Annotated in this window: 52 protein-coding genes, 1 tRNA gene and 1 pseudogene (2 of these 54 running past the window's edge); 22 read left to right on the forward strand and 32 right to left on the reverse strand. The window is 65.7% G+C overall.

Annotated features, from left to right (window positions below; translation table 11 throughout):
* The 7 genes from esaS to def form a co-directional block, all read right to left on the reverse strand.
* Positions 1–1,140, reverse strand: the 5' portion of a protein-coding gene (gene esaS, locus J8I35_RS25510) for a sensor histidine kinase EsaS (RefSeq protein WP_209927572.1). The gene continues 1,275 nt to the left of window position 1, outside the view; 1,140 of the gene's 2,415 nt are visible here — the first part of the coding sequence; it begins with the start codon at positions 1,138–1,140; its stop codon lies beyond the left edge, outside the window.
* On the reverse strand, positions 1,130–1,720 hold the full coding sequence (locus J8I35_RS25515) for a DUF4390 domain-containing protein (RefSeq protein WP_006477467.1): 591 nt from the start codon (positions 1,718–1,720) through the stop codon (positions 1,130–1,132). The genes esaS and J8I35_RS25515 overlap by 11 nt, the downstream gene beginning before the upstream one ends.
* Positions 1,717–3,108: a 16S rRNA (cytosine(967)-C(5))-methyltransferase RsmB gene (gene rsmB / locus J8I35_RS25520; protein WP_209927574.1), complete on the reverse strand. Its 1,392-nt coding sequence runs from the start codon at positions 3,106–3,108 to the stop codon at positions 1,717–1,719. Before rsmB ends, J8I35_RS25515 begins: the two co-directional genes overlap by 4 nt.
* Positions 3,109–3,341: 233 nt before the next feature.
* Positions 3,342–4,199, reverse strand: coding sequence for a zinc metalloprotease HtpX (htpX, locus tag J8I35_RS25525; RefSeq protein ID WP_011546484.1), 858 nt, complete (start codon positions 4,197–4,199; stop codon positions 3,342–3,344).
* Between the two features lie 100 nt (positions 4,200–4,299).
* Positions 4,300–4,941: a LysE family translocator gene (locus J8I35_RS25530; RefSeq protein ID WP_124556226.1), complete on the reverse strand. Its 642-nt coding sequence runs from the start codon at positions 4,939–4,941 to the stop codon at positions 4,300–4,302.
* 120 nt (positions 4,942–5,061) lie between these two features.
* Complete coding sequence (gene fmt / locus J8I35_RS25535; RefSeq protein ID WP_209927576.1) at positions 5,062–6,054, reverse strand: methionyl-tRNA formyltransferase; 993 nt, start codon at positions 6,052–6,054, stop codon at positions 5,062–5,064.
* 34 nt (positions 6,055–6,088) lie between these two features.
* Positions 6,089–6,592 carry a peptide deformylase gene (gene def / locus J8I35_RS25540; RefSeq protein ID WP_006485794.1) on the reverse strand — a complete coding sequence of 168 codons (504 nt, stop codon included), beginning with the start codon at positions 6,590–6,592 and terminating at the stop codon, positions 6,089–6,091.
* A 185-nt stretch (positions 6,593–6,777) separates the two neighbouring features.
* Here def and dprA point away from each other — a divergent pair, with 185 nt between their 5' ends.
* The 3 genes from dprA to J8I35_RS25555 all read left to right on the forward strand — a co-directional run bounded on the left by dprA (position 6,778) and on the right by J8I35_RS25555 (position 11,301).
* Positions 6,778–8,094: a DNA-processing protein DprA gene (dprA, locus tag J8I35_RS25545; RefSeq protein ID WP_209927578.1), complete on the forward strand. Its 1,317-nt coding sequence runs from the start codon at positions 6,778–6,780 to the stop codon at positions 8,092–8,094.
* Positions 8,095–8,130: 36 nt separating this feature from the next.
* Positions 8,131–8,511: a thioredoxin family protein gene (locus tag J8I35_RS25550; RefSeq protein ID WP_050011119.1), complete on the forward strand. Its 381-nt coding sequence runs from the start codon at positions 8,131–8,133 to the stop codon at positions 8,509–8,511.
* A 192-nt stretch (positions 8,512–8,703) separates the two neighbouring features.
* Entirely contained in the window at positions 8,704–11,301 is a 2,598-nt protein-coding gene (locus J8I35_RS25555; RefSeq protein WP_050011118.1) for a DNA topoisomerase III, read from the forward strand.
* A gap of 124 nt (positions 11,302–11,425) precedes the next feature.
* Here J8I35_RS25555 and J8I35_RS25560 read toward each other — a convergent pair whose 3' ends face one another.
* A complete protein-coding gene (locus J8I35_RS25560; RefSeq protein ID WP_050011117.1) occupies positions 11,426–12,472 on the reverse strand; it encodes a LysR family transcriptional regulator in 1,047 nt (348 codons plus the stop codon).
* Positions 12,473–12,898: 426 nt separating this feature from the next.
* On the opposite strand from J8I35_RS25560, the gene J8I35_RS25565 reads away from it, so the two are divergent.
* Positions 12,899–13,912, forward strand: coding sequence for a D-2-hydroxyacid dehydrogenase family protein (locus J8I35_RS25565; protein WP_050011116.1), 1,014 nt, complete (start codon positions 12,899–12,901; stop codon positions 13,910–13,912).
* A gap of 61 nt (positions 13,913–13,973) precedes the next feature.
* Here J8I35_RS25565 and J8I35_RS25570 read toward each other — a convergent pair whose 3' ends face one another.
* Together J8I35_RS25570 and J8I35_RS25575 are read right to left on the reverse strand one after the other, a co-directional pair.
* Entirely contained in the window at positions 13,974–14,840 is an 867-nt protein-coding gene (locus J8I35_RS25570; protein ID WP_124593536.1) for a patatin-like phospholipase family protein, read from the reverse strand.
* Positions 14,841–14,848: 8 nt separating this feature from the next.
* The gene (locus J8I35_RS25575) at positions 14,849–15,253 is read right to left on the reverse strand and encodes a PaaI family thioesterase (protein WP_050011114.1); all 405 of its coding nucleotides are present in this window, start codon (positions 15,251–15,253) and stop codon (positions 14,849–14,851) included.
* Positions 15,254–15,443: 190 nt separating this feature from the next.
* Between J8I35_RS25575 and J8I35_RS25580 the strand changes: the two genes are divergently transcribed.
* Both J8I35_RS25580 and J8I35_RS25585 read left to right on the forward strand, forming a co-directional pair.
* A tRNA-Lys gene (locus tag J8I35_RS25580) sits at positions 15,444–15,519 on the forward strand.
* Positions 15,520–15,710: 191 nt separating this feature from the next.
* A complete protein-coding gene (locus tag J8I35_RS25585; RefSeq protein WP_209927580.1) occupies positions 15,711–16,760 on the forward strand; it encodes a DUF3592 domain-containing protein in 1,050 nt (349 codons plus the stop codon).
* Positions 16,761–16,796: 36 nt separating this feature from the next.
* Here the strand turns inward: J8I35_RS25585 and J8I35_RS25590 are convergent, their stop codons facing one another.
* Positions 16,797–17,411: a CGNR zinc finger domain-containing protein gene (locus tag J8I35_RS25590; protein ID WP_209927582.1), complete on the reverse strand. Its 615-nt coding sequence runs from the start codon at positions 17,409–17,411 to the stop codon at positions 16,797–16,799.
* An 81-nt stretch (positions 17,412–17,492) separates the two neighbouring features.
* Between J8I35_RS25590 and J8I35_RS25595 the strand changes: the two genes are divergently transcribed.
* Positions 17,493–18,308 (forward strand): alpha/beta hydrolase, encoded by an 816-nt coding sequence (locus J8I35_RS25595; RefSeq protein ID WP_089488916.1) that lies wholly within the window; start codon positions 17,493–17,495, stop codon positions 18,306–18,308.
* Between the two features lie 30 nt (positions 18,309–18,338).
* Here J8I35_RS25595 and J8I35_RS25600 read toward each other — a convergent pair whose 3' ends face one another.
* The 5 genes from J8I35_RS25600 to phnA form a co-directional block, all read right to left on the reverse strand.
* Positions 18,339–19,097, reverse strand: coding sequence for an amino acid ABC transporter ATP-binding protein (locus tag J8I35_RS25600; RefSeq protein ID WP_124638342.1), 759 nt, complete (start codon positions 19,095–19,097; stop codon positions 18,339–18,341).
* Positions 19,094–19,774: an amino acid ABC transporter permease gene (locus tag J8I35_RS25605; protein WP_050011109.1), complete on the reverse strand. Its 681-nt coding sequence runs from the start codon at positions 19,772–19,774 to the stop codon at positions 19,094–19,096. Before J8I35_RS25605 ends, J8I35_RS25600 begins: the two co-directional genes overlap by 4 nt.
* A gap of 14 nt (positions 19,775–19,788) precedes the next feature.
* Positions 19,789–20,571 carry an amino acid ABC transporter substrate-binding protein gene (locus tag J8I35_RS25610; protein WP_209927584.1) on the reverse strand — a complete coding sequence of 261 codons (783 nt, stop codon included), beginning with the start codon at positions 20,569–20,571 and terminating at the stop codon, positions 19,789–19,791.
* A 180-nt stretch (positions 20,572–20,751) separates the two neighbouring features.
* Positions 20,752–22,206 carry a phosphonoacetaldehyde dehydrogenase gene (gene phnY / locus J8I35_RS25615; protein ID WP_050011107.1) on the reverse strand — a complete coding sequence of 485 codons (1,455 nt, stop codon included), beginning with the start codon at positions 22,204–22,206 and terminating at the stop codon, positions 20,752–20,754.
* 26 nt (positions 22,207–22,232) lie between these two features.
* Entirely contained in the window at positions 22,233–23,471 is a 1,239-nt protein-coding gene (phnA, locus tag J8I35_RS25620; RefSeq protein WP_209927588.1) for a phosphonoacetate hydrolase, read from the reverse strand.
* A gap of 201 nt (positions 23,472–23,672) precedes the next feature.
* Here phnA and J8I35_RS25625 point away from each other — a divergent pair.
* Positions 23,673–23,855 (forward strand): annotated as a pseudogene (locus J8I35_RS25625) (2-aminoethylphosphonate--pyruvate aminotransferase); the annotation flags it as partial.
* Positions 23,856–24,002: 147 nt separating this feature from the next.
* Positions 24,003–25,391, forward strand: a complete 1,389-nt coding sequence (locus J8I35_RS25630; protein WP_209927592.1) for an FAD-dependent oxidoreductase — start codon at positions 24,003–24,005, stop codon at positions 25,389–25,391.
* A gap of 263 nt (positions 25,392–25,654) precedes the next feature.
* On the opposite strand, the gene J8I35_RS25635 is transcribed toward J8I35_RS25630, so the two are convergent.
* The gene (locus J8I35_RS25635) at positions 25,655–26,380 is read right to left on the reverse strand and encodes a phosphonate utilization associated transcriptional regulator (protein WP_209927594.1); all 726 of its coding nucleotides are present in this window, start codon (positions 26,378–26,380) and stop codon (positions 25,655–25,657) included.
* Between the two features lie 217 nt (positions 26,381–26,597).
* Positions 26,598–28,769, reverse strand: a complete 2,172-nt coding sequence (locus tag J8I35_RS25640; RefSeq protein WP_209927596.1) for a phospholipase C, phosphocholine-specific — start codon at positions 28,767–28,769, stop codon at positions 26,598–26,600.
* Between the two features lie 229 nt (positions 28,770–28,998).
* Here J8I35_RS25640 and J8I35_RS25645 point away from each other — a divergent pair, with 229 nt between their 5' ends.
* A complete protein-coding gene (locus J8I35_RS25645; protein ID WP_050011102.1) occupies positions 28,999–29,916 on the forward strand; it encodes a LysR family transcriptional regulator in 918 nt (305 codons plus the stop codon).
* 99 nt (positions 29,917–30,015) lie between these two features.
* Here J8I35_RS25645 and J8I35_RS25650 read toward each other — a convergent pair whose 3' ends face one another.
* Positions 30,016–31,656 carry an L-lactate permease gene (locus tag J8I35_RS25650; protein WP_124556209.1) on the reverse strand — a complete coding sequence of 547 codons (1,641 nt, stop codon included), beginning with the start codon at positions 31,654–31,656 and terminating at the stop codon, positions 30,016–30,018.
* Between the two features lie 471 nt (positions 31,657–32,127).
* Between J8I35_RS25650 and J8I35_RS25655 the strand changes: the two genes are divergently transcribed.
* Positions 32,128–32,445 carry a DUF4148 domain-containing protein gene (locus J8I35_RS25655; protein WP_124556208.1) on the forward strand — a complete coding sequence of 106 codons (318 nt, stop codon included), beginning with the start codon at positions 32,128–32,130 and terminating at the stop codon, positions 32,443–32,445.
* A 75-nt stretch (positions 32,446–32,520) separates the two neighbouring features.
* Here the strand turns inward: J8I35_RS25655 and gshA are convergent, their stop codons facing one another.
* From gshA to ada, 3 genes are all read right to left on the reverse strand, one after another.
* Entirely contained in the window at positions 32,521–34,134 is a 1,614-nt protein-coding gene (gene gshA / locus J8I35_RS25660) for a glutamate--cysteine ligase (protein ID WP_209927598.1), read from the reverse strand.
* 464 nt (positions 34,135–34,598) lie between these two features.
* Entirely contained in the window at positions 34,599–35,558 is a 960-nt protein-coding gene (locus tag J8I35_RS25665) for an AlkA N-terminal domain-containing protein (RefSeq protein ID WP_209927600.1), read from the reverse strand.
* Entirely contained in the window at positions 35,555–36,646 is a 1,092-nt protein-coding gene (gene ada / locus J8I35_RS25670) for a bifunctional DNA-binding transcriptional regulator/O6-methylguanine-DNA methyltransferase Ada (RefSeq protein WP_209927603.1), read from the reverse strand. The genes J8I35_RS25665 and ada overlap by 4 nt, the downstream gene beginning before the upstream one ends.
* Before the next feature lie 429 nt (positions 36,647–37,075).
* Here ada and J8I35_RS25675 point away from each other — a divergent pair, with 429 nt between their 5' ends.
* Entirely contained in the window at positions 37,076–37,489 is a 414-nt protein-coding gene (locus J8I35_RS25675; protein ID WP_209927605.1) for a VOC family protein, read from the forward strand.
* A gap of 31 nt (positions 37,490–37,520) precedes the next feature.
* Here the strand turns inward: J8I35_RS25675 and J8I35_RS25680 are convergent, their stop codons facing one another.
* The 3 genes from J8I35_RS25680 to speG all read right to left on the reverse strand — a co-directional run bounded on the left by J8I35_RS25680 (position 37,521) and on the right by speG (position 39,658).
* The gene (locus J8I35_RS25680; protein WP_050011096.1) at positions 37,521–38,075 is read right to left on the reverse strand and encodes a YaeQ family protein; all 555 of its coding nucleotides are present in this window, start codon (positions 38,073–38,075) and stop codon (positions 37,521–37,523) included.
* Between the two features lie 189 nt (positions 38,076–38,264).
* A complete protein-coding gene (locus J8I35_RS25685) occupies positions 38,265–38,612 on the reverse strand; it encodes a hypothetical protein (RefSeq protein ID WP_124556203.1) in 348 nt (115 codons plus the stop codon).
* Positions 38,613–39,100: 488 nt separating this feature from the next.
* A complete protein-coding gene (gene speG / locus J8I35_RS25690) occupies positions 39,101–39,658 on the reverse strand; it encodes a spermidine N1-acetyltransferase (protein WP_050011094.1) in 558 nt (185 codons plus the stop codon).
* A 151-nt stretch (positions 39,659–39,809) separates the two neighbouring features.
* Here speG and J8I35_RS25695 point away from each other — a divergent pair, with 151 nt between their 5' ends.
* From J8I35_RS25695 to J8I35_RS25715, 6 genes are all read left to right on the forward strand, one after another.
* Entirely contained in the window at positions 39,810–39,980 is a 171-nt protein-coding gene (locus tag J8I35_RS25695) for a hypothetical protein (protein ID WP_006489933.1), read from the forward strand.
* Positions 39,981–40,098: 118 nt separating this feature from the next.
* Positions 40,099–40,347 (forward strand): DUF2795 domain-containing protein, encoded by a 249-nt coding sequence (locus J8I35_RS25700; protein ID WP_209927607.1) that lies wholly within the window; start codon positions 40,099–40,101, stop codon positions 40,345–40,347.
* Positions 40,348–40,456: 109 nt separating this feature from the next.
* Positions 40,457–41,815 (forward strand): sensor domain-containing diguanylate cyclase, encoded by a 1,359-nt coding sequence (locus J8I35_RS25705; RefSeq protein WP_209927609.1) that lies wholly within the window; start codon positions 40,457–40,459, stop codon positions 41,813–41,815.
* A gap of 149 nt (positions 41,816–41,964) precedes the next feature.
* Positions 41,965–42,090: a hypothetical protein gene (locus J8I35_RS34875; RefSeq protein ID WP_256097665.1), complete on the forward strand. Its 126-nt coding sequence runs from the start codon at positions 41,965–41,967 to the stop codon at positions 42,088–42,090.
* Positions 42,091–42,586: 496 nt separating this feature from the next.
* Positions 42,587–43,804: a DUF6402 family protein gene (locus J8I35_RS25710; RefSeq protein ID WP_209927610.1), complete on the forward strand. Its 1,218-nt coding sequence runs from the start codon at positions 42,587–42,589 to the stop codon at positions 43,802–43,804.
* A 19-nt stretch (positions 43,805–43,823) separates the two neighbouring features.
* A complete protein-coding gene (locus tag J8I35_RS25715; RefSeq protein WP_209927612.1) occupies positions 43,824–44,198 on the forward strand; it encodes a hypothetical protein in 375 nt (124 codons plus the stop codon).
* Positions 44,199–44,300: 102 nt separating this feature from the next.
* Here J8I35_RS25715 and mnmE read toward each other — a convergent pair whose 3' ends face one another.
* Positions 44,301–45,695 (reverse strand): tRNA uridine-5-carboxymethylaminomethyl(34) synthesis GTPase MnmE, encoded by a 1,395-nt coding sequence (mnmE, locus tag J8I35_RS25720; protein ID WP_176016688.1) that lies wholly within the window; start codon positions 45,693–45,695, stop codon positions 44,301–44,303.
* Between the two features lie 338 nt (positions 45,696–46,033).
* On the opposite strand from mnmE, the gene J8I35_RS25725 reads away from it, so the two are divergent.
* On the forward strand, positions 46,034–46,468 hold the full coding sequence (locus J8I35_RS25725; protein WP_050018236.1) for a transcriptional regulator: 435 nt from the start codon (positions 46,034–46,036) through the stop codon (positions 46,466–46,468).
* Between the two features lie 120 nt (positions 46,469–46,588).
* On the opposite strand, the gene yidC is transcribed toward J8I35_RS25725, so the two are convergent.
* From yidC to rpmH, 4 genes are all read right to left on the reverse strand, one after another.
* Positions 46,589–48,250 carry a membrane protein insertase YidC gene (gene yidC / locus J8I35_RS25730; RefSeq protein WP_050018235.1) on the reverse strand — a complete coding sequence of 554 codons (1,662 nt, stop codon included), beginning with the start codon at positions 48,248–48,250 and terminating at the stop codon, positions 46,589–46,591.
* An 8-nt stretch (positions 48,251–48,258) separates the two neighbouring features.
* Positions 48,259–48,525 carry a membrane protein insertion efficiency factor YidD gene (gene yidD, locus J8I35_RS25735; protein WP_040142602.1) on the reverse strand — a complete coding sequence of 89 codons (267 nt, stop codon included), beginning with the start codon at positions 48,523–48,525 and terminating at the stop codon, positions 48,259–48,261.
* Between the two features lie 75 nt (positions 48,526–48,600).
* Positions 48,601–49,062: a ribonuclease P protein component gene (gene rnpA / locus J8I35_RS25740; RefSeq protein WP_006489941.1), complete on the reverse strand. Its 462-nt coding sequence runs from the start codon at positions 49,060–49,062 to the stop codon at positions 48,601–48,603.
* 15 nt (positions 49,063–49,077) lie between these two features.
* The gene (gene rpmH / locus J8I35_RS25745) at positions 49,078–49,212 is read right to left on the reverse strand and encodes a 50S ribosomal protein L34 (RefSeq protein WP_004198824.1); all 135 of its coding nucleotides are present in this window, start codon (positions 49,210–49,212) and stop codon (positions 49,078–49,080) included.
* A 421-nt stretch (positions 49,213–49,633) separates the two neighbouring features.
* Between rpmH and dnaA the strand changes: the two genes are divergently transcribed.
* The 3 genes from dnaA to gyrB all read left to right on the forward strand — a co-directional run bounded on the left by dnaA (position 49,634) and on the right by gyrB (position 55,154).
* Entirely contained in the window at positions 49,634–51,211 is a 1,578-nt protein-coding gene (gene dnaA / locus J8I35_RS25750) for a chromosomal replication initiator protein DnaA (protein ID WP_221622881.1), read from the forward strand.
* A gap of 170 nt (positions 51,212–51,381) precedes the next feature.
* The gene (dnaN, locus tag J8I35_RS25755) at positions 51,382–52,488 is read left to right on the forward strand and encodes a DNA polymerase III subunit beta (RefSeq protein WP_006756934.1); all 1,107 of its coding nucleotides are present in this window, start codon (positions 51,382–51,384) and stop codon (positions 52,486–52,488) included.
* 191 nt (positions 52,489–52,679) lie between these two features.
* Complete coding sequence (gyrB, locus tag J8I35_RS25760; RefSeq protein WP_060314023.1) at positions 52,680–55,154, forward strand: DNA topoisomerase (ATP-hydrolyzing) subunit B; 2,475 nt, start codon at positions 52,680–52,682, stop codon at positions 55,152–55,154.
* A 543-nt stretch (positions 55,155–55,697) separates the two neighbouring features.
* On the opposite strand, the gene J8I35_RS25765 is transcribed toward gyrB, so the two are convergent.
* Together J8I35_RS25765 and J8I35_RS25770 are read right to left on the reverse strand one after the other, a co-directional pair.
* On the reverse strand, positions 55,698–56,555 hold the full coding sequence (locus J8I35_RS25765; RefSeq protein WP_209927614.1) for a hypothetical protein: 858 nt from the start codon (positions 56,553–56,555) through the stop codon (positions 55,698–55,700).
* A 6-nt stretch (positions 56,556–56,561) separates the two neighbouring features.
* On the reverse strand, positions 56,562–56,778 hold the end of the coding sequence (locus J8I35_RS25770) for an AAA family ATPase (RefSeq protein WP_209927616.1). Its footprint extends 1,388 nt past the window's final position; only the last 217 of its 1,605 coding nucleotides appear in the window; its start codon lies beyond the right edge, outside the window — the gene reads right to left on this strand; the stop codon is at positions 56,562–56,564.

A 56,778-nucleotide genomic window follows, 5' to 3' on the forward strand; every position in this document is an offset into this window, starting at 1 on the left:
CGCGTTGAACGACTGCGTGAGGAAGCCGAGCTCGTCGCGCGTCTTGATCTCGCGCTTCGGCGTGTAGTCGCCTTCGGTGATCTCCTTCGTGCCCTGCGCGAGCAGGAACAGCGGCCGCGCGAGCTGCTGGCCGAGCGCGAGCGCGAGCATCATCGCGATGAAGGTCGCGAGAAACAGCGCGAGCGTCAGCGTGCCGATGTACATCTTGCGCAGGCCCGTGCGGCCGAGCGACTTTTCCTGGTACTCGCGGTACGCGCGCTGCACCGCGTCCGCATTGTGCGCGAGCCCGGGCGGCACCGGCTGCGTGAGCTGCAGGAACCGCTCCGCCGGCTGCAGCAGCGACGTCGTCGCATCGGGAATCGGCCGCACGACGCGCAGCCGCAGCGCACCCTTCGCACCGTGCGCGCGCGGGTCGCCGTCGACTTCGCCCTCGATCGCCGCATACGCGCCGTGTTCGCGTGCCTGGCTCAGCATCAGCGGCGTCGGCAGGTCGTCCGGAATCAGCGCCGCGAAATTGCCCGACGCCTGCGCGACGATGTGCAGGTCGGGCGCGGCACCCGAGCCGCCGCGGCTCGGCTCGACGATCGTCGCGTCCTGCACGCCGAACTGGTCGCGCAGCCGCAGCAGCGTGAGCGTCGTGCCGTTCGTGTTCGCATCGACGCTCGCGAGCTGGTCGGACATCAGCCGCGCCTTCGTCTGCAGATCGGACAGCGACGCATCGAGCATCCCGCGGCCGAGGTTCAGGCCGGCCGTCAGCGCCGTCTCGACGTTCACGTCGAACCACGATTCGATACTGCGCGACACGAACTGGTACGACACGATGTAGATGATCCCGCCCGGCACCACACCGACGAGCGCGAAGAACACCGCGAGCTTCGCGAGCAGCCGCGTGCCGAACTTGCCCTTCCTCAGGCGCACGACGATCATCCCGATCAGCCCGAGCACCACGAGCAGGAACACGAGCGCGACGACGATGTTCGTCGCGTACAGCCACGAGTAGTAGCGGTCGAAGAATTCGGTGTTCGCGCTCGCGGCCGCGAGCAGCACGAGCAGCAGCAGCGCGGTCAGCGCGACCGTCGAGACGATCACGCGGATCAGGAGGCTCTTCCCGCTGGCCGCGCGGCGTACTTTATTTAGCACGTTCGGTCACCGTGAAGTTGAAGCGCTTCCAGTCCGACCCGAGCGTCCAGTCGCGGTTGTTCACGGCATCGACCTGGAACGGCTTCGGCATCAGCGCCGTATCGAGCTGCATGCGCACCGACGCCGTGTAGGTTTCGCCCGCGCGCACCTGGTTGCGGTCGATCACGTGCCACGATGTGATGTGCCGGACCACCGCGAGCGCATCCTTCAGCGACGGAAAGCCGAGCTGCAGGCCGCCCGTCGACACGCGGTACTCGCGCGTGAGCGGCTGGAACGACAGGCGGATCGTCTGCGTGACCGCCACCGGCTGCTCGTCGAACCAGTACCAGCGCGCGCGGCTCAGCTCGAAGTCGGTCGTGAAGTAAAGCGGGATGCCCTTGTTGACGGCATCCTCGAGGTTCGGATTCAGCTCGAAGTCGAACCGTGCGTCGAGGCTCCAGCCGCTTCCGTCGGACTGGAGCGACGCGCGCTGCACGGCGATCGATTCGGCATGCGCCGGCCGGACGACGGCCAGACACAGCGTCAACGCGACCAGCAAGACGGCCGCGAGCCGAAAGGGAAAAAGGTGTTTGATCGTCACCGTTTCTGAAACCGCGCGTAGAAAAATCCGTCGTGATCGGTGTTCTGGTCGAGTGCGCCGGCGGCCGCCCGTCCCTGCACGCCGCCCGGCAGCAGTTGGCCGGGGGCGTCCAATCGTACCGCATCTTCACAGGCCGCTTCAAACCAGCGGGCCTGCCCTTCGCCTTCCTCGGGGAAGATCGAGCAGGTCACGTAAAGCAGTTCGCCGCCCGGTTTCACGAGCGGCCACAGCGCGGACAGGATGCGCCGCTGCTCCGCGACCAGCGCCGGGATGTCGGCCTCGCGGCGCAGCCAGCGGATGTCGGGGTGCCGCCGCGCGATGCCGGACGCCGAGCACGGCACGTCGGCCAGGATGCGATCGAACGGACGCCCGTCGTACCACGCGTCCGGCGCGCCGGCGTCGCCGACGCACACGTTCGCGGCGAGCGACAGGCGCACGAGATTCTCGCCGATCCGCGCGGCGCGCGTCGCGTCGCTTTCGAGCGCCACGACGTCCGCATCGGCGAGTTCGAGAATATGGCCCGTCTTGCCGCCGGGCGCCGCGCACGCATCGAGCACGCGCATGCCGTCGCGCGCGCCGAGCCATTCGGCCGCGAGCTGCGCGCCGGCGTCCTGCACCGACACCACGCCGTCGGCGAAGCCCGGAATGCGTTCGACCGGCAGCGCCGACGCGAGTCGCACCGCATGCCGGCCGATTGCGGTCGCTTCGATTCCATTCGCGCGCAGCGTGTCGAGATACGCGTCGACGCTCACGCGGCGCGCATTCACGCGCAGCGTCAGCGGCCCCTGACGCTCGCCGGCCGCGAGAATCGCCTGCCACGCGTCGGGCCATGCACGCTTCACCGCATCGACCCACCACGCGCGGTAGTTCCAGCGCGCGACCGGGTCGTCCTGCATCGCGGCGACGAGTGCGTCGCGCTCGCGCAGGAAACGGCGCAGCACCGCGTTGACCATCCCCTTCGCGAACGCGAATTCGCGCCGCGCGCCGATGACGGTGACGGCCTGGTCGACCACCGTGAACGCCGGGTACGCGGCCTCGTCCGCCGGGTCGAGCAGCAGCGCGAACGCACCGGCGAGCACCGCGTGCACGTGCGCGGGCGGCGCCTTGCTGACGAACTTGCCGATCAGCCAGTCCGCGCTGCCGAGGCGGCGCATCGTCCGATAGGCGACGTCCTGCGTCGCGCCGCGCGCGAGTGGCTGCGCACCGGATGGCATCTGCGCGAATACCGCCGACAATGCCGCCGGCAACGCGGTGCCGCGTCGCACCGCATCGACCGCCTGCGCGGCCGCGTCGAGCGCGAAGCCGAGCGAATCGGGCGCCAGGTGCAGCGCAGCCAGGCGCGCCGGGCGGCCGGAGGAAGTCGAAGCGGAAGAACGGGGTCGTGTCATCGGTGCGGAATCGGCAAACAGGCGCGGCAAACAGGCGCGAGCAATCGGGTGCGGCAAACGGCGGGATCGCAACCGCCAGTTGGCCCGACGATCCCAAACCGCGCATTGTAGCGTGCGGCCATGCTGCCCCTTTGGCCCCTTTACGGCGCGCACAAATGAAACACCCCGCAGCGCGAAGCATGCGGGGTGGCGAAGCGACCCCGCGCGGCAACGGCCGCGCGGGTCGCCAAGCGTCACTCGAAGCGGCCGGTGCGCGCCATCTCCATCAGGCGCGCGATGCGCTCCTCGGTGGCCGGGTGCGTCGAGAACAGGTTCTGCAGACCGCCGCCGTGCAGCGGATTCATGATCATCATCTGCGCGGTGGCCGGATGCGCTTCGGCCGCCTGGAACGGGATGCCCGCCGCATAGCGATGGATCTTGTCGAGCGCGGTGGCGAGCGACTGCGGATCGCCGGAAATCTGCGCGCCGCCGCGGTCGGCCTCGAACTCGCGGGCCCGCGAAATCGCCATCTGGATGAGCGCGCCGGCGATCGGCGCGAGCAACGCGACCGCGATACCGGCGATCGGGTTGGCCGGCCGGCCGTTCTCGTCGCGCCCGCCAAAGAACATCGCGAAGTTCGCGAGCGCCGAGATCGCGCCCGCCATCGTCGCGGTGATCGTCGAGATCAGGATGTCGCGGTGCTTCACGTGCGCGAGCTCGTGCGCCATCACGCCGCGCATCTCGCGCTCCGACAGCACGCGCAGGATGCCCGTCGTCGCGGCGACCGCCGCGTGCTCCGGGTTGCGGCCCGTCGCGAACGCGTTCGGCGCATCCTCGTTGATCAGGTAGACGCGCGGCATCGGCAGGTTCGCGCGCGTGGCCAGCTCGCGCACCATCCGGTAGAACTGCGGCGCCGTGTTCTCGTCGACTTCCTGCGCGTTGTACATGCGCAGCACCATCTTGTCCGAGAACCAGTACGAGAAGAAATTCATGCCGAGCGCGAACAGCAGCGCGATCGTCATGCCGCGCGAGCCGCCGATCATCCCGCCGATCACGATGAACAGGGCCGTGATCGCGGCCATCAGCATCGCCGTTTTGACCCAATTGAACATACCCACTCCTTATCCGTCAGGGGACCCGCCGCGCATCACAGCGCACGGCGGAAAATTGTAAGCGATTTGTTAGATAAGGTCTTGCCGGAAAAATTCAATCTCAGCGTTGCGAAGCGGCGAGACGAAGGCCGAGCCCGACGAAAGCGCTGCCGACCGTGCGGTCGAGCCACTTCCTGACGCCCGGCTTGCCGGAAAAGCGCTGCGTGACGCTGCCCGCCACCCACGCGACCACGCTCGTCCAGACCGTGCTCATCGCGACGAACACCGCGCCGAGGGTCAGGAACGCCCAGGCCTTGTGCGGGCTGTCGGCCGATACGAACTGCGGAAAGAACGACACGAAGAACAGCACGACCTTCGGATTCAGCACGTTGGTCCAGAAACCCTGCATGAACAGCTGGCGCAGCGGCTTGGCGGCCGCGGCCTGCGCGGCTTCGGCGCCCGACGGCGCGGCGGCCTGCTTCGCGATGATCATCCGCACGCCGAGATAAATCAGGTACGCGGCGCCGACCAGCTTGATCACCGTGAACGCGGTTGCCGACGCGGCCAGCAGCGCGGTCAGGCCGAACGCGCAGGCGAGCGCATGGACGCAGCAGCCGGCCGAAATGCCGAACGCCGACATCAGCCCCGCGCCGCGCCCCTGCGCGACGCTGCGGCCGACGATGTAGGCCGTATCGGGACCGGGCGTGATGTTCAGCAGGAAAACCGCGAACACGAAGAAGCCGAAATGGGTGATGCCGAACATGAAAACCTCGAAACCGGAGAGCGCAGGGAAATTCTACGCGCGCGCGCCGCCCCGCGCGACTCGGCCGTCCGGCCAGTTGCGCCGGGCCGGCGGACCGGGTCGAATGACGCTCAGGTCCTGTCAGTCCACGTCGGGCAGCGCGAACCGCTGGCCGGCGGCGAGCGGCGAACCGGCGAGGAATTCTCGCGCGGGCAGCCGCTTGCCGCCCGGTTTCTGCAACTGGGTCACGCGCAGCGCGCCTCTACCGCATGCGACCACCACGCCTTCCGGCGCGGCTTCGACGATCGTGCCGGGCGCCGCGTCGGCAATCGTGGCCGGCGCAGCCACGGGCTCGGCCGCCCACAGCTTGATGGCCGCGCCGTCGAGCGTCGCGACGCCGCCCGGGAACGGATCGAACGCACGCACCTGACGCGCGAGCACGTCGGCCGGCTTGCGCCAGTCGAGCGCCGCTTCGTGCTTGCCGATCTTTTCCGCGTAGGTCACGCCGTCGGCCGGCTGCGGCGTCGCCGGCAGCGTGCCGTCGCGCTCGAGCCGCACGAGCGCATCGACGATCAGCCGCGCGCCGTCGGCGGCGAGCCGGTCGTGCAGCGTCGCGGTCGTATCGTCGGGCGCGATCGCGAGGCGCGCCTCCTCGATCATCGCGCCGGTGTCGAGGCCAACGTCCATCTGCATCAGCGTAACGCCCGTCTCGGCGTCGCCGGCCTCGATCGCACGATGGATCGGCGCCGCGCCGCGCCAGCGCGGCAGCAGCGACGCGTGGATGTTGATGCAGCCGGCGCGCGGGATGTCGAGCACTTCCTGCGGCAGCAGCAGGCCGTACGCGGCCACCACCATCACGTCGTGCGGCGTCGTGCGCAGCAGCTCGATCGCGTCGGCCGCCTCCGCCGGGTACTTGCCCGCGCGGCGCAGCGACGGCGGCTGCGCGACGGTCATCCCGTGCTCGACGGCGTAGCGCTTCACCGCGCTCGCCTGGAGTTTCATCCCGCGCCCGGCCGGGCGATCGGGCTGGGTGAGCACGAGCGGCACCGGGAAACCGGCCTCGTGGATCGCGGCAAGAGCGGCCGCGGCGAATTCCGGCGTACCGGCAAAAATCACGCGCAACGTATGGGTCATGACAGCGTTCGGGGTCGGGCTGGGCGCACGCGCATCACATCGCGCGTTCGAGTTTCTTCATCTTCGTCTTGATACGCGTCTGCTTGAGCGGCGACAGGTATTCGACGAACACGCGGCCCATCAGGTGATCCATCTCGTGCTGGACGCACACCGCGAGCAACCCTTCGCAGTCGAGCTCGAACGTCTCGCCCTGCTCGTTGAGCGCGCGCACGCGCACGTGGTCGGGACGTTCGACTTCGTCGTAGATGCCGGGCACCGACAAACAGCCTTCCTCGTAGGTCTGCTTCGCGTCGCTCGACCACACGATTTCCGGGTTGATGAACGCGCGCAGCTCGTTCTTCTCCTCGGAGACGTCGATCACGATCACGCGCTCGTGCACGTCGACCTGGGTGGCCGCCAGGCCGATGCCGGGCGCCGCGTACATGGTCTCGGCCATGTCGGCGACGAGCTTGCGGATCCGGTCGTCGACCTTGTCGACGGGCTTCGCGACCTTGTGCAGCCGCTTGTCGGGGTAATGAAGAATATTGAGCAAAGCCATGGTGTTCGGTATTCGGTGGAGCGGCGCGCCGCATCGGCCATCCGGCCGGCTGGCGCCGCCGCCGGGATGCAATGAAGATGAGGCGGATGCGTGGCATATCAATGCCGCGGATCGCGCCTCCTGCAATCGGCCGGGCGCCTGCGCGCACGGCCCTGTCGAGTATTTCGGATGATGAAAATTTTATCATGGCGCCACGCGCTCCGCTGGACGCCGCATTCGAGGGCCGCCTCATGTCCCCGCAAGCGCTGACGCCCGCCGCGCTGCGCGCCTGGCTGCAGCTCGCGCATGCGCCCGGCCTCTCGGCCGCCGTGCTACAGGCGCTGCTCGCGGCATTCGGCTCGCCGGCGGCGTTGCTGCGCGCGTCCGACGAAGCCATCGCCGCCGTGAGCAGCCCCGCCGCCGCGCAGGCCGTGCGCGCAAGCGAGCGCGACGATCTCGACACGCGCACCCGCGCCGTGCTCGCGTGGCTCGACGGGCCGGGCAACGGGCTCGTCACGCTGAGCGACCCGGCCTACCCGCCGCGGCTGCGCGACCTGCACGATCCGCCGCCGCTGCTATATGTAAAGGGGCGGCTCGACCTGCTGCACGCACACGGCCTCGCCATCGTCGGCAGCCGCCATGCGACGCCGCAAGGGCTCGCCGACGCCGCGCACTTCGCCCACGCGTTGTCCGACGCGGGCCTCACGATCGTCTCGGGCCTCGCGCTCGGGATCGACGCCGCCGCGCATCGTGGCGGGCTCGACAGCCGGTCGGGCACCGTCGCGGTGATCGCGACGGGCGCCGATCTCGTCTATCCGGCGCGGCACCGCGCGCTCGCCCACGAGATCGCCGCGCACGGCGCGATCGTGTCGGAATGGCCGCTCGGCACGCCGGCCCGCGCCGCACATTTCCCGCAGCGCAACCGGCTGATCGCCGCGCTGGCGATCGGCGCGCTCGTCGTCGAGGCCGCCCCGCGCTCGGGCTCGCTGATCACCGCGCGGCTCGCGAACGAACTGGGGCGCGATGTGTTCGCGATGCCCGGTTCGATCCACGCCCCGCTCGCGCAGGGCTGCCACGCGCTGATCCGCGACGGCGCAAAGCTCACCGCGGCGCCGCTCGACGTGCTCGAGGAATACGGGCTGGGCGAGCCGGCCGCGCGCGCAACGGGCGGCGCGACGCGGGCCGGCAACCGGGGCGAGAACGCCGGTGCGATTCGCGAACCCGAAGCTGCCGGCGTCGCGCCAACGGATCGCGCCGTCGCGGGCGCGCCGCCGCCCCCTCGCATCGAAGCCCGGCCACCGGGCAACCCGTCGGAACAGGCAGTGCTCGCCGCGCTGGGATACGGGCCCGTGACGTATGAATGGCTCGCCGAGCACAGCGGCCTGTCCGACGACGTGCTGCATGGCGCGCTGCTCGCGCTGGAACTGGCCGGCCGCGTCGCCAGTGTCCCCGGCGGACGCTTCGCGCGGCTTGATGCGGCGCCCACCCCGTCCGCGCGGGGCGTGCTACATTCCCCGGCATAGGGGCGGCCCGGCCGCCGACGCTACCCAAGGAATGCCATGCCCGCGCTGAATCTCGACACCGACGCAGATCGGATCGCCGAGCGCCTCGCCGATCCCGGCACGTTGCTGGTCGCGTGCCTGTGCGCCGACTGGTGCGGCACGTGCCGCGACTACCGGACCGCCTTCGACCAGCTCGCCGACGCGCATCCGGACGCCTGCTTCGCGTGGATCGACATCGAAACCCATGCCGACCGGCTCGACGATCTCGACGTCGAGAACTTCCCGACCATCCTGATCGAGGATGCGCACACCGCACGCTTCTTCGGCACGGTGCTGCCGCACGCGGCGATCGTCGAGCGCATGCTGTCCGACCTGAGCGCGGTGCCTGGTGCGCCGCACGCACCGAAATTGCGCGACGTCCTGAACGTCGAAGCCTGAATTCGCGGGCCGGCGCGGCGGTTTGGCGCAGGTTTGCGCGCGCCGCCGCGCCCGGCGCTTGCCGCCGTTGCGGCCCCCCTCTATGATGAGCCGCTTTTTACACGCTGAGCCGCCGTCGCTGCGGCGTGTGCTATAAAGCGGTCGTAAAAGGGACCTACACCGGCGAACCCGGTCTACCAACACACACCTGTCATGTCCAAAGCACTGATCATTGCGGAAAAGCCTTCTGTCGCGAACGACATCGCACGCGCTTTGGGCGGCTTTACCAAGCATGACGAGTATTACGAGAGCGACGATTTCGTTCTTTCGTCCGCTGTCGGCCACCTGCTGGAAATCGCCGCCCCGGAGGAGTACGAGGTCAAGCGCGGGAAATGGAGCTTCGCGCATCTACCCGTCATCCCCCCGCATTTCGACCTGAACCCGATCGCAAAAAGCGAGTCGCGCCTGAAGGTGCTCACGAAGCTGATGAAGCGCAAGGACGTCGACCGCCTGATCAACGCATGTGACGCGGGGCGCGAAGGCGAGCTGATTTTCCGCCTGATCGCGCAGCACGCGAAGGCGAAGCAGCCGGTCCAGCGGCTCTGGCTGCAATCGATGACGCCGCAGGCGATCCGCGACGGTTTCGCGAACCTGCGCAGCGACTCGGACATGCAGCCGCTCGCCGACGCCGCACGCTGCCGCTCGGAAGCCGACTGGCTCGTCGGGATCAACGGCACCCGCGCGATGACCGCGTTCAACAGCAAGGGCGGCGGCTTCTTTCTGACCACCGTCGGCCGCGTTCAGACGCCAACGTTGTCGATCGTCGTCGAACGCGAAGAGAAAATCCGCCGCTTCGTCCCGCGCGACTACTGGGAAGTGAAGGCCGAATTCGCGTGCGCGGGCGGCTTCTACGAAGGCAAGTGGTACGACCCCAAATTCAAGCGCGACGAATTCGATCCGGAAAAGCGCGACTCCCGCCTGTGGAGCCTGCCAGCCGCCGAAACGATCGTCGCCGCCTGCCGCGACCAGGTCGGCACGGTGTCCGAGGAATCGAAGCCGTCGACGCAACTGTCGCCGCTGCTGTTCGACCTGACGAGCCTGCAGCGCGAGGCGAACGGGCGCTTCGGCTTCTCCGCGAAGAACACGCTCGGCCTCGCGCAGGCGCTGTATGAAAAGCACAAGGTGCTGACCTACCCGCGTACCGACGCGCGCGCGCTGCCGGAAGACTACCTGTCGACGGTCCAGTCCACGCTCGAGATGCTCAAGGAAAGCAACAACTACCTGCCGCATGCGAAGCAGGTGCTCGACAAGGGCTGGGTGAAGCCGAACAAGCGGATCTTCGACAACTCGAAGATCAGCGACCACTTTGCCATCATCCCGACGCTGCAGGCGCCGAAGTCGCTGTCCGAACCGGAGCAGAAGCTGTACGACCTGGTCGTGAAGCGCTTCCTCGCGGTGTTCTTCCCGGCGGCCGAATTCCGCGTGACGACGCGGATCACCGAAGTCGCCGGCCATCACTTCAAGACCGAGGGCAAGGTGCTCGTCGAGCCGGGCTGGCTGCAGGTGTACGGCCGCGACGCCGAAGGCGCGGACGCGAACCTCGTGCCGGTGCAGAAGGACGAGAAGGTGAAAACGGACGAAATCGCCGCCGTCGCACTCGTGACGAAGCCGCCCGCACGCTACTCGGAAGCGACGCTGCTGTCCGCGATGGAAGGCGCGGGCAAGCTGGTCGAGGACGACGAGCTGCGCGAGGCGATGGCCGCCAAGGGCCTCGGCACGCCGGCGACGCGCGCGGCGATCATCGAAGGCCTGCTCGGCGAGAAGTACCTGTTGCGCGAAGGCCGCGAACTGATCCCGACCGCGAAGGCGTTCCAGCTAATGACGCTGCTGCGCGGCCTCGGCGTGAAGGAACTCACCGCGCCCGAGCTCACCGGCGAATGGGAATACAAGCTGTCGCAGATGGAGCGCGGCAATCTCGGCCGCGACGCGTTCATGCAGGAAATCGCCCGCATGACGCAGCAGATCGTCAAGCGCGCGAAGGAATACGATTCCGACACGATTCCCGGCGACTACGCGACCCTTCAGACGCCGTGCCCGAATTGCGGCGGTCAGGTGAAGGAAAACTACCGCCGCTTCGCGTGCACGAAGTGCGACTTCTCGATTTCGAAGATCCCGGGCAGCCGGCAATTCGAGATCCCGGAAGTCGAAGAACTGCTGCAGAAGAAGGAAATCGGGCCGCTGTCCGGGTTCCGCAGCAAGATGGGCCGCCCGTTCTCGGCGATCCTCAAGCTGTCCTTCGACGACGAGACGAAGAACTACAAGCTCGAGTTCGATTTCGGCCAGGACCAGGGCGGCGAGGAAGGCGAAGCGCCCGACTTCTCCGCGCAGGAACCGGTCGGCGCGTGCCCGAAGTGCAAGGGCCGCGTGTTCGAGCACGGGATGAGCTACGTGTGCGAGCACTCGGTCGCGAACCCGAAGACCTGCGACTTCCGCTCCGGCAAGGTGATCCTGCAGCAGGAAATCACGCGCGAGCAGATGGGCAAGCTGCTGGCCGACGGCCGTACGGATCTGCTGCCGGGCTTCAAGTCGTCGCGTACCGGCCGCAACTTCAAGGCGTTCCTCGTGAAGCAGCCGGACGGCAAGATCGGCTTCGAGTTCGAGAAGAAGGAACCGAAGGCGGCCGCCGCGAAGAAGACGGCCAAATCGGCGACGAAGGATGCCGAAACCGTGACCGAAGGCGCCGAAGAGAAACCGGCGCCGGCACGCAAGACCGCCGCCCGCAAGACGACGGCGCGCAAGACGGGTTCGTGACGGCCCGGCCGCCGGGCGCCGCATCGAGCGTGCCCGGCGCCGGCACGCAGCCATGAAAAAACGCGGATCGATCGATCCGCGTTTTTTATTTGCGCCGGCCGTAACGCTACCGGGCGCCGCCCCGTTACAGCGGCGACGGCATCGCCACGCGCGTGCGCGGCGAGCGCGCCACACGCGGCTGCAGGTTCGGACCGGTCGATTCGGGGGGCGGCTCGGCACGCATCTCGACACCGATCGGCGGCGCGCTCTGCGCGGCCCATTGTTCGCCCATCGTCGCGTCGGTCGAGTGGCTGAAATGCTCGACGAGGTGATCGATGAACGTCCGCACCTTCGCCGGCAGATGGCGCCGGCTCGGGTACGCGATGTTGATCTCGACCTGCGGCAGCCGGAAATCCGGCAGCAGCCGCACGAGCGCGCCGCGCGCGATGTCGCTGCCGATCAGGTAGCTCGGCAGGATCGCGACGCCCATCCCGAGCAACGCGAACTGGCGCAGCATCGCGGTGTTGTTCGCGACGATCACGTTGGTCGGGCGCACGCGCACTTCGCCGTCCGGCCCCGTGAACACGCGCTCGTCGCCCCAGTATTCGGTCGGCAGGCTCAGGGCCGGGTGCTCGGCGAGCTGCTCCGGATGAATCGGCACGCCGTGCTTCTCCAGATAGCTGGGCGTCGCGCACACGGTCATGCAGCCGGTGGTCAGACGCCGGGTGACGATGCTCGCGCTACGCATCTGGCGCGTGACGACGATGCCGACGTCGAAGCCTTCCTCGACCAGATCGACCTGTCGGTCGACCAGCGTGAGATCCGGCACCACTTTCGGGAAATTCTCCGTGTACGACTGCAGCACGGGCGCGAGGTTGTGCAGGCCGAACACGACCGGCGCGACGATGCGCAGCGTGCCGACCGGCTCGTGATTGCGTGCGACGACCATCTGCTCGACGTCCTCGAGCTCGTCGAGGATCTGGCGGGCACGCTCCAGATAAACCTGACCCGACTCCGTCAGGGAGAGGCTGCGCGTGGTGCGGTTGAGCAAACGCGTGCCGAGCCGGCCTTCCAGATCGGCGACGTGGCGCGTCGCGACCGCGTTGGAGATATCCATTGCGCTCGCGGCCCGCGCGAAACTGCCGAGATCTGCAACCTTGACGAACACGCGCATCGACTGCAAATGATCCATAAACGACTCCTGCCGCTGTTACAACTTCAAAAAGATGAAGCAAATGCGTAATTCTCCTACGACAGCGGAAATGATGCAGAGTTGCTCAACAAGGCACCGGTTGACGATAAAAATAGTCAAAAATCCTCGCCTTCTGCGGATACTTGATCCAATTATTCTGCTTGAAGCAACAATTGGGTGAACCTCGGCGAGTAAACGGCCGAATCAGAAAGGACGTGTTTGATGCGACACAACAGCGCACCCGTTTGCACGGGCCGGGAGCGGTGCCGGGGGCGGCAGGGCCGATTGCGGCGGAGCGTAACAACCTGTTAAAAAGACACCACCAAGGCGGCCGACGTTGCATCATGTCGGCCCCGGCCGGGCGAGACGGCCGCGCAAGCTGCGCCGCCGCCCTTGCCGCTTTCAACGCGCGACACCCCGTTCACCATGAAAATTGCCATCCTCGACGACTACCAGGACGCCGTCCGCAAGCTGAACTGCTTCGAGATGCTCGCCGGCCACGACGTAAAGGTCTTCAACAATACGGTGCGCGGCCTCGGACAGCTCGCCAGCCGTCTGGCCGAAGTCGAGGCGCTCGTGCTGATTCGTGAACGGACCCCGATTACGTCCCAGCTACTGGCCAAGCTGCCGAACCTGCGCATGATCAGCCAGACCGGCCGCGTGTCGAGCCACATCGATCTCGACGCGTGTACCGATCGCGGCGTCGCGGTGCTCGAAGGCACCGGTTCGCCGGTCGCGCCGGCCGAGCTGACCTGGGCGCTCGTGATGGCCGCCCAGCGCCGCATCCCGCAATACGTCGCGAACCTGAAGCAGGGCGCCTGGCAGCAGTCGGGCCTGAAGACGTCGGCGATGCCGCCGAACTTCGGCCTCGGCCAGGTGCTGCGCGGCCAGACGCTCGGCATCTGGGGCTACGGCAAAATCGGCCGGCTCGTCGCCGGCTACGGCAAGGCGTTCGGGATGAACGTGCTGATCTGGGGCCGCGAGCATTCGCTCGAAGCCGCGCGCGCCGACGGCTACACGGCCGCCGACAGCCGCGAGGCGCTGTTCGAACAGAGCGACGTGCTGTCGCTGCACCTGCGCCTGCACGACGACACGCGCGGGATCGTGAAGCAGGAAGACCTGATGCGGATGAAGCCGACGTCGCTGCTCGTCAACACGAGCCGCGCCGAGCTGCTCGAGGAAAACGCGCTCGTCAACGCGCTGTCGCACAACCGTCCGGGGATGGTCGCGATCGACGTGTTCGAAAGCGAGCCGATCCTGCAGGGCTACAGCCTGCTGCGGATGGAAAACGTGATCTGCACGCCGCACATCGGCTACGTCGAACGCGAAAGCTACGAGCTGTATTTCAGTGCCGCATTCCGCAACATTCTCGCGTTCGACGACGGCGACATGTCGAGCGTCGCCAACCCGGAAGCGCTGACGCCGATCCGCAAGCGCTGATCGCACGGGCTGCGCGCGTCGCGCGGCCCCTTTTGCCCTTTACTCCCTTCCCGATCGTTCGTCAGGCGGCCACGCGGCCGCCCGTCATCGCGCCGACGCGCGTGAGAAAGTGCTCGCCGTCGCGCCGCCCGAGATCGTACGCATGCCGCATCTGCGACGGGCTCGTGTAATCCCAGCTCGAAATCGGCACCTTGCTCGACGGCTGCACGTACAGCCGCCGCTGGTCGCCATGCGCGACCGTGAACATCTGCGGACGTGGATACAGCCGCGTGACGAGCACCAGCACGTCGCCCGGCGACGGGTCGAGCGCATCGACCGGCACGTTGTCGACCATCCCGCCGTCGAGCACCGGCCGGCCGCCGCGCCGCAGTACCGGCGTGAACGGCGGCGTGCAGGACGACTGCAGGATCAGGTCGGCGAGTTCGTCGACGTGCGTGCAGGCCTGCGCGCGCACGAATTCGGGCCGAAAGCCGAGCGTGCGCCCGAGCGTCGGGTGCAGCGTCTTGCGCACGTACTTTTCGATGTTGTATGCGACGAGGCCGGCGGCCACCGCGCTGCGCGCGCCGAGCCAGCGCGGCACGTGCGACACGCCGATGCGGATCTCCGGCGCAGCGGCGAGCTTCGCGAACGGCTCGCCGTAGATGTCGAGCAGCGCCTGACGGTAGATCCGGTAATGCGGAAACACGGGCTCGCGCCCGAACAGGTTGCCCCAGTACGCGTTCTTCCGGTTGTGGCGCAGCGCCTCTTCGTAATAGCGCATCACCCACGCGGCGTCGCGCGTATACAGCATGCATGCGGTCGCCGCGCCGGCCGAGATGCCGGTGATCACGCGCGGGCGCAGGCCGAGGGCCGGCTGCGCGACGTCCCAGAAGCCGGCTTGCCACCAGCAACGATTGCCGCCGCCCGCGAAGACGATCTGGTCGAACATCGCGCCGCTCAGCTGATGAGCGCGTAGGTCGACGTCGCGTGAACGGCCATCGTGCCGTCCTCGTCGAACAGTTCGACTTCGCCGAACACGAGGTTGCGGCCCATCCGCAGCACGCGCGCGGTGACGAGCACGTCGCCCTTGCGCACCGGACGCATGAAATTCGTGTTCAGTGACACCGTCGTCATCGGCCGGAATTCGCCCAGCGCGGCCGAGATCGCGACCACCATCGCGGTGTCGGCGGCCGCCGTGAACACCTGGCCGCAGATCACGCCGCCCGAATGACGGAACTCGCCGGAAAACGGCAGGCGCAGCGTGACGCTATCGTCGCCGATCGACACGGGGACCAGACCCAGCGAGCGGACCCACGGGGCCAGCAGGCGATCCAGCAATTCGCGGACTGCGTTTTCGTCCATCTTCGAATGTCCAGAAAACGTTGCGCGACCGCCGCGCAACGCGTGTGGCGTCATCATACCGGGAGCGCGCAAACTGCGACCGCTCGTTACCGCGCCGACAGCCGCCGTTGTCTTGACGAAATATTTTCAGGCAATCTGCAGAAAGGGCTTGCCATGCCCTGAAAACCCCGGCATAATCTTTCTTCTGTTGGGGGCGTTAGCTCAGTTGGTAGAGCAGCGGACTCTTAATCCGTAGGTCGAGTGTTCGAGTCACTCACGCCCCACCAGGAATTCCAAAGGCCGGTCAGCGAAAGCTGACCGGCCTTTTTCCGTTTTGGCGCGCCGCACTCGCGGCGTGCGCCCTTCGCGGCGACACGTGACCGCACGCCCGTCGCGCATCGTTTCCGCTAGAATCGTCCGACAAATATCACACGACCGGCGCCAGGCATCGTCGTTGGCCCGCCGGCACTGAGAGAGCATGGGACGTCAGACATGGAAGCATGTGAACGACGCGCGACCATTCAGAGGGCATGGTTGCGCCAATATCGGCCTGTCCGTCGCGATGGGCCGCTCACCCGGGCACACCCGAATCCGCGCGACGCACGAACCGGATCGCGTCATGCCGGGTAAGAACGCGCTGGTCGCGCTGATGATCGGGGTCGTCCTGTCCGTGCTGGCCGGCGCACTGGCCATCACCGCCAGCCGGGAACCCGGGCACCTGGTCCGCGCGCCGGGCACAGTCGTGCGCATCGTCCAGGACAGCGATGCGATGCGCGCGTACCGCCCGATCGTCGCGTACCTCGCGAACGACGGCCAGCGCCGCGAAGTCGCCGGCAATACCGCGTCGACGGTCCCCGCCTACGACATCGGCGAAAACGTCGACGTCCTGCTCGACCCCGACCACCCCGAGCGCCCCGCGCTGATCGACGATTTCGCGCAACGCTGGTTTCCGGTGGCCGTGCCGGCGCTGCTCGCCGTCGCGTCGTTCGCGATCGGCGGCCTGCTGATCGCCGGCGAGCGCCGCCGCCGGCAAGCGGAGCCGGCACCGCCCCGCGCCGCACGCAAGGCGGCACGACGCCGCTGGGATGTCGCGATCGTGCTGATTCCGATCGCGATCGGCACGGGCTTCCTCGCCGGCGCTGGCGCGGCCGGCCTGCATCAGTGGCAGGTCGTCCACCACTATGCGCGATCGACCGGCCATGTGGTCAAGATCGCGAAAAACGGGCGGTCGTCGCGGTCGCGCACGGCGCCGTATTCGGCCGTCGTCGCGTTCACCACCGACAGCGGTCGGCTGATCACGTTCGCCCAGGGCTCGGCGTTGTCGCACCCGGGCCTGCACGAAGGCGACGCGGTCAACGTACTGTACGACCCCGTCACCCCCGAGCGCGCGCTCGTCGATCGCTTCTGGGATCGCTGGGGCCTCACCGCCATCCTGTTCGCGATCGGTGCGCCGTTCCTTGCAGCGGGGCTGTTCATCGCCGCGACGTTATGGCCCGACCACCACCGTTCACACGAAGCCGCTCCATGACGCACGCGCGGCGCGGCAACCGTCGCGACGCGCGCGTCACCGCTCCCTGAACGCCTCCACCTTCGCGCGATTCCCGCACGTGCGCATGTCGCACCAGCGCCGGCCTACGCCGCGGCCGCGATCGACGAAGAACCACGTACACCGGCCGCACTGCCGCACGCGCGCGAAATCGTCGCTGCGCATCAGATGCTCGAAACCGAGCGCGACCGCATCGATCCAGCGCGACGCGGTACGCGCGTCGAGCCGCCACGCGAAGCGGCCGCCGACCGCGTCGAACGCACTGCGCCCGATCGCCTCGCGGATCGTCACCGCGAGCCGGTCCGCCGCACGCGCGCCCGCGCTGCCGCCGCCTTCGGTCGTCAGATGCGCGATCGCGACGTATGCGTCGTCGCGAAAGCGGTGCAGCGCCGCCAGCTCGTCGGGGCCGTCCTGCCGAGGATGACGCAGCAGCCGCGCCAGATCGTCCGGCGCCAGCAACCCCGCCTTCGCTGCCCACGCGCGCACGGCCGGCCAGTCGACGAGCTTCTCCTCGTCGCGCGTCTTGCCCGTGTCGGCCACCGTGTTCAGGAAGTCGAGCGCCGGATGGCCGCCGACGAAATCGGCCGCGCGCCATTCGTGATCATGTCGCGCCGGGTCGGATCGAGTAACCATTTATTTTCACCTATCGGTTTCATATCCGGAGAATCCGGCGTAACCTTTTAACAACCGAAACAGGTTATCACGGAGAAGCCGATGCTCGAACTCCCGAACCGCTTCAATTTCGAAGGCCACCGGATTGCATGGGGCACGCTCGGCGAAGGCCCGCCGCTCGTCCTCGTGCACGGCACGCCGTTTTCGTCGCAGGTATGGCGCCGGATCGCGCCGTGGCTCGCGCGGCGCCATCGCGTGTATTTCTACGACCTGCTCGGTTATGGCCGGTCCGACATGCCGGACGCGGACGTATCGCTGGGCCGCCAGAACGCGCTGTTCGGCGCGCTGCTGAATGAGTGGAAACTGTCGCGGCCGCGCGTGCTCGCGCACGACTACGGCGGTGCTACCGTGCTGCGCGCGCACTTTCTCGACGGCATCGCCTATGCGGACCTCACGCTCGTGAATCCGGTCGCGATCGCGCCGCAAGGGTCGCCGTTCGTGCGCCACGTCGCGCAGCACGGAGCCGCGTTCACCGGCTTGCCCGCGTACGCGCATCACGCGCTCCTGTCGGCCTATATCGGCCAGGCGGTCGCGCGGCCGTTGCGCGACGACGTGCTGTCGATCTACCGCGAGCCATGGTTCACGCCGGCCGGCCAGGCCGCGTTCTATCGCCAGATCGCGCAGATGCGCCAGCGCTACATCGAGGAAGCGGAGGCCCGCTACGCGCCGCCGGACTTTCCGGTGCGGATCGTGTGGGGCGAGGACGACATGTGGATCCCGCTCGAGCAAGGGCAGGCGCTGGCCGATCGCATCGCGAACGGCAAGCTGATCCGGGTTCCACACGCGGGCCATCTGGTGCAGGAGGATGCGCCGGAGGCGATCGTCGCCGCCGTGCTCGACGGGTACGCGCCGGGCTGAGCATCACGGCATCGCGTACCGCGTGTCGCGTCAGAACACCGGCGCGCGTTGCGCGAGCGTCGCGACGAATTTCGCGGTGCGCGGATCGCGCGGCCGGCCGAACACGTCGCGCGATGGCCCGGCTTCGACGATGCGGCCGTCGGCGAGGAACACCGCATCGTGCGCGATCGACGCGGCCAGACGCAGGTCGTGCGTGGCCATCAGCATCGTCGTGCCTTCGCGCGCGAGCTGGCGCAGCACCTCGACCACTTCGACCGACAGCTCCGGATCGAGCGCCGACGTCGGCTCGTCGCACAACAGCACCTGCGGAGACGGCGCGAGCGCCCGCGCGATCGCCACGCGCTGCTGTTGTCCGCCCGACAGCGTGGCCGGCCATGCGTCGGCCTTGTCCGCGATGCCGACCTTGTCGAGCAGCGCGAGCGCCCGCTGGCGCGCCTGTTCGCGTGGCCAGCGCTGCACGGTCACGAGCCCCTCCATCACGTTCTGCACGACGCTCAGGTGCGGAAACAACTGGAAGTTCTGGAACACCATGCCGGTCTGCTTGCGCACCGCGAACACTGCGTCGCGCGACGGCCGGTGCGCCGGCACGAAGTCGATGCGCGCATCGCCGACGACCAGCGCGCCGGCCTCCGGCACTTCGAGCAGATTTACGCAGCGCAGCAGCGTGCTCTTGCCGCTGCCGGACGGGCCGATCAATGCGGTCACGCTGCCCGGCTGCAACGCGAGGTCGATGCCGCTCAGCACGCGATGCGCGCCGAACGACTTGTCGATGCGTTCAAGGCGGATCATCGCAACTCCGCGTGGAACAGCGCGTGGCGGCCGAAGCGAAGCTCCAGCCGGCGTTGCAGCGACGACAGCACCGAGCTGAACAGCAGATAGATCAACGCGGCTTCGGTATAGAGGATCAGCGGCTCGTAGGTCACGGCCGCGATGCGTTGCGCGGCCTGGAAGATCTCGGGGACTGTCAGCACGGCCGCGAGCGACGTGTCCTTCACGAGCGAGATGAATGAATTCGACAGCGCGGGCAGCGCGACGCGCGCGGCCTGCGGCAGGATCGCGCGGCGCAGCGCCTGTGCGCGCGTCATCGCCATCGAGTACGCGGCTTCCCACTGCCCTTTCGGGATCGACTCGATCACGCCGCGGATCACCTCCGCGTTGTACGCGCCGACGTTCAGCGAGAAGCCGATCACGGCGGCCGTCAGCGGATCGAGCACGATGCCGACGTTCGGCAATCCGTAGAAGATCACGAACAACTGCACGAGCAGCGGCGAGCCGCGGAACAGCCAGATATAGAACCGCACGACCGCCTGCGCCCAACGCGGCCCGAACAGCCGCACGAGCGCCGCGCCGAACGCGAGCAACAGGCCGATCGCGAACGACGCGAGCGTGAGCGGACCCGTAAACACGAGCCCTGCAACCAGCAGGGGACGCAGCGATTCCACCATCAGGTGCAGCCAGGCCGGCATCGTTCAGCCTCGCGTCACGGCTGCGACACGTCGCGGCCGAAGTACTTCTGCGAGATTTTCGCGTAGGTGCCGTCCGCCTTGATGTCCGCGAGCGCCTTGTCGATCGCGGCCACCAGCGCGGGGCTGCCCTTGCGCAGCAGCACGCCGGATGCGTCTCCCGCGCCGGTCTTGTCGGTCGCCGCGATCTTCAGTTTCGCGTCGGGCTTGTGCTTGCGGAAATCGAGGTACGACAGCGAATCGTTGATCGTCGCATCGACGCGGCCCGACGTCAGCAGGTCGATCGATTCGTTGAAGCCCTGCACCGGCACCACGTCGGCGCCGTGCGCGGCCGCGAGCTTGCCGAAATTGCTGGTCAGCGTGTTCGCGGACTTCTTGCCCTTCAGGTCGTCGAACGAGCGGATCGTCGTGTTGTCCGCGCGCACGATCAGCACCGCGTGCGACGTGATGTACGGCGTCGAGAAATCGTATTTCGCCTTGCGCGCGTCGGTGATCGACACTTCGTTGACGACCGCGTCGTAGCGGTTCACGTCGAGGCCCGCGATCAGCCCGTCCCATTTTCCTTCGACGAACTGCGGTTTCACGCCGAGGCGCTGCGCGATCGCGGTCGCGATGTCGACGTCGAACCCCGTCAGCTTGCCGGTCTCGTCGTGGTACGTGAACGGCGCGTAGGTGCCCTCGGTGCCGACGCGGAACACGCCGGCCGACTTGATCTGCGACAGGTCGTCGGCAGCCAGCGCGCTGGCGGCCGCGACGGCCTGCAGCAACGCGACGACCAGGATGGAGCGGAGGAATTTCATGGTGCGGACCCCGAATGATTGGAGAGGATCGTCCCGCCGGCGCGCGGGCGCCGTTCGAGAGGTCCGCGAATTCTACCGATGCGTCGAGGCCCGGCAAAAACGCAAATCGGCTAACGATATGAGCCGATCGAATAACGCCCGCACCGGCCGCCACGCCGGCGCGCGCGCCTTACATGCCGCTTACCACGGCAGCGAATACGTCTTCGTATTCGTGAAGCTCTTCATCGCTTCCTGCACGCCTTCCTTGTACCCAAGCCCCGAATCCTTCACGCCACCGAACGGCGTCAGTTCGAGCCGATAGCCGGGCACCTCGCGCACGTTCACGCTGCCGACTTCCAGCTCGGTGATGAAGCGCGTGATGTGGTCGAAGCGGTTCGTGCATACCGACGACGACAGCGCGTAGTCGGTGCTGTTCGACATCCGGATCGCTTCGTCGATGTCGCGAAAGCGCATGATCGGCGACACCGGCCCGAAGGTTTCGTGCTTCACCAACGGCATGTCGGGCGTCACGCGATCGACGACGGTCGGCGCATACAGCGCGCCGTCGCGCACGTTGCCGACCAGCAGCCGCGCCCCACGCACGAGCGCGTCGTTCACCTGCTGCTCGCAGAACTTCGCGGCCGCTTCGTCGATCACCGTGCCCATGTCGACCGACGGATCGGACGGATCGCCGTACGACCACGCGCGCGTCTTCTCGACGACCAGCTCCGTGAAGCGATCGGCGACCGCCTCGTGCACGAGCATCCGCTTGATCGCCGTGCAGCGCTGCCCCGAATTCCTGTACGAGCCCGACACCGCGAGCGTGCTCGCCTCGTCGAGATCGGCATCTTCCATCACGATGATCGGATCGTTGCCGCCGAGTTCGAGCACCGCGCGCCGGTAGCCCATCCGCGCGGCGATCGACTTGCCGATCGACACGCCGCCGGTGAACGTGATCATGTCGATCGCCGGGTTCGTAATCAGCTCGTCGGCGATCTCCTTCGGGTCGCCGGTGATCACCTGCAGCATCTGCGGCGGCAGGCCGGCCTCGTACAGGAGGTCCGCGAACAGGTAGCACGACAGCGGCACCTTCTCCGACGGCTTCACGACGATCCGGTTGTTCGTCGCGACCGACGGCACGATCTTGTGCGCGACCTGGTTCATCGGATGATTGAACGGCGTGATCGCCGAGATCACGCCGAGCAGCGGGTCGCGCTGCGTGTACACACGGCGCTTCTTGCCGTGCGGCGTCAGATCGCACGAGAAGATCTGCCCGTCGTCCTTCAGCACTTCGCCGGCGCCGAACGTCAGCACGTCGGCCACGCGGCCCGCTTCGTACGTCGAATCCTTGATGCACAAGCCGGCCTCGGCCGTAATCAGCGCCGCGATCTCCGCGGTGCGCGCACGCACGATGTCGGCCGCGCGGCGCAGGATCGCCGCGCGCTCGTGGCGCGTGAGCGTCGGCCGGTACGCACGCGCGACCGCGAATGCGCGGCGTACGTCGTCGAGCGTCGCCTTCGGCACGGTGCCCACCCGCGCGCCGTCGTACGGGTTGCGTACGTCGATCACCGCGTCGCGATAGATCTTTTCACCATCGATTCGCAGCGCTTCACGATGTGGCGTGCGGACATCGGCCGATGCTGCAATGGCGTTCATGACAGTCTCCTGGCGGATCGTCTGCGTCACTGCAGATGGTTGAGCGCGATGTCGATGACGTCGAAGTTACGCAGCCGCGCTCGGCCCGTGACGTGGGCCGCAACCGGCTTGCTGAAGATCAGCGGCACGATCTGCTCGGAGATTCCGCCGTGCGAGCGCAGCGGCACGTCGAGGCCCGACAGGTCGTGCTTGATGCGGCGCGTGCCGAGCACGACGTCCTGCTTCGAGATCACGATCAGGTCGCCCATCCGCGCGGGCGGCAGCTCGAAGCGCGCGCAGCCTTCGGCGCCCGCCAGCACGACCTCGATGCCGTCGACCGCGGCGAGCCGCGCGCGCAGCGCATCGGTGTCGGCCGTCGCCGGCACGTAGACGGTCGCGAACGAACCGAGCGCGCCGTGGTGCACGACGTATGGATCGGTGATCGGCAGGATCACGCGCGCCGCATCGGGGCCGAGCCATTCGTCGAACAGCTCCTGCAGATAGATCACGTTCGGCTCGCCGGTCGTGTCGTCGTGCTTCGCGTTCATCCCGTGATCGGCGGTGATCGCGACGATCGCGCCAAGTGCGTCGAGGCGTTGCAGGTAGGTGTCCATCATCGCGTAGAACGCGTTCGCGCCGGGCGTGCCGGGCGCGCACTTGTGCTGCACGTAGTCGGTGGTCGACAGGTACATCAGGTCGATCGGGCGCGTCTCGAGCAGGCGCACGCCGGCCGCGAACACGAATTCGGACAGATCCGCGCTGTACACGCTGGGCACCGGCTTGCCGACCAGCTCCAGCACGTTGTCGATGCCGTTTTCGGCGACACTCGCTTCGTCGGCCTTTTCCGACGAGAAGCAGATGCCCTTCAGCCCCTTGCCGAGCAGGCGGCGCAGCTTGTCCTTCGCGGTGACGACCGCGACGCGCGCGCCCTGTTCGCCGAAGGCCGCGAGCACGGTGGGCGCGACGAGGTATTTCGGATCGTTCATCAGCACCTCGGTGCCGGTGTCGCGATCGTAGAAGTAGTTGCCGCTGATTCCGTGGATCGCCGGCGGCACGCCGGTGACGATCGACAGGTTGTTCGGGTTCGTGAAGCTCGGCACCACGCACTCGCCCTTGAGCGCCGTGCCCGGCTTCAGCAGCGTGCGCAGGAACGGCGCGACGCCGGCCTCGGCCGCTTCCTCCAGATATTCGTATGCGCAGCCATCGACGCAGACGACCACCACGGGCCGGCTCATCCAGTTGTAGCGGCGCCCATTCACTTCCACGGATACAGGCGTTTCAGTCATGACGTTCAGTCCTTTCCGATCGAAGGGGTAAGCCGTCGGCGCCCGCGCCGCGCCGATGGGAAGTGTGTTTCCAGGCTTGACATTAAAATGGATGATTTGTAGATTGTCAACAATATGCAGAGAACAGAAAGCCAGAAAGCAAACGGCGGACGGGTGAGGAACATGAAGGGTGGCCACCACCCCGGCCGCCTCGGGCCGCGGCGTGGTTTTTATCAGGCGGTCAAAAAGCGCGGCTACATTCGGTCTCGGGGCACGCTCGCCGAGGTCGACGCGTTCCGCGTTCGCTGCATCGGCCACTTCGATGAAGCCGGTATTCCGGGAGCGATCGCCGACACGCTGAAGGCGATGGGCGCGCGCCGCATGTCCACGGAAGCGATGGCCTGACTCGACGAATCGGGCCGCAGGACGGCGCGCGGCGTGCAGCCCTCCGGCGTGCATCGCGGTGCGGCGGTGTCGGTTTCGCGTTTGCACTGGTTTTCGTTTTTGCGCCGTGTGCGGCACGGCAACCTCACCCTCACTGGTACGACCCCGATGCGACCCTTCTGGATCGAACAAGCGCTGTTCAACGACGGCGACCTCGCCCCCGCGCTGCAAGGTGCGACGCAGGCCGACGTGTGCATCGTCGGCGGCGGCTTCACGGGCCTCTGGACCGCGATCCAGGCGAAGCAGCAGCACCCCGCGCTCGATATCGCGATCCTCGAGGCCGACCTGTGCGGCGCCGGCGCGAGCGGACGCAACGGCGGTTGCCTGCTCACGTGGTCCGCGAAATTCCTGACGCTGCGGCGCCTGTTTGGCGAAGCCGAGGCGATCCGGCTCGTGAAGGCATCGGAAGCGGCCGTGCAGCACATCGCCGATTTCTGCCGCGCGCACGGCATCGATGCGGAGCTGCGGCTCGACGGCACGCTGTACACCGCGACGTCGCGCGCGCAGGTCGGCACGCTCGCACCGGTGCTCGATGCGCTCGCCGCGTGCGGCATCCACAGCTACGAGCCGCTGCCGCCCGCCGACGTCGCACGGCGCTCGGGCTCCGCGCGCAATCTTGACGGGCTCTACTCACCGATCGCCGCGACCGTCCATCCCGGCAAGCTCGTGCGCGGGCTGCGCCGCGTCGCGCTTGCGATGGGCATCCGGATCTACGAGCGCACGCCGATGCTCGACTTCACGCCCGGCCAGCCGGCCGTCGTGCGCACGCCGGCCGGCAGCGTGAGTGCGGCCAAGCTCGTGTTCGCGATCAACGCGTGGATGGCGAGCCGCTTTCCGCAGTTCGAACGGACGATCGCGGTCGTGTCGAGCGATATGGTCATCACGGAGAAATGTCCGGATCTGCTGGAGAAGACCGGGCTCGTGGACGGCGTGTCGGTGCTCGATTCACGGATCTTCGTGTACTACTACCGCACGACCGTCGATGGCCGGCTGATGCTCGGCAAAGGCGGCAACACGTTTTCGTGGCGCAGCCGCATCGCGCCCGTGTTCGACCGCCGCTCGCCGTACGAGGCGCAGCTCACGCGCAGCCTGCGCGAATTCTTCCCGTCGCTTGCGGGCGTGCCGATCACCGCGAGCTGGAACGGACCGTCGGATCGCTCGGTGACGGGCTTCCCGTTCTTCGGCCACCTCGACGATGCGCCGAACGTGTTCTACGGCTTCGGCTATTCGGGCAACGGCGTCGGGCCAACCTACATGGGCGGGCAGATTCTGTCGTCGCTCGTGCTCGGCCTCGACAACGCGTGGACGCGCAGCCCGATCGTGCGCGGCCCGCTCGGCCATTTTCCGCCGGAGCCGATCCGTTATGTCGGCGCGCACGTGGTGCGCAATGCGATTCGTCGCAAGGAGCGCGCGGAGGACGACGGCCGGAAGCCGTCGGCGGTTGATACGTGGCTCGCGAAGTTTGCGAGCGCGGCGGGGAAGGCGGATAAGGCGTGATTACATCATTCGGATAACGTATCGAAGTACCTGCCCCGTAGGCGGATCGCGTTGCAAAGATCCATGCATACACCCGAGTGCGCTGTGAATCCGGAACCGGCTGGGTACTGGACGATTTCTTCGATAAACGGCGCGGCAAAGGATCGGTCGCCGGCGATCACCGCATTCGGCCGGACATCATCAACGTCGAGCGAAGCGACGGTCGCGATCCAGCCGCTCCGCGGCCTTTCGTCGTGAACGTGCGTGACCGGTAACGCGACAGCCTACGCGCCCGCCTTCTCCCGCGCCGCCTTGCCCGTCACCGGCAGCCCCTGCTCATGCATGCGGCGCATCCGCGCGAGGCCGTGCGCGACGTGCTCGCGCACGAGCGCGACGGCCTTGTCCTCGTCGCCGGCCGCGAGCGCCTGCACGATCTTGTCGTGCTCGGCCGCCGACACGGCGATCGCACCCTTCTCGGCCTCGATCGCCGCCTGACGCAGCAGGCCGAGTTGGCGCACGAGCCGCCGGTAGGTATCGGTGAGATGCGTATTGCCGACGCCGACCACCATCGCGTCGTGGAACTGCACGTTCAGCTCGGTATAGCGCGTGACGTCGTGCGTCTTCGCGGCGCCCTTCATCGACTGGACGATGCCCTTCAGCACTTTCAGCGTATCGGGCGAGATGCGCTTCGAAAGCGCGCGCGCGACCGACTCGTCGAGCATCGCGCGCACTTCGTAGATCTCCTCGGCCTCGCGCAGCGGCACGACGCGCACGGTCACGCCGCGGTTCTTCTCGTTGCGCAGCAGGCCGGCCTGTTCGAGCGCGCGGAATGCCTCGCGCACCGGGCCGCGCGACACGTTCAGCCGGGTCGCGATATCGACCTCGTTGAGCTTTTCGCCCGGTGCATATTCGCCGGAGACGATCGCGCGCTCGAGCATGTCCTGGACGATCATCGCGAGCGACTGGCTTTGCAGGAGTTCGATGGCGCTGAGCGCGTTCGGGGCAGTCATGGTCGGGCAGGCAGCGGGGCTGCAGGTGAAAACGAGGGCGCCATGTCGGCGAGTGGTCGTTGTATACCTCTCACCCCACCAAATTGTCAACAGTTTTCAGTTTCCAAAAGCCAGTCCGGCGTACGACTCACATTCGCAATCGCCATGCAACCGGCACGCGGCGGTCGCGCGATGCGGGCGAACCCTCCCGCGTCGCGCGCCACCGCCTGCACAGCCGTCAGGCCGTACGCTTCACCGGACCCGGATCGCTGTGGCTCGGCCGACCCGTTTCGACGTGGCCCGCGAAGCGGCGCACGACCTTGTCGTCGCCGCCGCGCAGCGTCGTCGCGGTGATCGTCAGATCGTACCAGCCGTGGCTCGACGACAGCTCGAAGTGCGCGTCGACGCGCTCGCCCGGCTCCAGCGTGTACGTGCGTGCATGTGCATGGCTGTACGCATTGTCGACCGACACGCGACACGTCGCGCGCCCGCTGTTGCGCAGTTGCAGATACACGTGACGATTGCGCACGTCGTAGCCGATCTTCGCTTCGGGGTTCGCGTGGCGGCCGTCGGCGGCCAGCCGCGTGTTGCCCTGGAATTCGCACAGATAGCCGTTCGGGCCGTAGGCAGCCAGATGATAGTCGCCGCGCGCGGCCGACGTGCTCCACGTATCGACGAAGCGGTCGCGCGCGGACACCGCGTAGCGGCGCGGCGGCGTCGCCGGGTTGCGGCGGTCGTACACGTAGAACGCGGCGCCCGCGTCGCCGGTGTTCGCGAAGTCGAGCGACACGGTGTCGTCATGCGCGCCGACGCGGCTGTGCACGAACAGCTCGTATGGCAGCGCGCGCGCCGGACGCGTGCCGGGCTCCTGCGTCGGCATCGACTGCTGCGCGGGCACCTGGTACGCCTGGCCGGCGGTGGCGATGTGCTGCGGCACCGTGAAGCCGACCGTGCGCGTGTCGGGGCGCGCGGAGAAGTCGAACGCCGACGTGAGGTCGCCGCAGATCGACCGGCGCCACGCGCTGATGTTCGGCTCCTTCACGCCGAACCGCGCCTCGAGGAAACGCAGCACCGACGTATGGTCGAACGTCTCCGAGCAGACCCAGCCGCCCTTCGTCCACGGGGAAATGATGATCAACGGCACGCGCGGCCCGAGGCCGATCGGCTGGATGCCGCCCGGGTCGGCGCCCGGCACGAGCGGGCTCATTTCGCCCGGGTACTTGTTCAGGTCGAGCAGTTCGTCGCCGAGGTTCGACAGCAGGTTCGACGACACGATGCCCTGCCCGCCCACGCCGCTCGTGGCCGGCGGCACCGGCGGCACAACGTGGTCGAACAGCCCGTCGTTCTCGTCGTAGTTCAGGATGAACACCGTCTTCGCCCACACTTCGGGGTTCGACGTCAGCGCCTCGAGCACCATGTTGATGTAGAACGCGCCGTCCGTCGGCGATGCCTGCGGATGCTCGCTGTACTTGTACGGCGACACGATCCACGACACCTGCGGCAGCCGGTTGGCCTGCACGTCGGCCTTCAGCTCGGCAAGCGTGTGGTCCGACGCGCCCTTGTCGACCAGCGGGCCGCTCGCGCCTTCCTTCACCTGGAAGCGCTTGAAGAACATCAGCGAGTTGTCGGTGTAGTTGTCGGTCGGGTCGCCCGGGATGCCGGTGCCGCCCTGGTACACCTTCCAGCTGATCTTCGCGTTCTCGAGGCGTTCCGCGTAGGTCGTCCACGTGTAGCCGTTCACGTCGTTGCGCTCGCCGATGCCCGGGCCGTTCGTCGCGCTGCCGTAGACGTTGCGCGAGTCGACCGTGCCGGTCCACAGGTAGATGCGGTTCGGCGCCGTGTCGGCGTGCGCGGAGCAGAAGTACGAATCGCAGATCGTGAACGCGTCGGCGAGCGCGTAGTGGTACGTGAGATCCTGGCGCTTCAGGTAGCCCATCGTCAGCACGTCCTGCTTCTGGTTCACCCACTGGTCCCACTGGCCGTTGTTCCAGGACAGGTGGCCACTGCTCCAGCCGTGATTGGTACCCGGCTGGAATTCGGTCGTCTGCTTCGGATCGAGGTAGAACGGCAGCACGTACGGCGCCTGCGGATCGAGGCCGCGCGAATGGTAGTTCTTCGTGAACACCGACGCCGGCGGCTGCTGCCACACCGGCGCGCCGTTCGGCAGCAGGTGCGGACGCGGGTCGTCGAAGCCGCGTACACCGCGCAGTCCGCCGAAGTAATGGTCGAACGAACGGTTTTCCTGCATGAAGATCACGACGTGCTCGACGTCGCGGATCGTGCCGGTACGATAGGCGGCCGGCATCGCCAGCGCATTGCGGATCGCGGGCGGGAAGCCCGCGTAGGCGGCCATCGCGCCGGCCGACTGCGCGGCGAGGCGCAAGAAATCGCGTCGATTGTTCGAGGACATGAAGAGCACCCTGTGGTCGGTGGGAGTGGGGGCGCCGGGCGAGCGGGGCCGGCGATCTGCGTCGTCGTTATTACCCCGCACCGGCATGTCCCGGCCGTGACCGGTTCCCGCAGGTTTCTTGCCGTCATCCCCAGCTTTTTTTCGAAGTCTCGCACGGCGCGCCTTTCATCCGGCCGACACATGCGTACGCTACGCTGACGCGCGATGAAGAGGGGGGAGAAGCCGAGTCGTGTTCGATCAGCTGAAGGCGTTCCACGCGACCGTCCGGCAGGGCAGCATCACGCGCGCCGCGCGCCACCTGGGCGTGAGCCAGCCGACGATCGCCGCGCAGATCCGGCAGGTCGAGCAACTGTACGGCGTCGAGCTGTTCTACCGCAGCGGCCGCAAGCTCGAGGTGACCGAGACGGGCATCGAGCTGCTGCCGCTCGTCGAGAAGATGATCGCGCTCGAGGCGCAGGCCGACATCATGCTACGCAACATCGGCGGCCTGTTCGAAGGCCATCTGAGGATCGGCGCGACGGGCCCGTACTACATCATGGACGCGGTCGGCCGCTTCTCGAGCGCGCACCCGTCGATCGCGCTCACGTGCCGGATCGGCAACTCCGAGGAAATCCTGCAGGCGCTGCAGGAATTCCGCATCGATCTCGCGGTCTCGTCGCAGCGCAACGACGCCGACGGCCTCGAACGCAAGGTGATCTCGACCGATCCGCTCGTGCTCGTCGTGCACCGCCATCATTCGCTCGCGCGGTTCGATTCGATCGACGCGGCGCAGCTCGCCGACGTGCGGCTGCTGATCCGCGAGGAAGGGTCGGTCACGCGCCGCTGCACGGAGACGATCCTCGCAGCGGCCGGCGTCGCGGCCACGTCGGTTGCCGAGATCGGCAGCCGCGAAGCGATTCGCGAGGCGATCCTGCATGGCGTGGGCGGGAGCCTCTTTCCGCTCGGCGAAGCCGAACGCCATCCGGACTTGCGCGTGATCGCGCTGCGCGGCGTCGACACGACGATCGACGAATACGTGTACTACCTGAAGGCGCGCCGCCAGAGCCCCGCGATCGACGCGTTCCTCGCGTGCATCCTGCCGGGCCGTGCTGAAGCAGCCGGCGCATCCGACCACGGACAACCGGCGCGGCGGGCGAACGCACGCTGAGCCGCCGCGCGTTCACCGCTTCCGCACATGACCTAGCGCTCTTCCCGCGCCTTCCCTCGTTGTTTTCCTCGTGCCTTTCTTCTGTCGTGGCGCCGTGCGTCACTTCGGCAGCGCCGGAATCATCCAGGTCAGCACGTGCTGCTGCAGGAACACCAGCACGCCGAGCAGCAGCGTGAGGATCACGCTGTGCCAGAAGGTGCGCGCAAACACGACGCCTTCCTGCCCTTTCAGGTCCGTCGTCGACACGCCCGTCGCGATATTCTGCGGCGAGATCATCTTGCCCATCACGCCGCCCGACGAGTTCGTCGCGGCCATCAGCACCGGGTCGAGGCCGAGCTGCCGCGCGGCGACGACCTGCAGGTTGCCAAACAGCGCGTTGCCCGACGTGTCGCTGCCGGACAGGAACACCGCGATCCAGCCGAGCGATGCCGACACCAGCGGGAACAACGCACCCGTCGACGCGACGCCGGTGCCGAGCGTATAGCTGATGCCGGAGTAGTTCAGCAGGTACGCGAGGCCGACGATCATCATCACGGTGACGATCGCGATCCACGTCTGCCGCCACGTCTTCACCACGCATTCGATGAACGCCCCGGGCCCGGTGCGCGTCAGCGCGGCCGTGATGATCGCCGACAGCAGGATCGCGGTGCCCGTGCCGAGCGGCTGGAAATCCCAGATCGCCGCATACGGCTTGTGGTACAGCGACACGTACACCGCGTTGTGCAGGCCCGGCCACTTGATCTTCACGTCGCCGATCGCCGCGATGTTCGCGTGCACCCACACGATCACGACCACCGACACGACGAGCCACGGCAGCCAGCCGCCGAAGCCCGCGCGCGCGGCGCCGGCGGCGGCCGGCACGCTGCGCGCGAGCGCGTATTGCGGATCGGGCTGCGGCTTCCACAGCTGCAGGAAGCCGATCGTCACGATCAGCGACGAGAGCGACGACAGCACGTCGGTGAGCTGGTAGCCGAGGAAGTTCGACGTGACGAACTGCGCGATCGCGAAGCTGCCGCCCGACACGAGCAGCGCGGGCCACAGCTTCGCGATCGAGCGCAGCCCGCCATACGCGCCGACCACATAGAACGGCAGCAGCAGCGCGAAGAACGGCAACTGGCGGCCGACCATCTGCGCGAGCGTCGCGGGCGGCAGCGACGTGACCGCGCCGAGCACGGTGATCGGCACGCCGAGCGCGCCGAACGCGACCGGCGCCGTGTTGAACAGCAGCGTATAGGTGAGCGCTTCGAGCGCGGGGAAGCCGAGCGCGATCAGCAGCGCGCTCGTGATCGCGACCGGCGTGCCGAATCCGGAGATCCCTTCGAGCAGGCAGCCGAACGAGAACGCGACGACGAGCAGCACGAGGCGGCGGTCGTCGGGCAGGTTGTCGAGCATCCACTGCCGGAACTGGTCGAAGCGGCCCGACTTCACCGCGATGTTGTACAGCAGCAGCGCGTTGAAGACGATCCACATCACCGGCACGACCGCGAGCGCCATGCCGGCGCCGACCGCGTTGAACGCGAGCCCGGCCGGCATCCCCCACGCGCCGATCGCGACCGCGAGGCCCGCGACGAGCCCGGCGAGCGACGCCTGCCACGCGGGGCGGCGCAGCACGCCGAGCGCGATCAGCGCGACCGCGATCGGGATCGCGGCGACGAGGAACGACAGGAGCAGCGAGTGCGCGACGGGCGTCAGCGGCTGCGCGAAGACGATGCCGGGCGGGAGGGCGTCGGTGGGGTTCATCGTGTCTCCAGATGTCGACCCGAGTCGGCGCTTCAGCGTCTACTCGGGTCCCATGCCTTGTGCGGCCGACCCGGGTTCGCATGTCGATGCGCCGGGCTCGGTACAAGGCGATGTCCTGCGGTCACGACCGCGCTCGGGCGCTTGCGTACGCAACGACGTTGCGCGGCCAACCGATCGGTTGCTTAAAAGAGGTTAGGAGGCGCAACGCGCTTGTACAAGGGGGAGAAGCCCGATGCGGGCGAGCCGATGCGAACCGGCCGCCGCACGATGGCCGGCAGATGGCGCGCCGCTGTCGCGTTCGACAGGCAGCCCGCCGCGGCCGCCTCACCGGTGCGCGCAATGTTGCGCGACCGGAAAAGGTGACTGCCCGCCACGAGGATGTTTCGTTTGGCGTCCGAAGCCTAGACTGGCTGCATCGTTTCCGCCCGCGCCGCCGATGGCGCGGCGGCGGAACCTCACGGAGCCAACACGATGAAGACGATGAAACACGCGGCATGCGCGTGCGTGCTGATCGGCGCGGCGTTCGCCGCTCACGCGCAAGCCGCGTCGACGCTCACCCGCGCGCAGGTCCGTCAGGAACTGGTGGAACTGCAGGCCGCCGGCTACCGGGCGAGCCTCGCAAGCAGTCCCGACTTTCCGCGGAACATGCAGGCGGTCATGCAGCGTGCCGCGCAGGCGCGCGGTGAGGGCGACGCCGCCGGTTACGGCAGCGACGGCCGGGCGCACGGGGAATCAGGCAAGCCGGCGCTGCCGCACGCAGTCGATCGCGGCACGTATGCGCATCACTGACCGGATCACTGACGGAACCGGATGGATCGCGCGGCAGCGGCGCGGCGCACCCTGCGCCGGCCGCATGCGCGACCGTCACACGCTGAAGCGGTTCAGCGTATAGGCGCGATAGGCGGCGACGAACGCGTCGAACGATCCGGCCTCCTTCGCTTCGAGCTCGGCCTGCTCGGCGAGCGACTTCGCGGCAAGCGCCTGCTCGGCGTGCAGCGTCTCGGCCGACGGCGGGCGCGCGCGAAAATGCGCGGCATGCGCTTCGCTCTGCGCGAGCGCGAACGCGAGGAACGACTGACCGTTCTCGCGCATCGTGCGCAGCACGCGCGCGGATGGCGTGCGCTCCGGATCGGCGAGCTTCTCGCGCTGCGCGGCGATCGCGCGCGCATGCTCGTCGCCGCCGCGGATTTCGTCGAGCCGGCGACCGACGATCTCGATATCGGCCATCAACTCGTCGGCCCACTGCTGCAGCGTGACCGGCTGGCCGTCGCGCGTCAGCGTGAGCCCCGGCTTGCGGCCGTCCAGCGTCACGCTGCCGAAGTTCGCGTTCGCTTCCTTGTACGCGTCGCAGTCGAGCGGCGCGCTGTCGTCGAGCGCGCACGCGAGCAGGAACGCGTCGATGAAGCGCGCGGTCTCCAGCGCGATGCCGGTCGGCTCGAATGGATCAATGTCGAGGCAGCGCACTTCGATGTACTGCACGCCGCGCGACGCGAGCGCATGCAGCGGCCGCTCACCCGAATACGTGACGCGCTTCGGCCGGATCGTCGAGTAGAACTCGTTCTCGATCTGCAGCACGTTCGTGTTGATCTGGATCCACTCGCCGTCGCGATGCGTGCCGATCGCCTCGTACGCCGGATACGGCTCGCTCACGGCCTTCGACAGCGCGTCGAGATAACCGGGCAGCGTGTTGTAGTCGACGTGCAGCGCGGCCTGGGCCGTCGTGTTCGAGTAGCCGAGATCGCTCATCCGCAGGCTGGTCGCATACGGCCGGTACAGCGTATCGGCGTCGAACGTGTCGAGCTTGTGCGGCTTGCCGCGCAGGAACTTCGTGTCGAGCACCGGCGACGCGCCGAACAGGTACATCAGCAGCCAGCTGCGGCGGCGGAAATTGCGGATCTGCGCGAGATAGCGTTCCGACTGGTAATCGACGAGCGTCGCCGTCGACTCTTCGTCCGCATGCAGGCGCCGCCACACTTCCTCGTGCAGCGAGTAGTTGTAGTGGATGCCGGCGATGCACTGCATCGTGCGGCCGTAGCGGTACGCGAGGCCGCGCCGGTACACCGTCTTCAGGCGGCCGATGTTCGACGTGCCGTAGTTGGCGATCGGAATCTCGTCGTCGGCCGGCAGCAGGCCGGGCATCGACTCGTTCCACAGCATCTCGTCGCCGAGCGATGCATACACGTAGCGATGCAGATCGTCGAGGCGCTCGAGCGTGAGCGCGGCGTCGCGCTCCGCGGGCGTGATCAGTTCGATCAGCGCTTCGGAATAGTCGGTCGTCAGCGCCGGATGCGTGAGCGCCGAACCGAGCGCGCGCGGATGCGGCGTGAACGCGATCATCCCGTCGCGCGTCACGCGCAGGCTTTCCTTTTCGATGCCGCGCAGGCCGTCGGGCAGATGCTGCCGCGTCGGGCCCGAGCTCAGCGCGTCGAGGCGTTTCAGCAACAGTTCGGACTGGCGGTGAGTCATGGTGTTCGACATGGAGACGCAAGTGCGTGACGGCCGCGCGCAGAACGCCGCGCGCGGCCGGCTGGATTGTTGGTCGCTTCGTTGGTAGCGGGCACTTTAACATCTCGCCGAAAGCCGCGCTTGAGGTGGCCGCGAGCACGGCGCGCGGGCCTGAGCGGGCGATCGGGCGGGCCGGGCGCGGTAGCGCTGGCGCATATCGCCGGGTCGGGACGAGGGCGATCGGCACGCCGGTCAGCGGAATTCGTCGGACGGAATGGGAACGGCGAACGGTTGGCGGCAGGTGCAACCGTGTCGCGGAATGGATCGGAAAACGACGCATGCGGAGGCGTCGCACGCGCGGCCTCCGGCCGGTGCCGAAGGCATGGAATCGCCATGACGGGCCGCGTCACGCCGGCACTCGGCGCATGCTGGCACCGCCCGCGCAATGGGTTGCAGCCCGCCTTCCTGCAGTCGCACCCGGCCGCAGGCCGCCGCGCTTATCCGCCGCGCGCGCCGCCCGCCCGGTCGGCCACCTCGTTCCACAGATGCAGCGCCGCATACGCGCGCCACGGCCGCCAGCCTTCGGTGCGGCGTTTCTGGCTGGCGAGCCGGTCGAGCGCCGGGTCGCGCGCGGCGATCGACTGCATCAGCACGAGATCGGAGGCCGGCCACGCATCCGGATCGCGCCATGCGCGCATCGCGATGTATTCGACGGTCCACGGGCCGATGCCGGGCAGATCGAGCCACGCGCTGCGCAGTGTCGCGAGATCGGCATGCGCGCGATCGACCGGCACGTCGCCGGCCGCCACCGCGCGCGCCACGCCGGTCAGCGCGGCCACGCGCTTGCCGGGCATCCCGATCTTGTCGAGATCGCACGCGGCCAGCGCGTCGGGCGTCGGGAAACGCCACGCGGGCGCGCCGTCGTCTTCCGGCATCACGCGTTCGCCGGCCCGTTCGACGAGCCGGCCGACGATCGTCGTCGCGGCCTTCACGCTCACCTGCTGCCCGACGATCGCGCGCACGGCCAGCTCGAACCCCGACCACGCGCCCGGCACGCGCAGCCCCGGCGCGGCCTCGACGAGCGGCGCGAACCACGGATCGCGCGCGAGGCCGCCGCCGATCGCGGCCGGATCGGCGCCGAGGTCGAACATTGTCGCGACGCGCGCGGCGAACGCATCGTCGACGCGACGCGCGACCGCCCCTTCGACGGTCGCGATCAGGCAATGCTTGCGCGGATGCTTCTTGACGGTGAGGCGGCCCGCCGCGCCGTGCAGATCGACGATGCGGCGATACACGCCGTCGGCAACCTGCTCGACGCCCGGAATCGCGCGCCCGCTGAAGAAGCGCAGCACGCGCGCCCAGTCGTACGGCGCCTTGTAGCGCAGTTCCATCTGCGCGGACGGCGGCACCAGGCCGCCGTTCCCGAGGGACGTGATCGTTATCGTGTCGATGCTCAAACCGCACTGCCCTCCGTCTCGGCTTCGGCTTCATCGTTGTGAACATGACGCGCCTCGGCCGCGAGCAGCGTCGCCTTGCGGCGTACACCCCAGCGATAGCCGGCGAGCGCGCCGCCCTTTTGCACGACCCGGTGGCACGGAATCGCGAGCGCGACCGGATTCGACGCACACGCGGACGCGACCGCCCGCACCGCGCGCGGCGAGCCGAGCGCCTCCGCGATCTCGGAATAGCTGCGCGTTTCGCCGTACGGGATATGCGTCAGCGCTTCCCACACGCGCTGCTGGAACGCGGTCGGCGCGATGTCGAGCGGCAGGTCGAACGCGTGCCGCGTGCCGTCGAGGTACGCGCGGATCTGCGTGACGAACGGCGCGAGCCGCGCGGACGATTCGACCAGTTCGGCCCGCGCGAATGCGTCCTTGAGTTCGCCGACGAGCGACGCCGCATCGTCGCCGAACGCGATCCGGCAGATGCCCTGTTCAGTGGCGGCGACGAGCACCGTGCCGAGCGACGTCGACGCGGTCGCAAAGCCGATCCGCAGGCCGGCGCCCTGGCGACGGAACGCGGACGGCGCCATCCCCAGCTCGCGCGGCACCGACGCATAGAGCCGCGACGGCGAGTTGAACCCCGCATCGACGGCCGCCTGCGTGACCGGCTGCCCGCTTTGCAGCGCCTGCCGGAGCGCGGCGCCGCGCTGCGCGGCCTGGTACTGCCGCGGCGACACGCCGACCACACGCTTGAAGAGCCGCTGCAGATGAAACGGGCTCACGTGCACGGCGTCGCTCAACTGCTGCAACGTGAGCCGCTCGGCCTGCGCGTCGAGCACCGCGCACGCACGATTGACGATTTCCAGCTCGCGCGGCAGCCCTTCCGGCTGGCAACGCTTGCAGGGCCGGAAGCCGGCCGCGCGGGCGGCCGCCGGATCGGCGAAAAAGGACACGTTCTCGCGGCGCGGCTGCCGCGACGCGCAGGTCGGGCGGCAGAACACACCGGTCGTGCGGACGCCATAGAAGAACGCGCCGTCCGCATGCGGATCGCGCGTGGTCACGGCGGCCCAGCGGGCATCGTCGGTCGGATAGGCGGTTTTCATCTGAACCTCGCACTTTCTAGTGTAGATGGTGCCTACTCTAGCTATCGGCACATGCCGTCGCGCCCTGAATCTTGCTCTGTGATTCGTGTCGGCGAATCGGGGCCGTATCGATCGAAATAAACCCGACGAAACCCGCGCGGCGGCCGCTCCGGCGCGGTTTTCGTCATCGTCCCGTCACCGTTTTGCTGCAGTGCGGATGCGACAAATCGCCGTCCTGACGTTTTTTTGCAATCGGAATATTGCGTCGCACCATCGCCGTGTGTATAGTTGGAACTGTCTCCTCCATGTCTCCTCCTGATATGGATTAAGCCCGTTCCGCTCTGCGTGAACGGGCTTTTTTTCGTCCGTCGATTGTGCCGCGTGCCGGCCGGCAGCGCAGGCGCGATGCGTCTACACTCGATGCTCGTCGACTGCGAAGGAGTCCCGCCCATGAAGCCCACCATCCGCGGAATCGATCACATCGTGCTGCGCGTGACCGACATGGCGGCAATGACACGCTTTTACTGCGATGCCGTCGGTTGCCATGTGGAGAAGGAGCAGCCCGATCTGGGCCTCGTGCAACTGCGCGCCGGCGACGTGCTGATCGACCTGCTGACGGTCGGCGGCCCGATCGACCGTCCCGACAGCGGCCCGCCCGGCACCGGGCGCAACCTCGATCACCTGTGCCTGCGCGTCGAGCCGTTCGATCCCGACGCACTGATCGCCCATTTCGCTGCGCATGGCGCGCGACCGGGCGCGCCGGCCGAACGCTACGGCGCCGGCGGTTACGGGCCGTCGATCTACCTGTTCGATCCCGAAGGGAACATGGTCGAATTCAAGGGGCCGCCGGCCGCGCTCGGCTGAACGCGGCCGGCGCGCGGGCCCTGACGGCCCCTTACGCGCCCTCGCGCGCCTTCAGCACCGTCCATTCGACCGCGACCGGATCGTGGTCGGCGCTCGAGACCCACGCGGTGCCGTCCTGCACCGTGCACTGCAGGCGCATCGTGCGCGCCGCGAGCCGCCCGAGCGCGGCCGCGACGCCGTCGGCGAGCGACAGCACCTGCACGTTGCGCAGCCGTTCGACCTTGCTGCGCACGCCCTGCCACCAGATATCCGACGTCTTGCCGCCGTACGCGATCACCGTGACCTGCCCGGCACGGCCGGCCGCCTTCGAGATGCGCCGCTCGTCCGGCTGGCCGGCCTCGATCCACACGTCGATCGCGCCCGTCAGGTCCTTCTGCCACAGGTCGGGCTCGTCGACGTCCGACAGCCCCTTGCAGAATTCGAGCCGCTCATGCGCGAACAGCGCGAACGCGACGATGCGCACCATCATCCGGTCGTCGGTTTCCGACGGATGGCGCGCCACCGTCAGCGCGTGATCGGCGTAGTAATGCCGATCCATGTCGGCGATTTGCAGTTCGGCTTTGTAGATCGTGGATTTCAGCGCCATGCGGATGCGGCCCGGGCGGGCATTCGGTTCGGTCGGGCCGTGATGATACCGAATGCGCGCCGTCCGGCGTGCGTCATGCGCCGTTCACAGCGCAACGGCCCGGCATGCGCCGGGCCGTGTTCGGTTCGCGCCGCCCGCTCGTCGGGCCGGCGCGCTCGCGCGTCGTGCGACGGCGCGGCGAATCGACGGTTACTGCTTGACGAAGCGCGAATCGGTCCAGAGACCTTGCTGGTCGCTATTGTCCGCGCTGACGAATTGCACGTCGCCCTGGTCGACCGCCACCACGCGGAAACGCTGGCCTTCCGGCACCGACAGGCAGCGGAAGTCGTCGAAGTACTGCTGCTTCGCCTGCGATTTGCCGTCACGTTCGTGATTCAGTACGGAATCCAGATTGTCTTTCGACAGGCAGCCCCATGCATTCTTCGTCAGCTGGATTTCCTGCTTCGGCTTGACGGCCGAATCGCCGCCGGCCTGCGCAATCGACACAGCGCAAAATGCGCCGACAAGGGCAAAAAGGACACCGGTACGCTTCGTCATGTTCTGTCTCCAGGCTTGCGGGCACCAGGCCGGGTTAGCTATGTGTTTAAAGGTGATCGTGAACCCACGTTTTTCACTTTAGAAGACCGGTAAACGATAGCAAGCACATTTATTGTGCGACCGCAATAGCGGCGGATTGTCGCACCCCGTGCGCAGGCGGCTTTTGGCGCGACGGGCGCGCGCGGCAAGCGTCGCCGAATGGCGGATAGGCCTTGGCCGCCGGGCGGAAACCGTTATCCGGCAAGGCTTTCAGCAAAGTTACAATGCATCGATTGAACGGTTTGGATAATCCATTTCGCTATCCGGATCATTTTGATGCGTTGCACATAAAGTCATCCGAAACGATTCGACTTTACCGCAGTGCGGAATCGCATTTACCTGATACAAGAAAAATGCCAGGTATAAGCGCATCCGTATTTATCCGTAGTTCCCCGCATCCATTCGGCGCCTTGAAGCCCTATCGCAAGCGCCTTTCGTCCGCGTGGTGTTTACCCTGCCTTATTCGACCCGATTTGCTGGCGCTCGAAATAATCGCGCTGGAAAATGCACATGCGATAAGCGTTGTGATACGCACCATTCCCGAAAAATTCTTCCTTCAATTCGGCCTCGTGCTGGAATCCGCATTTTTCGTACACGTGGATCGCCGCCGCATTCGACGTATCGACGATCAGGTAAAGCTTGCGCATGTTCAGCACCTTGAACGCGTACTCGATCGCGAGGCGCGTCGCCTGGCCGGCGTAGCCGCGCCCCTGGCACTGCGGCGCGATGATGATCTGGAACTCGCCGCGGCGGTGGATGTAGTCGAGCTCGATCAGCTCGACGAGGCCGACCAGTTCGTCTTGCGCGTCGACCGCGACGAAACGGCGTTCGCGCTGGTCGTGCACGTGGCGGTCGTACAGTTGCGACAGTTCCGAGAAGGTTTCGTACGGCTCCTCGAACCAGTAGCGCATGATCTTCGCGTCGTTGTTCAGCTCGTGGACGAAGCGCAGGTCCTGGCGCTCCAGCGGCCGCAGCGCGAGCGTGTTGGTATCGTTCTGGAGTTGCATGGTCATGTCCTTTTTGAGGCCGGCGCACTTGCGGAACGCCCGCGCGGCGTGGCCGCGTTCGGGCCCGTTTCGCACTGTAAGAATTTGAACGCGGGCGCAGTTCAGAGCCTAGAATGGGAGCAAGGGTTCCTGCCACCGCAAGGAGGCTATCGTGATCGAGCAAGTCATCCTCGGAATTTTCCTCGTGCTGCCGCTCGTCATCGTGGCCGCGCTGTTTTCCGACGAACTCTGGCAGGAGCACCGTCGCCAGCATCCGCGCGACGAGAACGCGCCGCACATCGACTGGAAGCATCCGTGGCGCCGCGTGCGACGCGGGCACTGACTTCGATCACCGCCGATTCGCCGCCCGCGCCGGCCGGGCCATCTGGACCGGGTAACATGCGATGCGGGTACAGCTCTTGCGCTCGATCCCATTCCCGCCCCACCCGCGAGACACCGACGTGAACGACAAGTCCGCCATTCCCCCGCACGATATCCCGAACGAAACGATCGATCTGCAGATCGCCGATGTGCTGGCGGCCGTCCGCTATCCAGCGAACAAGGATGCGATCGTCGATGCCGCGCGCGACGCCGGCGCCAGCAACGAGGTGCTGTCGATGCTCGACGGCCTGCCCGAACAGGACTACGCGGACGTCGACGCCGTCACGCGCTGCGTCGCCGGCAACTTCGGCCCGGGGCTCGGCATTTGAGCGGATGCCAATAACGCGATAGGATCGGGCCGCACCGGTCGCGCCGCGATCGGGATGCGTGCCGCCCGGCGCAAGATCGGGCGCTTCGCACGCGTGTCCGGGGGACTCCATGGAAGGCATCCTGATCCAGCACACGACGCAACGTCAGCTGTGGTTCGGCGCGCTGACGGCGCTCGTCATCCTGCTCACGCTCGGGATCGCCGCGCCGCACGCGAACGTCGCGCTGCCGCCCGTCGAGCCGTTCATGCCGATGTGCGCGCTCACCGTGTTCACGACCGCGAGCATCGCGGCGTTCTTCCTCGGCGCGCAATTCACCGTCACGCGCCAGCCCGTGCTCGGTGCGCTCGGCGGCGCCTACGCGTTCACCGCGCTCGCCGTCGCGCTGCAACTGCTCACCTTTCCCGGCGTGTTCGCGCCGCACGGCCTGCTCGGCGCGCGCCCGCAAAGCGCCGCATGGATGTGGATCTTCTGGCATGCCGGCTTTCCGTGCTTCGTGATGGCCGCGCTGTTCGCCCGCGAGCGGCTGACGCGCGCCCCGGTCGGCGCGAAGGAGACGCGCCGCTGGACGATCGCGCTGGTCGGCGGCCCGGCCGTCGCCGCGGCGCTCCTGTGCGCGATCGCGCTGAACGTGTCGCTGCCGCCCGCGTTCCATCCGCCCCGCGACGCTGCCGTGCTGCCCGTCAACGGCATCGCGCTCGTCGTGTGGATTCTCAATGTGCTCGCGCTCGTGGCCGTACTGGTCACCGGCCGGCTGCGCACGACGCTCGACCTGTGGCTCGCGATCGCGGTGCTCGCGTGCCTCACCGATACGACGCTGAACTTGCTGAGCACGAACCGCTTCACGGTCGGCTGGTATGTCGCGCGCGTGTTCAGCATGTTCACGCCCGGCGTGCTCGTGTGCGTGCTCGCGTGGGAAGTGACGATGCTGTATCAGCAGTTGTTCGAAGCGCACGCGACGCTGATCCGCTCGTCCGCGCGCGACGGGCTCACGGGCGCGTTCAACCGCAGCCATTTCAACGATCATTTCCACACGCTGTTCCTGCAGGCGCGGCGGCAGGGCGAACCGCTGTCGCTGCTGATGGTCGACGTCGACCACTTCAAGGCATACAACGACGCGTTCGGTCACGTGAAGGGCGATGCGTGCCTGATCGCCGTCGCGAATGCACTGACCGGCGCGGTGCGGCGGCCGTCCGATATCGTCGCGCGTTACGGCGGCGAGGAGTTCGCGGTCGTGCTGCCGAACACCGGCGCGCGCGGTGCGCGGGTGGTGGCCGACGAAGTGCGCGACGCGGTGCTGCGGCTCGACCTCGCGATGCCCGACTCGCCGGCCGGACGCGTGAGCGTCAGCGTAGGTTGCGCGACCGTGTCGGCCGACGATCTGTCGACCCCCGACGCGTTGATCGAAGCCGCCGACGCCGCGCTGTATCGGGCGAAGGATGCGGGGCGAAACCGGGTCGTCGTCGCCTGAAACGTCTGCTGTTTGGCCAATTGTTACGGTCATTGTGACCGGAATAATCCGCCGTTACGGATTGCGGCGCCGGGATACGATCGCTTACAGCCCGGGCCGGGGCCGCTCGCTATGCTGGGTTTCATGTTGAATCCGAGCAGGTGAACGCGATGAAGAAGGCCCTTTTGCTGATTGCCGGCGTCGCCGTGTTGTTGAGCGGCTGTATCGTCGTGCCGGATGGTGGCGGGTATTACGGTGGGGGTGGGTATTACCATCATCATCGTCATTGGGATTGATAGAGGTGACGGTCCGGACGCTCGAGGCGCGCATCTTTGTGGGCTGATCTTCGATCAGTCATGCCTCGACCGTCGTCCAGCATATCGCCCTCGCTGCGGCGAAATTGACAGCGAGAAGTTCGAAAGGACCCGACGTGTCGGCACCGCCCCGGTGGACATCAGCGGCACGAGCGTCGTGGCGACCCACAGACGCCCATTCCACGAAACGTTAGGCCTCTCCTCGAGTTCGTGGTTTAGATGCGGGCTAACGCTCGCTCCAACTGCCTTGCCAAGAAGAATTTTAAAGAGCGCAGTTCCTGCGGGTATCGACTTACCCATCGGCGATCTCATGCGCCCAGCGCGCTTAGATGGCCGGGAAAGTTCAAAGAATATTTCGTCTGAAACTCAACCATCTGGATAACCATTTCAAACTAGTTCGATTGATTTCCGGGGCATGAGCACGTTAGCGTAACAGGCATTACGCATACCGCCCAACATCAACGGAGCTAAAGCAGAAATGCCATCAGATCTGGATAAAATTCCCTACTTCACAATAAATAAGTTCATTTGGAAATGGAAATTTCATGACGGCGCAGATGGGTGCAAAATCGTTCCAAACATCGCGCTTTCCATGGATAAGCCTGCACCACCGCTTCCGATACTACAAAAACCGAAAGTAGCCGAACCCAAGCATGCATCCACCGAGCCAAAGCGCGACTCGCTTGACAAAATGGTTGATGGTTTGGAGAGGGTCGGCAAGTCGCTGGCACGCTTTCAAGCATGGCTCAATGCCCCCGATTCTCCCAAACCCACCATCGTGAAACTAAAAAGAGACGATTCCGTACCAGCGTTCGATATCCAGGAAATTCCCGCAACAATGCGCAAGATATACCTCCCGACATCTGCCGCACTGATGGAGCGATGGTTTTCCGGAAAATTAAATTACTCGCGCACCTCTTCGGACGAAGAGGTGGAAATCAATCAAGACGGACTATCATACCCCTCCGACATGTACGACATGTCTACCGTTAAATTGGATTGGGTTCTTCGTTTCCCCCGGGCAAAGCAGCAATTCGACCACCTGATCAATGAAGAAATTCGCTCACAAAAATCCATAAACCAACTCTACAAGCTGCTGCTCCCGTACAAAGACTGTGCAACGCGACTCTATACCGACGACATTTGCGGGAATGATCTTCGCAGCATCCACCGACGATTTCAATTTCAATACTCAAGAGTAGACAGCACGCTCGGGCAAAAAATTGGAACTCAACTGGATGCACAGCTTCGCAACAATGGTGTACCCGATGACTTATCCGGGGCGCTCGGTTCCTTTAATATATATGCAGCGCTCGGAAGTGCGCGCTTCTCATGGGATGTGGATTCGCGCCGAACGACAGCCGAAGTGACGGGACTGTGGGTGTATGTGAAAGACAACTATACATTTACCGACAAGTCAGGCGAGCGATCTCAATATTTAGGGCACTGGAGTAGCGACGGCGTCATCGTCGTCCCATACAGTGCAGCCGCTGCATTCTTGAACTCCGAGCATGTCCCATATGTCAAATACGCCGTCGCCAGGGGCAATCCATTCATCAAAGGGAATGTTTACTATCCTGTGGAGAACATCGATTTTAGAAGATGGTCTGAAATGCATGGCAGAGGTGGGGACTTTATCATCTACTCCGACAAAAAATACATTCCAATTTCCCCATTCATAAAAATTCGGCTATGATCAAACCCAACAAAAAATCATGACGAATTCTTCAAAAATTATCTTCTCATTGCTCTTTGCGGCACTGATCGGCATTTTTGCCTTTGACAGAACCCCTCAAGGGGAAGAATGTAGAAAATCGACATCTCCAGATGGAATATATATTGCCGACCTGTGCCTTTTAGCCTGGGTTCCGGGTGGAGATTCTCGGTACGTTGGCCGCGTATACCGCGCGCAAACCGGAAGGTTGCTAGCTCAGCACACATTTAACACACCTACTCCCGAAATTTCCTGGAATAGCTATAGCGATGCCTACGTGGCCTTTTCAAAAGGCGACGGCGGAGATGATTCTGTATATATACCGCTTCCGCCAGCGTTCATCGATCGGCTGCTAGCGGCACGTCCGCGCCTGTAAAAACCACTGTGGCAACCTGGTTGGCAGTCGTCACGCGGATGCAGACATGCTCTATAACCGGGCAATGGCCGTGCCATTCCCGGCCTGCAATCCTTTTCGTTTCTATTTCCCGATACAAAACCTGCTGAAAATCACCCCCAGCAGATCATCCGACGTAAACTCCCCGGTAATCGCATTGAGCTGCTCCTGCGCGAGCCGCAGCTCCTCGGCAAACAGATCGAGCGACTGAGCGCGTTGCTCCGCATGATCCGCCGCCTGTGCAAGATGTTCCTGCGCGGCCCGCAGCGCGATCAGATGCCGCTCGCGTGCGAGATACACGCCTTCCGCCCCCGCCTGCCACCCCGCAATCCGCAGCAGCTCGGCACGCAACATATCGATCCCGTCGCCGCGCTTCGCCGACAGGTGCACCTCGGTCAGATCGCCTTCCGCCGCCGGATGCTCGACGCACGCCGGCACGCCGGTCAGATCCGTCTTGTTCAGCACGCGCACCACCGGCACGCCGGCCGGAAACCGCGCGGCGATCGTCCCGTCGTCCGGCGTCATCCCCGTGCGCGAATCGAGCAGATGCAGCACGACATCCGCACGCTCGATCTCGCTCCACGTGCGTGCAATGCCGATCCGCTCGACTTCGTCTTCCGTCTCGCGCAACCCGGCCGTATCGATGATGTGCAGCGGAATCCCTTCGACCTGGATCGTCTGCGCGACCTTGTCGCGCGTCGTGCCGGCGATCGGCGTGACGATCGCCAGCTCGGCGCCCGCCAGCGCATTCAGCAGCGACGACTTGCCGACGTTCGGCTGCCCCGCCAGCACGACCGACAGCCCTTCACGCAACAGCGCCCCCTGCCGCGCGTCGCCGAGCACGTGTGCGAGTTGTTCGCGAATCCTCGCGAGCTTGCCGCGCGCGTCGGCCGCTTCGAGGAAGTCGATTTCCTCCTCCGGAAAATCGAGCGTCGCCTCAACCAGCATCCGCAGCGTGATCACGTCCTCGACGAGCGCATGGATCTGCCGCGAGAACGCGCCGTCGAGCGAACGCCCGGCCGAGCGCGCGGCCGCCTCGGTGCTCGCCTCGATCAGGTCGGCGACGGCCTCGGCCTGCGCAAGGTCGAGTTTGTCGTTCAGGAACGCGCGCCGCGTGAATTCGCCCGGCTCCGCGAGCCGCAGCCCGAAGTCGCGCCCTGCATCCAGGCAACGCTGCAGCAGCAACTGCATCACGATCGGCCCGCCATGCCCCTGCAGTTCGAGCACGTGCTCGCCGGTATACGAATGCGGCGCCGGGAAATACAGCGCGATCCCGCGGTCGAGCGGCGCGCCGTGCGCGTCGAGGAACGGCACGTAGCTCGCATGGCGCGGCGCGAGTGTCTGCCCGCACAACGCGTCGACCAGCGGCAGCGCGGCCGCCTCGCCGCCGCGCCCGAACGACACGCGGACGACGCCGATGCCGCCCCGGCCGGCAGCAGTGGCAATGGCGACGATCGGATCGGAATCGGTAGCGAGCATGGCAATCAGAGCAATCGGGTAATCAGCGAGTCAATGGTGCGCCCGCGCAACAGTTCGGGCAGAGGAACGCCGGCATTGTAGCGTGCGGGCTCATCAGCCACCGGCCGCGGCGCCCGATTCGGACTCGCCCGAATTTATCCCGCCGGGGATAAGCTAAGTATCAGTCCAGCGTGATGAGCCACCCGCCATTTCGGACAAGTATGTTTGCTGGAGCGGCTCGACACTGCGTCCCTCAATTTCATCCACCATCCTGATCCCGGTCGGGATTCGTCCGAATGAGATATGTTTATCTTATATGGTTGTCTGAAATGCGGCGATGAAATTGCACAATCTCCCCCATGCCGACATCCGAAGAAAAAGCCGCGTTCTCGGAACGCCTGAAATTCGCCCTGCGGCGCAGCCCGGAGAAGGTCACGGGCGCGACGGAGCTGGCGAACCGATTCAATCTGCGTCACCGCGGAACGCACCCCGTTTCGCCGCAAACCGCGCACAAATGGCTGACGGGCCGCACGATCCCGACGTCGGACAAACTCGAAACGCTGGCCGAATGGTTGCGCGTTGAAGTGCACTGGCTGCATTACGGGCCGTCGCCGAGCGTGGTCGAACATCCGACGCCGCAACCGCTGCCGCGCGACGAACGCTATCCGCCGACGCCCGAGACGATTGAACTCGCATCGAAGATCGAGGCGCTGTCTCCACACCAGCGCTACCTCGTTCAGGAACTCGTCGAGCAGTTCTACGGCGATCCGAAACTCGAAGCGAAGAAGGCCTGAGCGACAGCCACCGCACGCGCCGTCACCGTCACCGGGAAACAAAAAGCCGCATGGTCGCGAACCATGCGGCTTTTTTTGCGAGCATCGCAGGCGGCTGGCCGCCCGCGAATGCATCAAGCGTCAGGCCGGCTTCTTCTTGACGCCGCCGAGCTTGCGCGTGATGTAGTACTGCTGCGCGATCGACAGCACGTTGTTCACGACGTAGTACAGCACGAGGCCAGCCGGGAAGAAGAAGAACATCACCGAGAACGCGATCGGCATGAACTTCATCATCTTCGCCTGGACCGGGTCCGGCGGCGTCGGGTTCAGGCTCGTCTGCACGAACATCGACACGGCCATCAGCACCGGCAGGATGAAGAACGGATCGCGCTGCGACAGGTCGTGAATCCACAGAATCCACGGCGCGCCGCGCATTTCCACCGACGCGAGCAGCACCCAGTACAGCGAGATGAACACCGGGATCTGGATCACGACCGGCAGGCAGCCGCCGAACGGATTGACCTTCTCGGTCTTGTACAGCTCCATCAGCGCGGCGTTCATCTTCTGCGGATCGCTCTTGAAGCGTTCGCGCAGCGCCTGCATGCGCGGCGTGATTTCCTTCATGCGCGCCATCGACTTGTAGCTCGCAGCCGACAGCGGGAAGAACACGGCCTTGATCAGCACCGTCAGCAGCACGATCGCCCAGCCCCAGTTGCCGACGTAGCTGTGGATCTTCTCGAGCAGCCAGAACAGCGGCTTCGCGATGATCGTCACCCAACCGTAGTCCTTCACGAGCTCCAGGCCCGGCGCGATGCCTTCGAGCATGCGCTCTTCTTCCGGACCGGCGAACAGGCGCGCCTGCACGTCGGCCGACTGGCCCGGCGCGATCGCGGCGACCGGCTGCTTCACGCCGACGCGATACAGCGTCGGATCGATCTTTTCAGCGTAGATGTCGCGCTTCGCGCCCTGCTGCGGAATCCAGGCCGACGCGAAGTAGTGCTGCACCATCGCAACCCAGCCGTTGTCGGCGGCCTTCTCGAAGTTCGCCTTGTTCTTGTCGAGGTCGCTGAAGTCGATCTTCTGGAAGTGCTTCGCGTCCGTATAGACCGCCGGCCCGAGGAACGTATGCGAGAACATCGGCGTTTCGACGGCCGTGTTGTCGCGCACCAGTTCCATGTAGACCGTCGGCGTGACGGGCGCCGTGCCGACGTTGTCGATCTTGGTGTCGACGCCGATCACATAGCTGCCGCGCGTGAACGTGTAGGTCTTCACGACCTTCACGCCGCCCTTCACCGGCGATTCGAACGACAGCTTCAGCGTGTTCTGGTCGCCCGTCAACGACGTCGAGCCGGGGTTCAGCTGCGTGTAGACGTCGTTGTGGTTCGGGAAATCGCCGCCGAGCAGGCCCGTGCGTGCGAGATACGTGTGGCCGGCCGTGTGGTCGAACAGCGTGATGTACAGGTCGGGCTGCTTGCCGTCGCCCTGCTTCTTCAGCGTCAGCTTCGCGAGCGTGCCGCCGCGCGTGTCGATTTCGCCGTCGTACACGTCGGTCGAGAACTTCACGAGCTGCGCCTGCGCGGCCGGGGCCGTCGTCGACGGTGCGGCGCCGGCTGCGGCGGCCGGCACGTCACCTGCGGTCTTCGTCGCGCCCGTGCCCGATGCGCCGCCGGCAGCAGCCGGGGCCGTCTGCGTGGCGCTCGGGAAGAACATCGACGGGCGTCCATGGTCCCGCTGCCAGTTGTCGTACAGCATGACAGCTGACATGAAGAAGATCACCCATAGGACGGTGCGTTTGATATCCATGCGTTGTCTCAGAGTCGATGGGACCGCGCGTCGGCTTCGCCGCGAGCGCGAGTGTCGGAGTTGGGCGGCGGGACGAGGTCGACGCCGCCCGCGGAAAACGGGTGGCATCGGCACACGCGCCTGACGGCGAGATACGTGCCGCGCGCGGCGCCATGATACTGGATTGCCTCGCGCGCGTAATCCGAACAGGAAGGATAAAAACGGCAACGGTTGCCGAGCATCGGGCTCACGGCAACCTTGTAGAAGCGCAGCAAGGCGATCAATACCGTTTCCATACCTTGGGCGACGCCGTACGACGCCGCGTCAAAACCGGCCGGGCGGGCGCGAACGCCGCGCCGGGCACGGATGCGTCACTCGGACGCGGGCTTCGACGCGCGGCGCGCGATTTCCCGGACTGCCCTGTCGAGCAGTTCGCGGATCTCGGCCGCGCACATCGCCGCGAGCGGGGCGGAAGCCGCACTCGGCAGCGCTTTCTTGTCGAAGCGCGTGTGCTGCCGCAGCAGCAGGTCGTAACCGGCGAATTCGGCCCGGCGCAGGCGAAACTGATCGCGCGCCAGCCGCTTCACGAGGTTACGGGTAACCGCTCGCGGCGCATACTTCTTGCCGATGACGAGCCCCAGACGTGCAGGCTGACCGGTCGGCTTGCCGTAGATCACGAAGTGCGCGGAGCGCCGCCAGGGGCGCAAACGAAAAACGGATGAAAATTCATCCGTTTTCAGAAGTCGCGCAGCTTTCGGGAAGGCGGCTTTCGTCTGCGACGGATTCGCACCCGGCTCGACGGCACCTTCCGCAGGACTGCGGACGGCGGACACAGCGCGCAACCTGCCTTAGATGGCGAGGCGCTTGCGGCCCTTCGCGCGGCGAGCGTTGATGACCTTGCGGCCACCTGCCGTCTTCATGCGGACACGGAAGCCATGGGTGCGCTTGCGGCGCGTCACGGACGGTTGGTAAGTACGTTTCATGATGTTCTCACTTGTTCGAGAATGTCGAAATTCAGGGGACCGCGTGCCCTTAACCGGAGGCATTCGGGCGAACGCAATCGCCGGGAATACAGGATTGGTTTTCGCGGAACCCGCTATTTAAACCGTTTTTCCGTTGACGGTCAATACTTTACGAGTCGCTCGCCTGTGCCGGGCCGCTCCGATCCGGCCCCGCGACCCACAAACCCAGCCTGTGGATAAGTCCCGCTGTGGCCGCGTTTGGCGTTAGAATCTCGCCTTATCTCCAAGAATCCCGCACGCCGCTTCGGCTCGCGCCTGCCCCTCCACGACTGTGACGCAGGCGTCCGAGGCACGCTCGCACGACCGCTTCGGGCCTTGTTGCGCGACCGCGACAAGGGCGCCGGCGAGCCGCGCTGTGCACGCAAAAAACGACAGTTACTTGATGAACGATTTCTGGCAACACTGTTCCGCACTGCTGGAGCGCGAGCTAACGCCCCAGCAGTACGTGACGTGGATCAAACCCTTGGCCCCGGTGGCCTTCGATGCGTCGGCGAACACGCTGTCCATCGCCGCGCCGAACCGCTTCAAGCTGGACTGGGTCAAGAGCCAGTTTTCGGGCCGGATCAGCGATCTGGCCCGTGAATTCTGGAACACGCCGATCGAAGTCCAGTTCGTCCTCGATCCGAAGGCCGGCATGCGCAGCGCCCCCGCGGGCGCCGCGCCGGCCGCCCCGCGTGCGCCGCTGGCCCCGAGCGGCCCGGCGGCGACGGTCGCCGCGATCGCCGCCAACCTGACCGCGAATGCTTCCGCTGCGCCCGCCGCGCCGGCCGACGTGCCGATGACGCCGTCGGCGGCCGCCGCGCACCACCTGAACGCCGACGACGCCGACATCGACCTGCCGAGCCTGCCCGCGCACGAAGCGGCGGCCGGCCGCCGCACGTGGCGTCCGGGCCCCGGTGCCGCACCCGCGAACGGCGGCGAAGCCGATTCGATGTACGAACGTTCGAAGCTGAACCCCGTGCTCACGTTCGACAACTTCGTGACGGGCAAGGCGAACCAGCTCGCGCGCGCCGCCGCAATCCAGGTCGCGGACAACCCGGGCATCTCGTACAACCCGCTGTTCCTGTACGGCGGCGTCGGCCTCGGCAAGACCCACCTGATCCACGCGATCGGCAACCAGCTGCTGCTCGACAAGGCCGGCGCGCGAATCCGCTACATCCATGCCGAGCAATACGTGTCGGACGTAGTGAAGGCGTACCAGCGCAAGGCGTTCGACGACTTCAAGCGCTACTACCACTCGCTCGACCTGCTGCTGATCGACGATATCCAGTTCTTCTCCGGCAAGTCGCGCACGCAAGAGGAATTCTTCTACGCGTTCGAAGCGCTGGTCGCGAACAAGGCGCAGGTGATCATCACCAGCGACACGTATCCGAAGGAAATCTCGGGCATCGACGATCGCCTGATCTCGCGCTTCGACTCGGGCCTCACCGTCGCGATCGAGCCGCCCGAGCTGGAAATGCGCGTCGCGATCCTGATGCGCAAGGCGCAGTCGGAAGGCGTGAACCTGTCGGAAGACGTCGCGTTCTTCGTCGCGAAGCATCTGCGCTCGAACGTGCGCGAACTCGAAGGCGCGCTGCGCAAGATCCTCGCGTATTCGAAGTTCCACGGCCGCGAGATCTCGATCGAGCTGACCAAGGAAGCGCTGAAGGACCTGCTGACCGTGCAGAACCGGCAGATTTCGGTCGAGAACATCCAGAAGACCGTCGCCGACTTCTACAACATCAAGGTCGCCGACATGTATTCGAAGAAGCGCCCCGCGAACATCGCGCGGCCGCGGCAGATTGCGATGTACCTGGCGAAGGAACTCACGCAGAAGAGCCTGCCGGAAATCGGCGAGCTGTTCGGCGGGCGCGATCACACCACCGTGCTGCACGCGGTGCGCAAGATCGCCGACGAGCGAAGCAAGGACGCGCAGCTCAACCACGAGCTGCACGTGCTGGAACAGACGCTGAAGGGCTGAGCGCGCGCGCCGCGCTTGATAATTCGGCCTCCGCCCCAATTTAAGGGGGGCGGTTCGGTTTTGAGGCACAATACTGGTTTGACCGCCCCGGTGGTGGCGGGCCAAGAGCCCGGCCGGCGGGGCGCTGCGAGGCTGCTGCGCTGCAGGCCGTTACTCAACGAAGGAACTCTATGCAACTGGTCAAGACCGAACGAGACACCCTCCTCAGGCCGCTGCAAACGGTCAGCGGCATCGTCGAACGCCGCCATACGTTGCCGATCCTCGCCAACCTGCTGATCACCAAGAACGGCCCGGACGTTTCATTCCTGTCGACCGACCTGGAGCTGCAGATCACCACGCGCGCCGATTTCGGCGTCGGCGGCGACCAGGTCGCGACCACCGTCGCGGCGCGCAAGCTGCTCGACATCCTGCGTGCGATGCCTGACGGCCAGGTCACGCTGTCGCTCGCCGACAAGCGCCTCACCGTTCAATCCGGCAAGAGCCGTTTCGCACTGCAGACGCTGGCGGCCGACGAGTTCCCGACCGTCGCGCAGGCGAAGGATTTCGGCGCCACGCTCACCGTCCCGCAGAAGTCGTTCCGCCAGTTGCTCGGCATGGTGCACTTCGCGATGGCGCAGCAGGACATCCGCTACTACCTGAACGGCATGCTGCTCGTCGTCGACGGCGACCAGCTGATGGCCGTGGCCACCGACGGCCACCGCCTCGCGTTCTCGTCGATGAAGCTCGAAGGCGGCACGTTCGGCCGCCAGGAAGTCATCGTGCCGCGCAAGACGATTCTCGAGCTGCAGCGCCTGCTCGAAGACATCGACGACACCGTCACCATCGACATCGCGCAAACCCAGGCCAAGTTCACGTTCGGCCAAGTCGAGCTCGTGTCGAAACTCGTCGAGGGCAAGTTCCCCGACTTCCAGCGCGTGATCCCGAAGGCGCACAAGAACACGTTCGAGATCGGCCGTGAAGAGCTGCAGCGTTCGCTGCAGCGCGCGGCGATCCTGACCTCGGACAAGTTCAAGGGCGTGCGCTGCATCATCGCGCCGGGCCAGCTGAAGATCATGTCGACCAACGCCGATCAGGAAGAGGCGCAGGAAGAACTCGAAATCGCCTACCAGGGCGATACCGTCGACATCGGCTTCAACGTCACGTATCTGCTCGACGTGCTCGCGAACCTGAAGGTCGACACCGTGCAGGTGAGCCTCGGCGACGCCAGCTCGAGCGCGCTGATCACCGTGCCCGAGAACGACGAGTTCAAGTATGTCGTGATGCCGATGCGCATCTGACGCGCTCGACATCGCGACACACACCAGGGGGCGGCAAGCCCCTTTGGCGTTTTTATGGCGAACCGACAACCCGCCCTTTTGGTGCCTTTTCGGCACTTGGGGCGGGCCAGGAAACTGGAGCGGCCCGGCGATTTCTCGCTGAAACGCACCGCGCCGCCACGAGAGTGGCCCCGCAGAACCGGAAGATATCCATGAGTGAACAGCACAATTCGCAACCCGATAACAGCAGCTACGGCGCCTCGTCGATCCAGATCCTCGAAGGTCTGGAAGCGGTGCGCAAGCGCCCCGGGATGTACATCGGCGACACGTCGGACGGCACCGGTCTGCACCACCTCGTGTTCGAGGTGCTCGACAACTCGATCGACGAAGCGTTGGCCGGGTACTGCAACGACATCCACGTGACGATTCACGCCGACAACTCGATTTCCGTGACCGACAACGGCCGCGGGATTCCGACCGACGTGAAGATGAACGACAAGCACGAGCCGAAGCGCAGTGCGGCGGAAATCGTGATGACCGAGCTGCATGCCGGCGGCAAGTTCGACCAGAACAGCTACAAGGTGTCCGGTGGCCTGCACGGCGTGGGTGTGTCGTGCGTGAACGCGCTGTCGAGCTGGCTGCGCCTCACGGTGCGCCGTGACGGCAAGAAGCGGTTCATGGAGTTCCATCGCGGCGTGGCGCAGGATCGCGTGCTCGAGGTGGTCGATGGCGTGGAAGTGTCGCCGATGCTCGTGACCGGCGACACCGAGAACCGCGGCACCGAAGTGCACTTCATGGCCGATCCGACCATTTTCGGCACGGTCGAGTATCACTACGACATCCTCGCGAAGCGGATGCGCGAGCTTTCGTTCCTGAACAACGGTGTGCGGATTCGCCTCACCGATCTGCGTTCGGGCAAGGAAGACGATTTCGCGTTCGCCGGCGGTGTGAAGGGCTTCGTCGAGTACATCAACAAGACGAAGACCAACCTGCACCCGACGGTGTTCTTCGCCAACGGCGAGAAGGATGGCGTGGGCGTCGAAGTCGCGATGCAGTGGAACGACAGCTACAACGAAAACGTGCTGTGCTTCACGAACAACATTCCGCAGCGCGACGGCGGCACGCACCTGACCGGCCTGCGGGCCGCGATGACGCGCGTCATCAACAAGTACATCACCGACAACGAAATCGCGAAGAAGGCGAAGGTCGAGACGACCGGCGACGACATGCGCGAAGGGCTGTCGTGCGTGCTTTCCGTGAAGGTGCCGGAGCCGAAGTTCAGCTCGCAGACGAAGGACAAGCTGGTTTCTTCCGAGGTTCGTGCGCCGGTTGAAGAAGTTGTGGCGAAGGCGCTCGAAGAGTTCCTGCTGGAAACGCCGATCGACGCGAAGATCATCTGCGGGAAGATCGTTGAAGCCGCGCGTGCGCGTGATGCTGCGCGGAAGGCGCGTGAGATGACGCGCCGCAAGGGCGTGCTCGACGGCGTCGGCCTGCCGGGCAAGCTCGCGGACTGCCAGGAGAAAGACCCGGCGAAGTGCGAAATCTACATCGTCGAGGGTGACTCGGCAGGTGGCTCGGCGAAGCAAGGGCGTGACCGGAAGTTCCAGGCGATCCTGCCGCTGCGCGGCAAGGTGCTGAACGTCGAGAAGGCGCGCTACGACAAGCTGCTGTCGTCGGAGCAGATCGTCACGCTCGTGACCGCGCTTGGGTGCGGGATCGGCAAGGAAGACTACAACCTCGACAAGCTCCGCTATCACCGCATCATCATCATGACCGACGCGGACGTCGACGGTGCGCACATCCGGACGCTGCTGCTCACGTTCCTGTATCGCCAGATGCCGGACATGATCGAGCGCGGGTACGTGTATATCGCGCAGCCGCCTCTTTACAAAATCAAGGCGGGCAAGGACGAGCGGTATCTGAAGGACGACGTGGAGCTCAACGCGCACATGCTGCGGTTGGCGCTGCAAGGGTCGGAGCTGGTGCCGGGTGAGAATGCGGCGGCGATTTCGGGTGATGCGCTCGGGGAGCTGGCAAGGTCGTATCTGCTGTCGCAGAGCGTGATCGAGCGGTTGAGCCGGTTGTATGACCCGGCTGCGCTGGAAGCGGTCATGGATGGCGTGGTGATCGATCTTTCCAACGAGGAGTCGACCGAGGCTTCGGCTAAGGCCCTGCACGCTGCGTTGCATGATGAAGCGCTGAAGAACGAAGTGCGGGTTGTGCCTTCGTATGACGCGGTTCGCGAACAGCGGGCGCTGCATGTCGAACGCACGCATCACGGCAATGTGCGGGTCTCGGTCATCGACCAGGAATTCCAGCACACGGCGGATTATCAGCAGCTCGTGACCACCGCGAATACGTTCAAGGGGCTGATTGGGGAAGGGGCCGTCATCAAGCGCGGTGAGCGCAGCATGGCCGTGGCGGACTTCAAGAGCGCGATGAAGTGGCTGCTGGCGGATGCTGAGCGGAACGTCTCGAAACAACGCTATAAGGGGCTGGGGGAGATGAACCCCGAGCAGCTGTGGGAAACGACGATGGATCCGGCAGTGCGGCGTCTGCTGCGCGTGCAGATCGAAGACGCGATTGCGGCGGATGGGATCTTTACTACCCTCATGGGGGATGATGTCGAGCCGCGGCGGGCGTTTATTGAGTCGAACGCGTTGCGGGCGGGGAATATTGACGTTTGATTTCGCTTTCTGGCTGTCGGGCGCCAAAGTACGCGCGACTGGCACTATAGTTTCGCGACCGCGGGACCGGTTTTTTGCAACTGCACTAACTAAGCAAAAGAATCGGTCCTATTGTCAGTAAAACCCGACAGATAATTTAAAGGTTGCCGTCGCGACTGGGACCAGCACTTAGATGCAGCGCTGGAAAGCAGAAGTCGCGGGTCGGGTTGCGCAATCGCATGCACAAATAGTGATTCGCAATTCACAAGCTGAATATTAGTCAATCAAGCACCGACCAAGAATTTCATTCAAATTCAAAAAACCATGCCGCCCGAGTTGGCGGCATCTTTCCCATACGGCGGAATATGATCGTTCCCACATACCGGGCCATACGCATAAGCGTCGCAGCCTCGGGATTGATTGTGGAGATAGGCAACAATCTTAGAAGCCGAGTGTGCTCACTCAATTTTCATGAACTGAGTAAAGCACCAAATGATTGAGGCTGCGCCGTCGTTCGCGAGCGAGACAAGGAGTCATAGATCTCGTTCCGCGAATTTTTCGTAGTCAGGCCATCGTCAACAATTCCGTGTTCCAGCCTCGATCACCTAGCTGATATATACACGCTCGCGCAAAGGCAGAGAATGGAGCGCTACTCGTGATCTTCTGAGTTATAAGTTCAACACAACTGCTCAATTCTTGCTGATCTTCGTCCGATAGATCACCATTCTCTGCCTGCCGAGTAAACAGTTTATCCGCCCTATCAGAAAGATTTTTTAAAGCCACCTGAATATCTTTTCGATCGCGAATTAACGAACCTTCATTTAAATGAAACAAGACAATCGAGCACTCCGCTCGCTGATGGTTGCGCTTGTTAGTTTCCACGGTATATTTCGAGACAATTTTTCCGGCTTCGACGGCGTAGCTTAGCAGCCAAACATCTGCCGCACGGCAAGGGTCTATGAGTTCTGGTTCCTCTCTCGATATATCTGCTGGAGCTACGTCAGGCACCCGAGCTTTTTCATCAAGTAGAGGAAAATAGCAGCCTTTACCTTGAACATCCCCCTGACGCACATCTCTCCGTCGTTTGTTTATTAGTGAATATGCGAGTCTGAAGTTTTTCCATTCAAACCCGAGCCACCAATAACCTCGATGCGGAGGTGCCACCCCGGTGACTCTCGACTTCGGTCGAAAATGATCGATCTCGAGTTCGGAGGGCGAAATTCGCTTTTCCGAATACCAACATTTATCTGAAGATAATTTGCAAAGATGCTCCTTGAGCTTTGACCAAAGCGCATTATCAGCAAAAAATTTTCCCCGCTCGTCCGGCGATAACTTCTTTAGCTCTTCCAGTGCTGCTTCGGTTTCGGCATACCAACTGTCTGGAATAAGCGCAAGGAGATCGTCCTGTCTTATGTATCTCATAATTGCCTATTTATTTTTAATTTGGCTCAATATTTTTTTTGCAAGCTCGCGGCGACGCTCAACAGCATCTGGTGTTAACACTGTTGCACCAATCTCTGGATCTGAATTTTCCAAGTCCGTCATCGCCCTAACGAAATCTTTATAAAGCGGATCGCGGACCTCATTTGAGAAATCTAACTCCCCGATTTCCTTATTCAATTCCGCCAAGCGCTCTTCATCCTTC

Origin of the sequence: Burkholderia sp. CpTa8-5, from assembly GCF_017815045.1 — a bacterium.
Classification (GTDB): domain Bacteria; phylum Pseudomonadota; class Gammaproteobacteria; order Burkholderiales; family Burkholderiaceae; genus Burkholderia; species Burkholderia sola.

Excerpts from the sequence above, each read along its gene's own strand:
- J8I35_RS34875 (WP_256097665.1), top strand. The coding sequence starts at position 41,965 with ATGAAGAAGGCCCTTTTGCTGATTGCCGGCGTCGCCGTGTTGTTGAGC.
- J8I35_RS25565 (WP_050011116.1), top strand. The coding sequence starts at position 12,899 with ATGAAAATTGCCATCCTCGACGACTACCAGGACGCCGTCCGCAAGCTG.
- J8I35_RS25600 (WP_124638342.1), bottom strand. The coding sequence starts at position 19,097 with ATGATCCGCCTTGAACGCATCGACAAGTCGTTCGGCGCGCATCGCGTG.
- fmt (WP_209927576.1), bottom strand. The coding sequence starts at position 6,054 with ATGACCCATACGTTGCGCGTGATTTTTGCCGGTACGCCGGAATTCGCC.
- rsmB (WP_209927574.1), bottom strand. The coding sequence starts at position 3,108 with ATGACACGACCCCGTTCTTCCGCTTCGACTTCCTCCGGCCGCCCGGCG.
- yidC (WP_050018235.1), bottom strand. The coding sequence starts at position 48,250 with ATGGATATCAAACGCACCGTCCTATGGGTGATCTTCTTCATGTCAGCT.
- rpmH (WP_004198824.1), bottom strand. The coding sequence starts at position 49,212 with ATGAAACGTACTTACCAACCGTCCGTGACGCGCCGCAAGCGCACCCAT.
- J8I35_RS25550 (WP_050011119.1), top strand. The coding sequence starts at position 8,131 with ATGCCCGCGCTGAATCTCGACACCGACGCAGATCGGATCGCCGAGCGC.
- dnaN (WP_006756934.1), top strand. The coding sequence starts at position 51,382 with ATGCAACTGGTCAAGACCGAACGAGACACCCTCCTCAGGCCGCTGCAA.
- J8I35_RS25685 (WP_124556203.1), bottom strand. The coding sequence starts at position 38,612 with ATGACGAAGCGTACCGGTGTCCTTTTTGCCCTTGTCGGCGCATTTTGC.
- def (WP_006485794.1), bottom strand. The coding sequence starts at position 6,592 with ATGGCTTTGCTCAATATTCTTCATTACCCCGACAAGCGGCTGCACAAG.
- yidD (WP_040142602.1), bottom strand. The coding sequence starts at position 48,525 with ATGGAAACGGTATTGATCGCCTTGCTGCGCTTCTACAAGGTTGCCGTG.
- J8I35_RS25585 (WP_209927580.1), top strand. The coding sequence starts at position 15,711 with ATGGGACGTCAGACATGGAAGCATGTGAACGACGCGCGACCATTCAGA.
- J8I35_RS25630 (WP_209927592.1), top strand. The coding sequence starts at position 24,003 with ATGCGACCCTTCTGGATCGAACAAGCGCTGTTCAACGACGGCGACCTC.
- J8I35_RS25725 (WP_050018236.1), top strand. The coding sequence starts at position 46,034 with ATGCCGACATCCGAAGAAAAAGCCGCGTTCTCGGAACGCCTGAAATTC.
- J8I35_RS25640 (WP_209927596.1), bottom strand. The coding sequence starts at position 28,769 with ATGTCCTCGAACAATCGACGCGATTTCTTGCGCCTCGCCGCGCAGTCG.
- gshA (WP_209927598.1), bottom strand. The coding sequence starts at position 34,134 with ATGTCGAACACCATGACTCACCGCCAGTCCGAACTGTTGCTGAAACGC.
- speG (WP_050011094.1), bottom strand. The coding sequence starts at position 39,658 with ATGCAACTCCAGAACGATACCAACACGCTCGCGCTGCGGCCGCTGGAG.
- phnA (WP_209927588.1), bottom strand. The coding sequence starts at position 23,471 with ATGACTGAAACGCCTGTATCCGTGGAAGTGAATGGGCGCCGCTACAAC.
- J8I35_RS25765 (WP_209927614.1), bottom strand. The coding sequence starts at position 56,555 with ATGAGATACATAAGACAGGACGATCTCCTTGCGCTTATTCCAGACAGT.
- J8I35_RS25705 (WP_209927609.1), top strand. The coding sequence starts at position 40,457 with ATGGAAGGCATCCTGATCCAGCACACGACGCAACGTCAGCTGTGGTTC.
- J8I35_RS25595 (WP_089488916.1), top strand. The coding sequence starts at position 17,493 with ATGCTCGAACTCCCGAACCGCTTCAATTTCGAAGGCCACCGGATTGCA.
- J8I35_RS25575 (WP_050011114.1), bottom strand. The coding sequence starts at position 15,253 with ATGGACGAAAACGCAGTCCGCGAATTGCTGGATCGCCTGCTGGCCCCG.
- gyrB (WP_060314023.1), top strand. The coding sequence starts at position 52,680 with ATGAGTGAACAGCACAATTCGCAACCCGATAACAGCAGCTACGGCGCC.
- dnaA (WP_221622881.1), top strand. The coding sequence starts at position 49,634 with ATGAACGATTTCTGGCAACACTGTTCCGCACTGCTGGAGCGCGAGCTA.
- J8I35_RS25715 (WP_209927612.1), top strand. The coding sequence starts at position 43,824 with ATGACGAATTCTTCAAAAATTATCTTCTCATTGCTCTTTGCGGCACTG.
- htpX (WP_011546484.1), bottom strand. The coding sequence starts at position 4,199 with ATGTTCAATTGGGTCAAAACGGCGATGCTGATGGCCGCGATCACGGCC.
- J8I35_RS25555 (WP_050011118.1), top strand. The coding sequence starts at position 8,704 with ATGTCCAAAGCACTGATCATTGCGGAAAAGCCTTCTGTCGCGAACGAC.
- J8I35_RS25680 (WP_050011096.1), bottom strand. The coding sequence starts at position 38,075 with ATGGCGCTGAAATCCACGATCTACAAAGCCGAACTGCAAATCGCCGAC.
- J8I35_RS25675 (WP_209927605.1), top strand. The coding sequence starts at position 37,076 with ATGAAGCCCACCATCCGCGGAATCGATCACATCGTGCTGCGCGTGACC.
- J8I35_RS25560 (WP_050011117.1), bottom strand. The coding sequence starts at position 12,472 with ATGGATCATTTGCAGTCGATGCGCGTGTTCGTCAAGGTTGCAGATCTC.
- J8I35_RS25530 (WP_124556226.1), bottom strand. The coding sequence starts at position 4,941 with ATGTTCGGCATCACCCATTTCGGCTTCTTCGTGTTCGCGGTTTTCCTG.
- J8I35_RS25570 (WP_124593536.1), bottom strand. The coding sequence starts at position 14,840 with ATGTTCGACCAGATCGTCTTCGCGGGCGGCGGCAATCGTTGCTGGTGG.
- phnY (WP_050011107.1), bottom strand. The coding sequence starts at position 22,206 with ATGAACGCCATTGCAGCATCGGCCGATGTCCGCACGCCACATCGTGAA.
- J8I35_RS25655 (WP_124556208.1), top strand. The coding sequence starts at position 32,128 with ATGAAGACGATGAAACACGCGGCATGCGCGTGCGTGCTGATCGGCGCG.
- J8I35_RS25635 (WP_209927594.1), bottom strand. The coding sequence starts at position 26,380 with ATGACTGCCCCGAACGCGCTCAGCGCCATCGAACTCCTGCAAAGCCAG.
- J8I35_RS25610 (WP_209927584.1), bottom strand. The coding sequence starts at position 20,571 with ATGAAATTCCTCCGCTCCATCCTGGTCGTCGCGTTGCTGCAGGCCGTC.
- J8I35_RS25605 (WP_050011109.1), bottom strand. The coding sequence starts at position 19,774 with ATGCCGGCCTGGCTGCACCTGATGGTGGAATCGCTGCGTCCCCTGCTG.
- J8I35_RS25710 (WP_209927610.1), top strand. The coding sequence starts at position 42,587 with ATGCCATCAGATCTGGATAAAATTCCCTACTTCACAATAAATAAGTTC.
- ada (WP_209927603.1), bottom strand. The coding sequence starts at position 36,646 with ATGAAAACCGCCTATCCGACCGACGATGCCCGCTGGGCCGCCGTGACC.
- dprA (WP_209927578.1), top strand. The coding sequence starts at position 6,778 with ATGGCGCCACGCGCTCCGCTGGACGCCGCATTCGAGGGCCGCCTCATG.
- mnmE (WP_176016688.1), bottom strand. The coding sequence starts at position 45,695 with ATGCTCGCTACCGATTCCGATCCGATCGTCGCCATTGCCACTGCTGCC.
- J8I35_RS25590 (WP_209927582.1), bottom strand. The coding sequence starts at position 17,411 with ATGGTTACTCGATCCGACCCGGCGCGACATGATCACGAATGGCGCGCG.
- J8I35_RS25650 (WP_124556209.1), bottom strand. The coding sequence starts at position 31,656 with ATGAACCCCACCGACGCCCTCCCGCCCGGCATCGTCTTCGCGCAGCCG.